General features: G+C 46.5%; 50 protein-coding genes (2 of these 50 only partly in view). 1 reads left to right on the plus strand and 49 read right to left on the minus strand.

From position 1 onward, the window contains the following. The 39 genes from acpP (ACWQAU_RS04630) to ACWQAU_RS04820 all read right to left on the minus strand — a co-directional run. Positions 1-120, minus strand: the start of a protein-coding gene (acpP, locus tag ACWQAU_RS04630; RefSeq protein WP_011101500.1) for an acyl carrier protein. The gene continues 129 nt to the left of window position 1, outside the view; 120 of the gene's 249 nt are visible here — the first part of the coding sequence; its start codon is at positions 118-120; the stop codon falls past the left edge of the window. A gap of 56 nt (positions 121-176) precedes the next feature. Continuing rightward, positions 177-1,163: a beta-ketoacyl-ACP synthase III gene (locus ACWQAU_RS04635; RefSeq protein WP_011101499.1), complete on the minus strand. Its 987-nt coding sequence runs from the start codon at positions 1,161-1,163 to the stop codon at positions 177-179. Positions 1,164-1,237: 74 nt separating this feature from the next. Then, positions 1,238-1,681 carry a 3-hydroxyacyl-ACP dehydratase FabZ gene (gene fabZ / locus ACWQAU_RS04640; protein WP_003640408.1) on the minus strand — a complete coding sequence of 148 codons (444 nt, stop codon included), beginning with the start codon at positions 1,679-1,681 and terminating at the stop codon, positions 1,238-1,240. 461 nt (positions 1,682-2,142) lie between these two features. Beyond that, a complete protein-coding gene (locus ACWQAU_RS04645) occupies positions 2,143-3,129 on the minus strand; it encodes a helix-turn-helix domain-containing protein (protein WP_027821421.1) in 987 nt (328 codons plus the stop codon). Positions 3,130-3,143: 14 nt separating this feature from the next. Beyond that, entirely contained in the window at positions 3,144-3,956 is an 813-nt protein-coding gene (locus ACWQAU_RS04650; RefSeq protein ID WP_003644332.1) for an oxidoreductase, read from the minus strand. Positions 3,957-4,244: 288 nt separating this feature from the next. Next, entirely contained in the window at positions 4,245-4,607 is a 363-nt protein-coding gene (locus tag ACWQAU_RS04655) for a DUF1648 domain-containing protein (protein ID WP_011101498.1), read from the minus strand. 306 nt (positions 4,608-4,913) lie between these two features. Continuing rightward, a complete protein-coding gene (locus ACWQAU_RS04660) occupies positions 4,914-5,957 on the minus strand; it encodes a zinc-binding dehydrogenase (RefSeq protein ID WP_011101497.1) in 1,044 nt (347 codons plus the stop codon). Positions 5,958-6,245: 288 nt separating this feature from the next. Then, a complete protein-coding gene (locus tag ACWQAU_RS04665) occupies positions 6,246-7,379 on the minus strand; it encodes an amidohydrolase (RefSeq protein ID WP_003645130.1) in 1,134 nt (377 codons plus the stop codon). A 12-nt stretch (positions 7,380-7,391) separates the two neighbouring features. Further along, positions 7,392-8,630: a hypothetical protein gene (locus tag ACWQAU_RS04670; protein WP_011101496.1), complete on the minus strand. Its 1,239-nt coding sequence runs from the start codon at positions 8,628-8,630 to the stop codon at positions 7,392-7,394. A 208-nt stretch (positions 8,631-8,838) separates the two neighbouring features. Then, entirely contained in the window at positions 8,839-9,339 is a 501-nt protein-coding gene (locus ACWQAU_RS04675; protein WP_003644329.1) for a GNAT family N-acetyltransferase, read from the minus strand. A gap of 214 nt (positions 9,340-9,553) precedes the next feature. Beyond that, positions 9,554-10,504, minus strand: coding sequence for an alcohol dehydrogenase catalytic domain-containing protein (locus ACWQAU_RS04680; protein WP_003640400.1), 951 nt, complete (start codon positions 10,502-10,504; stop codon positions 9,554-9,556). Next, on the minus strand, positions 10,505-11,044 hold the full coding sequence (locus tag ACWQAU_RS04685; RefSeq protein ID WP_003645134.1) for a cysteine hydrolase family protein: 540 nt from the start codon (positions 11,042-11,044) through the stop codon (positions 10,505-10,507). 160 nt (positions 11,045-11,204) lie between these two features. Next, positions 11,205-11,999, minus strand: a complete 795-nt coding sequence (gene trpA / locus ACWQAU_RS04690; RefSeq protein ID WP_027821420.1) for a tryptophan synthase subunit alpha — start codon at positions 11,997-11,999, stop codon at positions 11,205-11,207. After that, complete coding sequence (gene trpB, locus ACWQAU_RS04695; RefSeq protein ID WP_027821419.1) at positions 11,992-13,191, minus strand: tryptophan synthase subunit beta; 1,200 nt, start codon at positions 13,189-13,191, stop codon at positions 11,992-11,994. Before trpB ends, trpA begins: the two co-directional genes overlap by 8 nt. Position 13,192: 1 nt before the next feature. Beyond that, positions 13,193-13,819, minus strand: a complete 627-nt coding sequence (locus ACWQAU_RS04700) for a phosphoribosylanthranilate isomerase (protein WP_027821418.1) — start codon at positions 13,817-13,819, stop codon at positions 13,193-13,195. Continuing rightward, positions 13,816-14,598 (minus strand): indole-3-glycerol phosphate synthase TrpC, encoded by a 783-nt coding sequence (gene trpC, locus ACWQAU_RS04705; protein WP_027821417.1) that lies wholly within the window; start codon positions 14,596-14,598, stop codon positions 13,816-13,818. The genes ACWQAU_RS04700 and trpC overlap by 4 nt, the downstream gene beginning before the upstream one ends. Continuing rightward, entirely contained in the window at positions 14,595-15,614 is a 1,020-nt protein-coding gene (trpD, locus tag ACWQAU_RS04710) for an anthranilate phosphoribosyltransferase (protein WP_027821416.1), read from the minus strand. Before trpD ends, trpC begins: the two co-directional genes overlap by 4 nt. 24 nt (positions 15,615-15,638) lie before the next feature. Continuing rightward, positions 15,639-16,214 carry an anthranilate synthase component II gene (locus tag ACWQAU_RS04715; RefSeq protein ID WP_003640393.1) on the minus strand — a complete coding sequence of 192 codons (576 nt, stop codon included), beginning with the start codon at positions 16,212-16,214 and terminating at the stop codon, positions 15,639-15,641. Next, complete coding sequence (locus ACWQAU_RS04720; protein WP_027821415.1) at positions 16,198-17,634, minus strand: anthranilate synthase component I family protein; 1,437 nt, start codon at positions 17,632-17,634, stop codon at positions 16,198-16,200. Before ACWQAU_RS04720 ends, ACWQAU_RS04715 begins: the two co-directional genes overlap by 17 nt. 472 nt (positions 17,635-18,106) lie before the next feature. Then, the gene (locus tag ACWQAU_RS04725; RefSeq protein WP_027821414.1) at positions 18,107-19,702 is read right to left on the minus strand and encodes a hypothetical protein; all 1,596 of its coding nucleotides are present in this window, start codon (positions 19,700-19,702) and stop codon (positions 18,107-18,109) included. Next, positions 19,695-20,459, minus strand: coding sequence for an ABC transporter ATP-binding protein (locus ACWQAU_RS04730; RefSeq protein WP_003640390.1), 765 nt, complete (start codon positions 20,457-20,459; stop codon positions 19,695-19,697). Before ACWQAU_RS04730 ends, ACWQAU_RS04725 begins: the two co-directional genes overlap by 8 nt. A 497-nt stretch (positions 20,460-20,956) precedes the next feature. Continuing rightward, complete coding sequence (locus tag ACWQAU_RS04735; protein WP_003645142.1) at positions 20,957-21,427, minus strand: alcohol dehydrogenase; 471 nt, start codon at positions 21,425-21,427, stop codon at positions 20,957-20,959. Positions 21,428-21,448: 21 nt separating this feature from the next. Continuing rightward, complete coding sequence (locus ACWQAU_RS04740; protein ID WP_027821413.1) at positions 21,449-28,102, minus strand: mucin-binding protein; 6,654 nt, start codon at positions 28,100-28,102, stop codon at positions 21,449-21,451. Positions 28,103-28,729: 627 nt separating this feature from the next. After that, positions 28,730-29,050 carry a hypothetical protein gene (locus tag ACWQAU_RS04745; protein WP_003645144.1) on the minus strand — a complete coding sequence of 107 codons (321 nt, stop codon included), beginning with the start codon at positions 29,048-29,050 and terminating at the stop codon, positions 28,730-28,732. Positions 29,051-29,485: 435 nt separating this feature from the next. After that, positions 29,486-29,842: a 50S ribosomal protein L19 gene (gene rplS / locus ACWQAU_RS04750; RefSeq protein WP_003640385.1), complete on the minus strand. Its 357-nt coding sequence runs from the start codon at positions 29,840-29,842 to the stop codon at positions 29,486-29,488. A 157-nt stretch (positions 29,843-29,999) separates the two neighbouring features. Further along, entirely contained in the window at positions 30,000-30,740 is a 741-nt protein-coding gene (trmD, locus tag ACWQAU_RS04755) for a tRNA (guanosine(37)-N1)-methyltransferase TrmD (RefSeq protein ID WP_003640384.1), read from the minus strand. Continuing rightward, on the minus strand, positions 30,740-31,264 hold the full coding sequence (rimM, locus tag ACWQAU_RS04760; RefSeq protein ID WP_003640383.1) for a ribosome maturation factor RimM: 525 nt from the start codon (positions 31,262-31,264) through the stop codon (positions 30,740-30,742). The genes trmD and rimM overlap by 1 nt, the downstream gene beginning before the upstream one ends. Positions 31,265-31,424: 160 nt before the next feature. Further along, entirely contained in the window at positions 31,425-31,682 is a 258-nt protein-coding gene (gene khpA / locus ACWQAU_RS04765) for an RNA-binding protein KhpA (protein WP_003640382.1), read from the minus strand. A gap of 17 nt (positions 31,683-31,699) precedes the next feature. Next, positions 31,700-31,972, minus strand: a complete 273-nt coding sequence (gene rpsP, locus ACWQAU_RS04770; RefSeq protein ID WP_003638633.1) for a 30S ribosomal protein S16 — start codon at positions 31,970-31,972, stop codon at positions 31,700-31,702. A 96-nt stretch (positions 31,973-32,068) separates the two neighbouring features. After that, positions 32,069-33,523, minus strand: a complete 1,455-nt coding sequence (gene ffh, locus ACWQAU_RS04775) for a signal recognition particle protein (RefSeq protein ID WP_011101484.1) — start codon at positions 33,521-33,523, stop codon at positions 32,069-32,071. Between the two features lie 22 nt (positions 33,524-33,545). Beyond that, entirely contained in the window at positions 33,546-33,893 is a 348-nt protein-coding gene (locus ACWQAU_RS04780; protein WP_003640380.1) for a putative DNA-binding protein, read from the minus strand. A gap of 177 nt (positions 33,894-34,070) precedes the next feature. Beyond that, positions 34,071-35,609, minus strand: coding sequence for a signal recognition particle-docking protein FtsY (gene ftsY, locus ACWQAU_RS04785; RefSeq protein ID WP_027821412.1), 1,539 nt, complete (start codon positions 35,607-35,609; stop codon positions 34,071-34,073). Between the two features lie 18 nt (positions 35,610-35,627). Next, on the minus strand, positions 35,628-39,185 hold the full coding sequence (gene smc / locus ACWQAU_RS04790) for a chromosome segregation protein SMC (protein ID WP_021355950.1): 3,558 nt from the start codon (positions 39,183-39,185) through the stop codon (positions 35,628-35,630). Positions 39,186-39,215: 30 nt separating this feature from the next. Then, positions 39,216-39,911, minus strand: a complete 696-nt coding sequence (gene rnc / locus ACWQAU_RS04795; protein ID WP_003640377.1) for a ribonuclease III — start codon at positions 39,909-39,911, stop codon at positions 39,216-39,218. 416 nt (positions 39,912-40,327) lie between these two features. After that, positions 40,328-40,573, minus strand: a complete 246-nt coding sequence (acpP, locus tag ACWQAU_RS04800) for an acyl carrier protein (protein ID WP_003640376.1) — start codon at positions 40,571-40,573, stop codon at positions 40,328-40,330. Positions 40,574-40,611: 38 nt separating this feature from the next. Beyond that, the gene (gene plsX, locus ACWQAU_RS04805) at positions 40,612-41,658 is read right to left on the minus strand and encodes a phosphate acyltransferase PlsX (RefSeq protein WP_027821411.1); all 1,047 of its coding nucleotides are present in this window, start codon (positions 41,656-41,658) and stop codon (positions 40,612-40,614) included. A 41-nt stretch (positions 41,659-41,699) separates the two neighbouring features. After that, positions 41,700-43,739, minus strand: coding sequence for an ATP-dependent DNA helicase RecG (gene recG, locus ACWQAU_RS04810; RefSeq protein ID WP_003645148.1), 2,040 nt, complete (start codon positions 43,737-43,739; stop codon positions 41,700-41,702). Positions 43,740-43,881: 142 nt separating this feature from the next. Further along, positions 43,882-45,588 carry a DAK2 domain-containing protein gene (locus tag ACWQAU_RS04815; RefSeq protein ID WP_003644321.1) on the minus strand — a complete coding sequence of 569 codons (1,707 nt, stop codon included), beginning with the start codon at positions 45,586-45,588 and terminating at the stop codon, positions 43,882-43,884. A gap of 36 nt (positions 45,589-45,624) precedes the next feature. Further along, positions 45,625-45,987 (minus strand): Asp23/Gls24 family envelope stress response protein, encoded by a 363-nt coding sequence (locus tag ACWQAU_RS04820; RefSeq protein WP_003638623.1) that lies wholly within the window; start codon positions 45,985-45,987, stop codon positions 45,625-45,627. A gap of 235 nt (positions 45,988-46,222) precedes the next feature. Here ACWQAU_RS04820 and rpmB point away from each other — a divergent pair, with 235 nt between their 5' ends. After that, a complete protein-coding gene (gene rpmB, locus ACWQAU_RS04825; protein WP_003638622.1) occupies positions 46,223-46,408 on the plus strand; it encodes a 50S ribosomal protein L28 in 186 nt (61 codons plus the stop codon). An 85-nt stretch (positions 46,409-46,493) separates the two neighbouring features. Here rpmB and ACWQAU_RS04830 read toward each other — a convergent pair whose 3' ends face one another. From ACWQAU_RS04830 to coaBC, 10 genes are all read right to left on the minus strand, one after another. Further along, the gene (locus ACWQAU_RS04830) at positions 46,494-46,655 is read right to left on the minus strand and encodes a hypothetical protein (RefSeq protein ID WP_162531550.1); all 162 of its coding nucleotides are present in this window, start codon (positions 46,653-46,655) and stop codon (positions 46,494-46,496) included. A 110-nt stretch (positions 46,656-46,765) separates the two neighbouring features. Next, a complete protein-coding gene (locus tag ACWQAU_RS04835) occupies positions 46,766-47,425 on the minus strand; it encodes a thiamine diphosphokinase (protein ID WP_003645150.1) in 660 nt (219 codons plus the stop codon). Continuing rightward, complete coding sequence (gene rpe, locus ACWQAU_RS04840; protein WP_011101480.1) at positions 47,425-48,078, minus strand: ribulose-phosphate 3-epimerase; 654 nt, start codon at positions 48,076-48,078, stop codon at positions 47,425-47,427. Before rpe ends, ACWQAU_RS04835 begins: the two co-directional genes overlap by 1 nt. A 9-nt stretch (positions 48,079-48,087) precedes the next feature. Further along, entirely contained in the window at positions 48,088-48,984 is an 897-nt protein-coding gene (gene rsgA / locus ACWQAU_RS04845) for a ribosome small subunit-dependent GTPase A (RefSeq protein ID WP_003644320.1), read from the minus strand. A gap of 84 nt (positions 48,985-49,068) precedes the next feature. Further along, a complete protein-coding gene (pknB, locus tag ACWQAU_RS04850; protein WP_103758594.1) occupies positions 49,069-51,093 on the minus strand; it encodes a Stk1 family PASTA domain-containing Ser/Thr kinase in 2,025 nt (674 codons plus the stop codon). Beyond that, positions 51,090-51,836 (minus strand): Stp1/IreP family PP2C-type Ser/Thr phosphatase, encoded by a 747-nt coding sequence (locus ACWQAU_RS04855; RefSeq protein ID WP_003640367.1) that lies wholly within the window; start codon positions 51,834-51,836, stop codon positions 51,090-51,092. Before ACWQAU_RS04855 ends, pknB begins: the two co-directional genes overlap by 4 nt. A gap of 17 nt (positions 51,837-51,853) precedes the next feature. Beyond that, complete coding sequence (gene rsmB / locus ACWQAU_RS04860; protein ID WP_003645153.1) at positions 51,854-53,197, minus strand: 16S rRNA (cytosine(967)-C(5))-methyltransferase RsmB; 1,344 nt, start codon at positions 53,195-53,197, stop codon at positions 51,854-51,856. Next, the gene (gene fmt / locus ACWQAU_RS04865) at positions 53,194-54,147 is read right to left on the minus strand and encodes a methionyl-tRNA formyltransferase (protein WP_003644319.1); all 954 of its coding nucleotides are present in this window, start codon (positions 54,145-54,147) and stop codon (positions 53,194-53,196) included. The genes rsmB and fmt overlap by 4 nt, the downstream gene beginning before the upstream one ends. Before the next feature lie 23 nt (positions 54,148-54,170). Then, complete coding sequence (gene priA, locus ACWQAU_RS04870) at positions 54,171-56,588, minus strand: primosomal protein N' (RefSeq protein ID WP_015825516.1); 2,418 nt, start codon at positions 56,586-56,588, stop codon at positions 54,171-54,173. A 22-nt stretch (positions 56,589-56,610) separates the two neighbouring features. Further along, positions 56,611-57,671 carry the 3' portion of a bifunctional phosphopantothenoylcysteine decarboxylase/phosphopantothenate--cysteine ligase CoaBC gene (coaBC, locus tag ACWQAU_RS04875; RefSeq protein ID WP_172765775.1) on the minus strand. 277 nt of this gene lie beyond the right edge of the window, so only the last 1,061 of its 1,338 coding nucleotides appear in the window; its start codon lies beyond the right edge, outside the window — the gene reads right to left on this strand; the stop codon is at positions 56,611-56,613.

Raw genomic sequence — 57,671 nt, forward strand, 5'->3', positions numbered from 1 at the left:
TAGACTATCAAGTGCTAAGTCTTCGGTAAAGTTCGTTGTCATCGTAATCTTGTCAGCATCCACGTCTAATTGTTCTACGATCATCTTTTTAATTTGGTCAAAAATTTCAGTTTTAGTCATTGTTGATTCCTCCAGAATTTTTAAATTAATTTTAAATGCTTGATTTCAGTTATCAATTAATACTCAATTACGGCACTACCGACGGATAACCCGCCGCCAAAACCGGTAAACACCAGCTTGTCACCACGTTGAACTTGCTTTTGGGCAACCATTTCGGCAAATAGAATCGGTTCACTGGCTGCCGCAGTATTGCCATACTGTGCAATGTTCATCGGTAATTGTTCCGTAGCTAAGTTTAATTTTTGACCAACGCTCTTAACAATACGTGCGTTGGCCTGATGAAGCACAAATGCTTTAATATCACTCGACTCGAGCCGTGCCTGCATCAACGCCTGCTCAATTGAGTGCGGCACTTGCTTAGTGGCAAAGTCATAAACCCGCCGACCATTCATCTGAAAGGCCCAGCGGTTAGAATCTGCACCATCAGTCCGTGTCGACCACGGATTCACCTGAGGTTGCTGTCCCGCCGTTAAATAATGCCCGTCAGCGCCAAACGTCGCGTAATGACCGCCCAGCCAGTGCCCAGTGGTCGTATTAGGCTTAGCAGTAATCAATAGACCACCCGCACCATCACCAAATAAAACGGCAGTGCTACGATCATGCCAGTCTACTAACCGACTCAAGGTCTCGCTACCGATTAACAAAGCGGTCTGGCCCGGTTGTAAGTATTGGTGAACCAACTGCATCCCATAAACAAAGCCCGCACAGGCAACATTGATGTCAAAGGCAATTGCTTTTTCAGCCCCAATTGCTGCCTGTACTTGAGGAGCCGTCGCCGGTGTCAAATAATCCGGTGACATGGTTGCCACGATGATCAAATCAATCGCCGTCGCCGCTAGCCGACTTTGCTGCAACAACTGCTGGGCAACTGAAACAGCTAAACTCGTCGTTGTCTCATCGGTCGCGACGTGGCGAGAACGAATTCCCGTTCGCTGCTTGATCCAATCATCAGAAGTCGCCATCAGTTGCGTTAGTTCTTGATTCGTGACTTTGGTCGTCGGCAGTGCCTTAGCACTCGCTAAAATCGAAAAATTAGTTGTCATGGTTGGTTACAATTCGGCAATACTTTTAAAAAACTTTCCCAAACGACAATCGCCGAATTGCCATTACCACCTTTCTATTTTGAATCAGTTGCACCAACGATAAAGGTTAAATCAGTTGTGCAGGCTGCCTTGTCACCGACCATCGCCTGACAACTCACCGTTCCCATGTTGGACCGTTGCTTGACCATTTGGACATGCAACTTCAAGACATCACCGGGACGGACAATTTTGCGGAACTTGGCATCCTTAATGGCGCCAAGATAAGCCGTCTTACCAGCAAACTTTTCAGATTTCAAAATCAGAATCGACGCGGCTTGCGCCAAAGCTTCAATAATCAACACGCCCGGCATGACCGGGTTACCGGGAAAGTGCCCTTGGAAAAATGACTCATTAATCGTGACATTTTTCGTCACCACGATCGATTCACCCGGATTTAATTCATCCACCCGGTCCATGAATAAAATTGGGTACCGGTTGGGGATTAATTGCATAATTTCACTTGCTTCTAACACACTCATAGTTAGTCGCTCCTTTCACGGCGTTTGGGAATGGCATTAAGTTAATCGTCCGGCCAAATCTTGTCAATTGATTTCAGCAGATTAATTTACAGTATGTTACATTTTTTAGTAGCCAAATCCCGGTAAGCTGGGCTCTAATCGAGCTTTATTTTTTTGCGAAAATTTCTTGACGAGCCATTTTTTGCGGTCATAATCCGTCAACGAACTGGCACAGTTTAGCAATTTGACTATAAAGTTTATAATCAAATTGCTAACAAGTTTTGACTTCAGCAAGCAATGATACAATCTGTTCAACTGTCACTAGCTTAGATGCACGCAAAAAAAATTGCATCTAAGAACTAGCATTCTTAAACACAATTGTTGTGACGATCTATTAATTTAAAGGATTACTCATCAGTCTAAAGCCATCACATCCATAAGATTTTAACGCCCATAACTTTTAACCTAAACGGCAACGCTTGTTAATTTTTGAACATCCCCAGAGATTGTTGGCGGTAAACGGATGGACTCTGATGAAACCATTTTTTAAAAGCTCTCGAAAAAGACCCTGGGTCTGAATACCCTAACAAATAGCTGATTTCAATCAAGTTTAGCGATTGATCTTTCATCAAGGGTACCACTAGGGTTCGACGCGCAATTTGGACTTCATCATTAAATGTGGTGCTTAAAGTACTAAGATGACGCTGCAAGGTTCGTTTACTGAGATTCAAACTTGTTGCAATCTCGTCAATTGAGAAGGAACCACTAGGAATTTTCTTCAACAATAGTGCTTGAACAGTCGCGAGCAATGATTGGTTGTGTTCAATAGCCAGTTTTTGTTGGTCTAACCCTGGTTGCAAAAATGCCCACATTGAATTATTGGCCGAAATAAACGCCCGCTGTAAGTCCGTGACTTGAAACTGAATGCAATTATCAGCCAATTGTTGAGGTCGAATGCCCATCACGGCATCAATCTGATCACCATACGGATACTTACTACCAACTGAAATTGGCTTGATGAGTTTTCCCGTACCTACTCGTAACAAGCTGATTAACAACAATTGTTCCGTCATAATCGTGAAACGCGGCAACTCGACGCCAAGACTATTTCCCAAAATATGAATATTGACAATATCTGGCTTGGTCACTATCTCTAAATGAACCGGACCTGCCAATGATTTATAGGTTGCCATGCGTGCAATCGCTTGTTCACCATTTTTAGCAGCTAATGCTGCAAAAAAGGACGGCATAAACGTATTAATGTTAGTAATATTCCCTAAACTAAGAATCATTTCATCCGTCAATTGGTTGTCGAATTCGTTCATTAACTGCCAATATTCCACATCAGAAAGCATTAATTGTTCTTGCCAAACCACTTTATTAATACCGGCAGCTTCAAGCAGGCTATTTAAATCAACGCCAAGGCTTGCCATAAAACACTGAAACTGTTCAGAAACCATAATCTTCACACTAATCACTCCTACTAACTGGCATGCATCATGATAAAATCAAAAACACGAGTCGGTAAAATCGCCTTAGCAAGTACCAGCGGTTTAGCCCCAAATCCAATTAAATAACGCACCCGTGGTCGTTTCTGATTGACCGCCTTCGAAATAGCTTTAGAAATAATTTTTGGATCAGACATCATTCGCGACGAGTATTGTCGGCGCATACCCGCGGCAGCCTTGGTCGCTTGTGTTTGATATGCACTGTGACGTGCTGAGGCTTCTAAATGATCCGCAGCAATGAATCCCCAGTTGGTTTTAATCCCACCAGGTTCAATAATTGCAACTTTAATGCCAAAGTCTTTAGTCTCCATTCGTAATGCGTCACTAAACGCTTCGACAGCGTACTTGGTTGCGTGATACCATGCGCCCATATAACTCACCAACCGTCCACCCATGGAAGAGGTATTGATAATGCGTCCTTCACGTTGCGCGCGCATATACGGTAAAACTAATTGTGTCAGCCGAGCCATCCCAAATAAATTAACCTCGAACTGTTGCCTGGCTTCATCAATGGAAACATCCTCCACAGCGCCATATGAGCCATACCCCGCATTGTTGATCAAAACATCAATGCGTCCTTCACTGGCAATTAAAGTTGCTACGGCCTGACTAAGCGACTGCTCATTGGTTATATCTAGTGACAAGGGCTTAACGCCGTATGGGGCTAGTGCTTCAAGTTTATTCAACCGCCGCGCCGCACCGTAAACAACGTGACCTTGCTGTGCTAAGTCTTTCGCTGTCTGAAACCCAATACCGCTGCTTGCACCCGTAATTAAAATAACTGCCATCTCAATGACCTCCTATGTTTTTCAATAACAATAGTTTACATAGAAAATCGCAACGGCTTAATGATTTATCACGTCATCATCATAACATAATATGCCATTTTTTGGCGCAGGCCATTAACAGCTGATATTAATCAACTCAAACAACTGCAAAATCACACTCATTACGCCTGGCGCTGTTGATTAAGCCATGATGGTCTAAGTATTTAAAATAGCTACACCACCCAAAATTCGCTTGAAATTAATTTCAGGCGAATTCATAAACATCCTGCTGCCAATTTCTCATCCTAATCACCATCCGCCAATGCCCCCGCTAACTAGCCGGCCCTGCACTTCCGATTGCAATATAACCCACAACAGGACGCTGAAACCCACCATGACACCTAAACACTGCCCTTCAAAGCCTGTTAGCGTCGGCAGTTGCAAGAGTCCGAGCTTGCGCCGTTTTTGACGGGCTAACTTAATCATGACTTCACCCGTGACCACAACTAATAGTGGTAACATCACTAGCCACCAACGGCTGCCGAATGAATCAGCCAAGCCGGCACTATTAAAATGTGTAACAACTGTTTGCGGTGCCAAACCAATCATAATGACACACATCAAAACGGCACCAGCCACAATTGTTCGCACGATCCAAGTAAAGACTCGCATTACGCTCACCTCATTTTTGACCCAGTATAGCAAGCTGGCGACAGCACGGACAGCAAAATGCGTTCTTTTAAACGGTTAATTATCGAAGCCAACTACAATCGTGCGACCAGCTAGCTTTAATGACACGGTTCAACTGGTTGCATGTCTTTTTTCTAATACCAACGCAAAGACTAGTCTAAATCAACTAAGCTTGATTGATTTTTACCATTAAATTATCGCCATCGAAAAAGTCGTTTCAGCACGATGAATCAGTACTGAAACGACTTTTAATCGATTGCTTTTAAGCGACTAGTTACCTAGTCGAGATTAATCAATGGTAATCATAGCCTTAATTGTCTTTCGATTTTGCATGTCTTGATAAGCCTGATTAATGTCGGCTAATGGATACGTTTGCGTAAATACCCGGCCCGGATTAATATTACCGTCCAAAACTGCTTTGAGTAAGAACTGTTTGTCATAAGTCGTAACGGAGGCGGAACCACCAGCAACCGCAATATTTTGAGCAAAGGTTGACCCAAGTGGCCGGTTATTATAATGTGGTACACCCACATAGCCTACGCGACCCCCATTATGCAAAACACCTAAAGCTTGGTCAATGGCCGCTTCAGTGCCGACACATTCCAACGCCGCATCCGCGCCGCCACCAAGGATTTCACGTACCTTCGCAATGCCTTCGTCACCACGTTCAGCAACAACCGCGGTCGCGCCAGAAGCAAGTGCCATTTGCTGCCGATCTTCGTGGCGACTCATCAAGACGATTTGCGCGGCACCCCGCAACTTAGCTGCAATCACAGCACATTGCCCAACGGCACCGTCACCAATAACCACGACTTTATCGCCCTTTTGAACGTTTGCACACCGTGCCGCATGATAACCAGTCGGCATCACGTCTGCCAGCGTCAACAATGACTTGAGCATCCCTTCCGTATAGTCACTAGGTTGACCAGGAATCTTAACTAACGCCCAATTACCATAAGTGAAGCGAATGTATTCTGCTTGAAAGCCATTAGACCAATTTGTGTGGCCCGGATGCCGATCACAAGTACCATCGAAACCAGCCAAACAAGCCGCGCACTCACCACAGCCATGGGTAAATGGGGTGATGACAAAGTCGCCTGGCTTGACCGTCGTAATGGCCGAGCCAATTGCCTCAACGATTCCGATAGCTTCATGTCCTTCGTTGATCGAATGGGCAGCCTTGTCATCACCATGCGCATATGACCACAAATCGGAACCACAAACACAAGTCCGCACGATGCGCACAATGACATCATCATCAGATTGTAATGTTGGTTTGTCAACTTCCTGAACAGATACTAGTCCAGCTTTTTCGAAAATTGTTGATTTCATCCTAATCACCTTTGGCCGCCTCAACCAAAATTCAATCAGCGGTCGTTCCCTTCATCATTAAAATAATAATATTAAAACTAATACACATATATTATAACAATAATCTGCACGTATCAGTTAATGATTGCACCAAGTCGGGTATCAACAAATACTTTAGTTACTCAGATAATTGTGACCAGACTCGCTTGTTACTTATCATTCAGAAGCTTTCCATAAAAAATGCGCCCAACCATGTTAGTTTCCTAGCAAGGTCGGGCGTCTTCCCTTTGTCGATTGACCACTTTCAATTCAAGCTCGAACCCACTTTAATAGTGCCGTAGCTGCCAATTCATGGAAGCGAGCGCCATAGGTTAGGCCTGCGTCATCACAGCGGTAATTTGATTGATGTAAGGTCCCATTGCCGCCTGAACCTAAGAATCCATAGAATCCTGGAATACATTCTTGATATAACGCAAAATCATCGTCGGCATTGCATAGCTGGGCAGGCACAATATCAAAATCATCTTTCAGAACACGTGATAGTACGGCGGTAAGTGCCGCGTTATTGTTGACACAGCTTGGTCCTCGGTCCCAATCAATTGTAGCGGTTTGCTGATTCATCTTGGCAGTTGCACGCACAATATCGTAAAAACGTACTTTAGCTAGATCCCGGTTAGCCGTGTTGAAGGTCCGAATCGTGCCTCGTAAATTCGCCGTATTTGGAATCACGTTAAAAGTCGTTCCCGCTTGGACGGCAGCAATCGTTAGCACCAGTGCTGCGTCTGGCGCAATATTTCGGCTACGAATGGTCTGTAAATTACTGATCAATTCACCAAGCGTCACGATGGGATCATGACTTGCTTCGGGCATCGCTGCATGGGCGCCCTGGCCCAAAATTGTGACGTCAAAATTATCATTACTAGCCATGAGTGGTCCAGACTTCATCGCTAAAGTGCCGACTGGTAAATTCGGCATATTATGGAATCCCGCAATCGCACGAACACCTGCTAGAACACCATTATCAATCATCATTTTGGCACCGCGGTGTCCTTCCTCCGCAGGCTGAAAGATCAGTCGCACCGTACCATTGAGATCTGCCTCATGCACTTTCAATAATCGCGCTCCCCCTAATAAGGCGGCCGTGTGAAAATCATGCCCACAAGCGTGCATCCGACCAGGAATCGTTGATCTAAAGGATAACTCATTGTCTTCTTGGATTGGGAGTGCATCAATATCCGCGCGCAACGCGATGATTGGCGCACCATGCCCAATCTCGGCCACCACCCCAGTTTCTCCCGGATAGTCTACCAACCGAATGTTCAACTCAGTCAATGTTTGCTTAATTAAAGCGGTCGTCGCGACTTCCTGTAGTGCTAACTCTGGGTGTGCGTGTAATTGATGGCGCAAGGTTGTCATCCAAGCTGCTAAAGTTGTTGTCATCATCTGAAAAGCCCCCTATAAAATTTTCAAGAAGATTGACGCAATAATCACTGACGCCACTGAGACGGTTGCAAAACCGCCCACTAACATTTTAGGTAACATCTGGTCTAGTAAATATTGCTTTTCCTCCGCAGTCGATCCCATAATTTCGGTCACTTCATGGGTGACGATATAGTCCGCGGGGAAACCAAATAAGGCAGTCAATGCACTTGCAAAAGCCATTTCGCGGCTAAATCCCAACGGTCGCGCCAATAAGCTAGATGCAATCCACATCCCTAAAACACCAAGAACGATCAACGTTACAATCGGGATCAAAATACCACTTAACATGCTGATTTTAACAATGTTTAGATTGGCAAAAATATAAGCTAGCAAACCATACATCAGCCAGTGAAAGACGCCCGCTTTCTCCAACACCGCATCTTCTAAAAAGCCCAACTGATGCGCGATAACACCAAACACTAAACAAATGATGTACTGATTAATCGTGCCATGGGCTAACTGGGCAGTCCATTCAGCTAGCCCAGTCACAGCAGCGACTTTAAATAACATAAAAGCTGAAGTATCATAAGCAGCCGGTAGTTGCCAATGCCGTAATTGAGGTTGAACTGATTTCACCTTCGCTGGTACGGTTGGTAGCGGGCCCACTGGTAATTGCGCCGTTGTTTGAACTGTCGCACTGGTGGCAGAATCAGCGGTCGCGACCGTGACGTCTACATGTCGGACTTGCAATAGTCGGCGACTCTCCCGTTTTAGCATCCACGCGGTTAGCGGATAACCGAGCATGCTGTGCATGACAAACATTGCCACCGGAAACGCCACAAGTGCGGTAATATGTTGGGCCTTGAGTCCAGCTGTCATCAGAAAGGCAGCCACTAACCCACCCGTCAACGGGGGCACACTGGCAACGATCGTGTGCCAATCAAATAAAAGACGGCCAATTCCCATCGTGAGCACCACTGTCCCAACCACGCCACTCAGGGCAATCACAACTGCGCGCCACTGTTTTAACAACAATTTCAGATCCATCAACGTCCCCATATGAACCAATAAAACGGCTTGGGTAATTTGAATAAAGGCAGTGCCAAATGAAGCAGCAGGGACAATGTTTTTGGGAACAATTGTCCAAAAACCCACTAGAAATAAGAGTGCCGTAATAAATACGGATGGAACATAGGCCCGACTGCGCGTGGAAACCCACTCGCCAAGCATCATAAAACCCATGACAACCATTAGAGAAAGAATTGCTACCATTACCATCACTTCCATTAGCTTAATTTACGATTGGCTTTTTCTAATCGTATTATCATAATCTAACAGAAAGCCAATCGTAAAACGAGCCGTTCAATCAGATTTCGTTTAAATCTAATCTCATTCGCAACGACACAAACGATTCTAAAGTATCGCACCTAGTTCCGATAAGATTCCAAATACTAGATTGACTGAACTAACTAAGCAAATTTCAATCAAAATTTAAATCCATGGGACAATGGACTGGGCGTTCATAAATAAATTGACGCCCCAATCGACCATCTATGCGGCGATGCGTATCAGTGAAACCATGGGTCAGGTATAAATGTTGCGCCACATGATTGGCATGATTGACCGCTAATAATATTGTTTGAATCATCGGATAATGACTGGCAAGATAACGTGGTAATTCGGCAAGCGCGTCAGACGCAACCCGCTGATGCTTAAAGCGATCATCAACAGATAAAGCTCGCAACAAAATCGTATTCACTTCCGTTTCACCGTAACTGAGCGGTCCTTGACCAACATGCAAACAGAAAAAGCCCACTAATTGGTTGCCATTCATAATCATAACGGCCGTTCGTTCTAAATCAGATTTGCAAGCACGAATAACTTGTTGTGGCGTCGCCGTGTACATCACATTAACCAGTTGATACTGTTGTATTTGCTTCAGTGCTCCCCGTGTCGTCGAATAACGTACTAATTGAATCATGACCATCACACTTCCATTTGACCGATTTAGCACTTAGTGTAACAGTCCGTGGTCATGACTGGGAATTTTAATAATTCAATTGTTGAATTGACTAACTGGCGCTCGATTCAGCCTGCACTACTAATCCACCACAAAAACGGCATCGGAAAAACTGCCCGATGCCGTTTGGTGATATTCGATTAAACCAGTTAATTTCAAATACGATTCAAGTACTTCATGGGCGCAACAAAATCTTGCCAGCAACTTGCCCGGTCTCAAGGGCCCGGTGCGCAGCGGCTCCTTCTGCTAATGAATAGACTGTCGCTGGTCGTATCGTCACGCGATGCGTGAGCACATCATCAAACAATTGATTGGCACGGCACTGACGAGCAGCCGCGCTGTCCAAATAATCCCATAAATCACCAGTCATCAAACTCTTGGATTCGGACATTAGCTTGACTGGATCAATTACTGGTGGATTGCCAGCTGCCATGCCATAAAAAATGACCCGCCCACGGTGCTTGGTAGTCGCCAGACTAACTGGTAGTGTCTTACCGACCCCATCAAACACCGTATCAAAAAAATTATGATGGGTCGTGTCCCAAGGATCATGGCGCATAAAAACGGTGGTTGCGCCAGCTTGATAGGCCAATTCAGCTTTCGCCGGTGTTGACGCCACACCATAAACAGCCACCTCATTGGCCACGAGCAGTTGCGTTAATAGCTGCCCAACACCACCGCTGATGCCATGAATCAAGACTCGATCGTGCGGTTGGTTTTGTGCCAAGTCATGGACTAAGAACTCCGCAGTCATGCCCTGCAATCCAATGCTAGCGACCTGCTGATCATTGATTGCCCGTGGTACTTTAATCGCCTGATCAGCTGGAACCGCGACAAGGCTAGCGTTGGCAAACGGCACGTCAACGAATAACACCCGATCACCGCGTTTAAAATTCGCCACTTGCTTACCAACTGCCACAACCGTTCCCACGCCTTCATAACCATCAATGTACGGTTGATGCTTTTCCAAATGATAGGTACCACGACGACGATAAATGTCGGCAAAGTTGAGCCCGATATACGTTGTTTTAACCAATACAGTATTTGCAGTAACGATTGGGTCCGCCACCTCACCGTACTGTAGGACCGACGCATCGCCAAAATCATTAAAAAATAATGCTTTCAACTAATCACCCGTCTTTTCTAACAAATCGTCAATACGGCCCGATGCTGTTACCAACGTCAAGAAACGGTGGTTCCAAATCCGATCTTGATAAAAATCAATCGTTTGTTGCGCACTCATCATGGAATTGGCCGTCGTTGTCGTCAACCCCCGAACCATTTCGAGGTGGTAGCCTAACCCATGAGCCATTTTAACCGTCGTATCCACACAAAACTCAACTTGCGCACCACAGATTTCAAGTGTTTGACATCCAATCGCCGTCAATTGGGCTTGTAAATCCGTGTGATAAAAAGCGTTGGCGTGCGTTTTCTGGACCACAATATCGGTTGCTTCAATTGGCAACTCTGGTATCATCTGCCAATCGGCAGAACCAGTGACTAAGTCAGCATCGTGATGTTGCACAAACACGATTGGCTTATTTTGAGCCCGATAACTCGTAATGCGCTGTTGAATACCCGCAATCACGGTTGCCAAATTGGCAACCGGTTGGGACCCGCGACAGACACCAACTTGCATATCAATAATAATCAGTACATCCGCCATGTTGAGCCCTCCTTAAATTAATTTAACTGGCTTGGTTAGCGTCAACTATTATTAACGACGCCCACAAAGCAGTAAGCTGTTTTTAGACTAGCACATTATCCTAGCGTTTCCCAGCATTTAATCGAAGTAGCCCGGCACAACAACATCGTAACAAACAAGATCAGTCAACTGTATCAGCCGTGCGACCATCCAATGCGCGCCGCATCCGTCGCGTATAGTCCCTTAAGACTGCTGTCGCTGGTTGGTGCGTCGCAATCAAATGCACGACTGCACTACCAACGATGACCCCGTCCGCAATTTGTGCCATGGCCTGGGCCTGGGCTGGCTCATGGATACCAAAACCAATTGCGACAGGTAACGTAGTCGCATGGCGAATCTTCGCCACCAGTGTTGTTAAATCAGTCGTGATGTGTCGCCGGGTCCCCGTGACACCTAGTGATGATACGACATAAATGAAGCCCCGCGCCTGCTGGGCAATCGCTGCGATACGTGCATCATCACTCGTTGGCGCAATCAATGGAATCAAAGCAATACCATAGTGGTCTAAGGTTGGTCGAAGTTCACCAGAGGCTTCTAGTGGCATGTCGGGAATAATCAAGCCTGCGACATTCAAACTTTGACACTGCTGGGCAAAGGCAGCATAACCAAACTGATAAACAATGTTCGCATAGGTTAAAAATACGAGTGGAATAGTTGTCTTCTCTCGAATTGCCACCACCAATTCAAAAACGCGTTGGGGTGTGATGTGTTGGTCAAACGCACGGAGATCAGCGGCCTGAATTTCGGGACCATCAGCCACAGGGTCTGAGAACGGAATGCCAATCTCAACGAGATCACAACCCGCTTCTGCTAACGCAACAACTTGGTCAACTGTCGCTTCAAAATTAGGATCACCGGCCACTACAAAAGCAATAAACGCCTTATGATTTTTAAAAATTGTTGTTAAATCAGTCATCAATTGTCACCCCTCGATACTTTGCAATTGCCGCCACATCTTTATCTCCACGACCGGATAACGTACAAATAATAGTTTGGTCACGTCGCATCGTTGGTGCTAATTGTTGTACGTAGGCGACTGCATGGGCACTCTCAATCGCACAGATCACCCCTTCGACCTTAGCAATCAGTTCAAATGCTTGTACTGCTTGGTCATCGGTGATCCCCACATATTGCGCCCGGCCACTCGCAGCCAGGTAGGCATGTTCCGGTCCGACGCCCGGGTAATCCAGCCCAGCCGAGATTGAATAGACCGGGGCAATTTGTCCGGCTTTATCTTGTAAAAAGAGTGACTTCATGCCATGGAAGATACCAGTCCGACCACGTTCAATCGTCGCAGCCGTCAACGGCGTTTGAACACCCTTACCCGCTGCCTCACAGCCAATCAGCTCAACTGACGTATCATCAAGAAAAGCCGCAAAACTTCCAATGGCGTTACTGCCGCCCCCAACACAAGCCACGACGGCATCCGGCAAATGACCTGTTTGGTCCAGGATCTGCTGTCGGGCTTCTACACTGATGACACTTTGGAATTCATGTACCATCATTGGAAATGGGTGTGGTCCCGTTGCAGAGCCCATGATATAAGCTGTATCATCACAGCGCCGCGTCCACTCTTGTAAGGCCGCATTGATCGCATCCTTTAGCACCATTGAACCAGTCGTGACCGGGTGGACCTTGGCCCCTAATAGTTGCATCCGGTAAACATTCAATGCTTGACGATCCGTGTCTTTCTTACCCATAAAGACGTCGCATTCCATCCCGAACAAAGCAGCAATAGTTGCAGTTGCGACCCCGTGCTGTCCAGCCCCAGTTTCAGCAATCAATCGCTTTTTGCCCATCTTCTTTGCCAACAGTGCCTGCCCCAAGACATTGTTAATCTTGTGCGCACCCGTATGGTTCAAGTCCTCACGTTTAAAATAAATCTGAGCACCACCTAATTGATCTGATAATCGTTGTGCATGGTACAACAACGATGGCCGGTTCGCATAGTTATTCAACAAGTCAGACAACTCTTCTTGAAACTGCGCGTCCTGTCGGTAATGTTGAAAGGCGCGATCCAACCGCTGTAGCTCGGTCATTAATGTTTCTGGAACGTACTGACCACCAAAGTCGCCGTAACGCCCCGCCTGTGATTGATTTTTAATCATACTAATTCCTCCTAATTTCTGTTAATAATGGTGTTGACACGCCCGTTTGGTGCGCCCGTTGGACCATCAGATTGATTTTTTCACGGTCTTTATTGCCCGCCGTCTCGACGCCACTAGCCACATCGACCATTGCCGGGTACACCTTGTTGATTGCCGTTACGATATTCGTCGGTGTTAAACCACCAGCCAAGATAAACGGCCGGACGGGACGCTGTGATTGTAATTGATTCCAATCCAACACCTGTCCACTACCTGGACGGGCATTATCCAATAATAAGTAATCCGCTTGACATTGCGTAGCATTCGCTGGCGTCATCGCTTGAATCACCGGCACATGGGCGGCCATTAAGGACGCAATCCGAGGATCATCGGCGGCAGCATGTAGCTGGACCACCTGAATAATGTGCTGTTGCACGAGAGCTAAAATTTCCGATAATTGATTAGTTGTAAACACGCCGACTCGCCGAATACGCGAATCTAACTGCTGGGCTAGTTGGCGCGCAGTCGCCATCGTAATCCGTCGTCGACGACCGGGGGCAAATACCATCCCAATTGCGTCTGGGAGCGCTTGATTAACCATCACGACATCCGCTGGTTGCATCAAACCGCAAATTTTAATTTGTGTCATCCACGCACCCCCGCCCGCAGTTGTCTGACAGCTTGCTGCTTATCTGGCGCACGCATCAACGTTTCGCCGACTAAAATAGCGTCAAAGTCGGCGGCCGCCAACGTTTGTACTTGCGTCGACGTTTGAATGCCAGACTCGGCAATCACATAACACTCAGCCGGAACCGCTTGCCGCAACTGGCGACTCGTTGCAAAATTGACACTGAAATCTTTCAAATTCCGATTATTAATGCCAATAATCCGGGCCCCGGCCGCCACCGCTTGCTTAATCTCAGCCGTTGTATGGACTTCAACTAGCGCACTTAAATTCAGCTCATGAGCCAACGTAATGAAAGCCTGCAGTTGAACCGGTGTTAAAATAGCAACAATCAATAAAACCGCACTAGCACCAGCAATACGAGCACTCGCAATCTGACTAGCCGCCACAATAAAATCTTTACGTAATGTGGGTACCGAGACCGTTTGCACAATGGCTTGTAAGTAAGACAACTGTCCTTTAAAATACCGGGGTTCGGTCAACACTGAGATGGCATCGATCCCAGCAGCAACATAGTCTTGCGCAATCTGTAAATAGTCAAACTCAGCCGCAATCAGCCCCTTAGAAGGTGACGCCCGCTTAACTTCACCAATAAGCTGTAAGCCCGGCTGGGCCAGCATTGCTTCAAATGATAAAACGGGGGTGGTCATTTTTCGAGCTTGTTGAATGCGCTTCACACGCTCCCTAACTGGCACCTTCTGAACCCGTTGCTGACTCGCCTGGACGAGTTGATCTAAAATCATGAGGCCATCACCGCCTGACTACTCTGAATTAATTGGGCCAACTTAGCCGTGGCCGCTCCTTGATCGATTGTTTGCTGGGCCAACTCAAAAGCGGCCGCTAGATCCAACTGTGGCTTGGCAATATGCAACGCCGCGGCGGCATTCATCAACACCACGTCACGAGGGGCCCCCGGTTCTCCAGCGAGTACTGCCCGCGTGATGGCGGCATTAACTTGGGCACTACCACCAATAAGAGCCGCATGGTCACAACGCGTCAGTCCAAACTGTTCAGGCGTCAGGATTCGCGTTACTTGCTGCCCATGATTAATTACGATCACATCCGTAGGGGCTGCTGCTGAAATTTCATCTAAGCCGTCTCGGCTATGCACGACCATGGCATGTTTAACACCTAAACGCGTCAACACTTCGGCTAATGGAGCCATTAAAGCTTGCCGGTATACCCCTAATAGTTGCATCTCAGCATGAGCTGGGTTGGCTAAGGGACCCAGTATATTAAAAATAGTTGGAATCTTGATTTGTTGCCGGGCCGGAGCGACGAATCGCATCGCCTGATGATATTCGCGCGCATACATAAAGGCAAAATTGGTCCGCTCTAGCAATGCTAGACTCTGAGCGGGCGTTAGATCGATCTTGATACCGAGTGCTTCTAAAACATCCGCCGCACCACTCTTGGACGACGCCGCACGATTGCCGTGCTTGGTCACTGGTACACCCGCAGCAGCGACCACTAGCGCAGTGGTCGTCGAAATATTAAACGAATTCGACCGGTCACCGCCCGTCCCAACGATTTCTAGCGTGGGCCGTTTAACTTTAAAAGGTAACGCCTGGGAACGCATCGCAGTTGCTGCACCAGCAATTTCATCGATAGTTGCCTTTTTGATGGCTAAGGCGGTCAAAAAGCTCCCAATCTGTGCGTCGGTGGCCTGACCTTTCATAATTTCCGTAATGACTTGTTGGCTCATTGTAAAGTCTAGATTTTCTTGGTTAGTGAGTTGTGCAATCGCTGTTTCAATCATAAGTATTCCTCCACTCTCGTCTGCTTAATGTTTAAGTGCTAAAAAATTACGGATCAGTTGCTCACCAACGGCGGCTGGCGTCATGATTGATTCTGGATGAAATTGAACGCCGTACAGCTGACGGCCCACATCTTCCACTGCCATGATTTCCTGATCATCGCTTGTCCCAATGATTCGAAAGTTAACGGGCAAACGGCCCGCATCAGCTACCAACGAGTGGTAGCGCGCTGCCATGAACTGCATCGGACAATCTTTAAATAGTGATGACGGCTGCACGTGCATTAACGTGGCTTGCCCGTGAACTAAATGCTGGGCGCCTTGCAGCGAACCGCCAAAAGCGGTGACCATCACTTCTAATCCCATACAAATCCCCAATATGGGGACCTGACCAGCTAATTGTTGCACGACTTGTGGACTAACTCCCGTGTGGGCTGGCGTCCCCGGCCCTGGTGATAAAATGATATGGTCAGGTTGTAATGCCTTGATTGCAGCAACCGTCAAATCGTCATTTTTAATGACCCGTACATCGGGCGTCAGACGACCAATTAGTTGATACAAGTTATAAGTAAAACTGTCATAGTTATCAATTAATAATTCCATCTTTAACTCGTCCTTTCGCGTCTTGTACTGCATTAACGATCACTCGCTGTTTATTCTGGCACTCCTTAAATTCTTGAGCGCCGATACTGTCAGCAACAATGCCCGCACCCGCTGGAATCACTAACCGTTCATTCATCCGGTAGGCCAGCCGGATGCCAATCGCCATGTCTAAATTACCGTTACAATCCAAGTAACCAAAGCAACCACCATAAGCACCCCGCGGCACCTGCTCATAATGATTAATCAGGGTCATTGCTTCAAACTTAGGCGCGCCAGCTAACGTCCCAGCTGGAAAAGTAGCGGCAAGCACTTGGAGTGCTGTAGTAGTCGGCGCCACTTCTGCGGCCACCCGAGACCCTAAGTGCATGACTTGCGAATAACGAATTAATCGCCGTAAATTAGTCACTCGGACACTTTTAAACTTTGCAACTTGTCCTAAATCGTTACGTCCCAAATCAACTAACATATTGTGCTCGGCAATCTCTTTAGGGCTGGTTTGTAATTCATGAGCCAACTGCTGATCCTCGGCAGGTGTTCGACCACGGCGTCTCGTCCCGGCCAATGGATACGTCGCGATTTGTTCCCCATCCTTCGTCACTAACGTTTCTGGTGAGGCCACCGTCATTTCGAAATTAGCCTGTTTAAAATAACAGGTATACGGGGCCGCTGTTTTTTGAAGTTGCTGATAAACTGCCAGCAATGACCCGCTCATGGTCCCCAAACATGGATTAGCATATATCATTTGGAAAATATCACCAGCGTAGATGTGTTGGCGAATTCGGTCAACCTGACGCGCATAGGTCGCTTGGTCCACTTGCATGTGTAATGGTTGCTGCAAGTCAAATGGTGGCAAAGCTATTGGTTGCTGCAATTGTTCAATAATGGCGGCTAACTGTTGCGTTAGAGCCGTTTGAGTCACGGCGTAAGTTGCCGCTAAATCCGCAGTTGGAATCAGCTGTGTCAACCCAAGCTCATGATGTCGATGATCATAGACGAGCACACTCGTAACTAAGAATAAACCTAAGTCATCGAGATCTGCGGTTGCTGGTGATTTCAAATGCAACTTGGGTACAAATTGTTGAACATACTCATAGCCGAAGTATCCTATCAAGCCCCCCGTAAATGGTGGTAATCCATGAATTCGTGGTGTTCGATATTGGTTTAGAATGGCTTGGAGTGTCTCATTAGCTGGTCGTTGGTGCTTGGCTAGTTGCCGACCCGTGAGACTTCGCTGTGGTTTAAAACTAAAATAGCTATATCGTTGGTGCCGATCAATCGTCAGCGCGAAACCGTTCCCCATCTGGTGGATAATTTTAGCAACCGCAATGGGGTCAAATGTGACGAGTGGTCGTTTGACCATCACTGGTACGTAGGGATAATGATCCTGATAAGGAATCAAGGTTGGTAATGTTGGATTCATATTGAACCACTCCTCATTAATAAGATAGTTTTACTTGAGTTGTGGTTAATTGCCATCGTTGCTGCATTGAACTGCCCCCTATCAAAAAAATCCGTCCATGACTAATGACAGTCAAGGACGGATTTTTCCGCGGTACCACCTTGGTTGGACACCAAATTACCCCATTCAGGTTAGACTTGGGTCCCAGCTTAGCGAAATGCAAACACATTCCCGGGAATTGACGACTCCCTATCGTCGCGAGGTAGTAGAACAAAACTGTTCGTTAGTCGCGCCCTCAGTGGTCCATTTAATAATTTGCGTTCGATCGCACTCTCAGCAACGGCGACTCTCTTTACGGGCATCATTATCTTGATCTCCACTTCATCGGTTTCATGGACGAATATTAAGTTGTCATTAACATTAAAACTCAATGAGCAATTTGTCAACACTTTTATCTTAATTTAATATTATGTGACTGTGAAATTAACACTTATTAGTCAAGTTGCTGCCAAAAAGTCTTGTAGTAATGCCAGACCAAACCAGCAGAAATAATTCCGACGCCAACTAATACAATGATATTAATCACCATAGCTGCCGCCGCGAACAGCTGAATCAGCACACTATAGATCACAATTGTCAGCACACCCACAATACTGCAGGCCAACAAGTTAAGCATCAAACCAAGATTACCGCCGCCCCGATTAAACAATTGGGTCACATTAGTCCAATTCGTCAGCCGTAGCTGATAATCACGCTTAAAGTAATGTTGGGCAGCTAGGTACGTCCCCCAAGCAGCGCCCAATATTAGAGCCAAATCTAGGGCTAATGGTGCTCGCCCAGCGATACCCACCACTAGAACCATCACGCCATTAATCATGACCTGGAACCAATAACCCAAGTAAAACTTTTGTCGTAAGTAACGGGACATTGGGATTGGCAGTGCACGCACAAAGTCAAAGTTCATTTTATCAAGTGAAATGAGATTACCGACTAATGAGGTTTGATTAACATTGACGATCGCACCGGCCATCCCACTGACAAACCAGACACCGAGCCAGTTCAGCGATAGCCGGCTAAAATTAGGAGCGGTCCCCGAAAAGAAAACGGTCCCGACTAAAATCAATGGCAGCAGGATTGAATCTGTGAATAATTGTAAGGCTAAACTGGGTTCTTTCAGTAACTGAAACTGGTAGGTACGCAAAATTTTATTGCGGTTATGTTGTCGTGAATGTCGACGCGGTGGTGTTGCCACTAACACTGAGTTGACTTGCGTAAGCTGTTCCGCTAAGTGGGTCAAAACAAACCGTCCTGTCAGTGCGAACAAAATCAGCGAGATGACAATTAAACTCGCCCAGGTTAGCAAACTCGTCATTGTCAACGGCGTCGTGAAAACTTTAAAAATCGGTATCAATAGGGGTAATGCTGCGCGGTCAACCTGCGTTCCGGTGTCAGATGATGAGCCGCGATTCATGAAGTAGAGCCCGACTAGCACTAAGACAGCGTTAAGGCCTAACATGACGTTCATCACCATTTTTTGATGGGCGCGAAACACGGTTAGCTTGGTTAAGCCAAAAACTATTAGGGCGCACAAGCATAGTAACAGACTCAGTATTAGGCCATACATCAAGACGGCCATCAGCACACCTAACACCACAAAGATTCCGGCCCGTGTTGCGGTCATGATAAAAATTAAAAGTAACGGAATGGTAAAGGGTACCGTGTTGAATATCACGACCAAAATCTTACTCATAAAAATTTCTTGATTGCGGAAAGGTAACGGTAAGTATTCAACAAGATCATTGCCGGCAAAAAAGACGTTATAAATACCGGAGATACTCTGTGAAACTCCCAATAAGATAAATAACGCCACATAGAACGTAAACATGCCTGGCAACTTGCTAAAATCAAAGGCCAGCATCGTCAAACCATAAATACCAAGAAACATCAAGGCATTCAAGTAAAATTGCCGCATCAACTTCTTACTCAAGGCTGGCCCCGAAGCGCCCTTTTTACGTAGCCGATCCGTTAGTTGCGGATTCAACAACCTAAGATTAACGGCCAACAAAACACGCAACTGACTTTTATGCATCATGCTCACCCTCCAGCGCATCGACAAGGTGATCATCCGTCAACCGCCCGGCCATTTGTAAATATATCGCCTCAAGTGATTGTTGCGGATGTTGAGCTAGTAATTGTTCAACCGAACCGGTATAAATCAATTGCCCCTGCTTCAAAATTGCTAATCGGTCACATAACTGCTGCGCCGTATCCAGATTGTGGGTGGAAAAAATGACCGTCTTGCCTTTGGCAGCATGGGCCTTCATCAAATTTTTTAAATCAAAAGCAGCTTGGGGGTCTAACCCTTGCAGCGGCTCGTCTAAAATCCAAATATCTGGATCGGGAAGCAACGCCCCAATCAAAATGGCTTTTTGCCGCATCCCGTGTGAATAACTAGCCATGGGTTCGTCAACGTGTTCAGTCATATCGAACAGTGACACCAGCTGCTGTCGCCGTTGCTGAACGGCTTCCTCTGATTGCTGGTAAGCGGCAGCTATCAAGTCCCAATATTCCATCGCCGAAAGTTGAAGAAAAATATCGGGTGTGTCCGGTACGTAAGAGATCTTTTCTTTGACGGCTTGTCGTTGCTGTTCAAGGTCTAAGCCATCGACCGTAACCGTGCCACTCGTCGGTTTAATGATACTGACTAAGTTTTTGATCGTCGTTGATTTACCCGCCCCATTGTGGCCCAGCAAACCGAAGATTTGTCCTGATGCGATGGTTAAAGTAAGCTGATTCAATGCTGTCTTATCCCCATAACGCTTCGTTAATTCGTGAATTTCAATCATGTGATTATCCCCCTAGTCATCAGTTACGGTTTATTATACCGGAATCGTCTGAAAATTCGAAACCGGAGCGGTACGTTGCTCATTGATTAACGCTTCTGTCGCCAATGACTAGTTCCATCATGAAACTAACGATTTCACCGATCCAGAAGCATCAGTTAACCTCAACTTCTAGGGCAAGTTTCATCAGACTGTTGATTAAAAAACATATTGCAACCAAGAACCGTTAAATCACCTGCCCCCAAGATACTTATGATTCTAGTTCGATCAGGGACCGTCTTATTTTTAATAATTGTCATATACAAGCAAATCATTTAGGAATTTTCATCGCCATAAATCAAGCACAATTTATCCGCTGGCATTCCCATGTTAGGCCTTTTTGTTACTTACAATTCTGAAAGAACTCCACTAAGTCCAATTAAGAAGCTGGTACCGTTGCTGTAACGCAAAAAAGTTCTTCTCTGACAAGGCATCAGGCCCTATCAAGGAAGAACTTTAATTTACACTTTGTTATTTAAATAACGGCTTTCCATCGCCTGGCGGGCAAGAACAGCGTCCTCAAAATGCTGAAACGGCTTGTGTAACAGGTAGCGCCCCTTGTAGAAAAATGTCGCCACCCATTTTTGAGTATTGCTATCCCAGCTGACACCGATGACACCACTCTTATTACGCTTAGACATAATCTTTGACGGTAAATCAGTGTGATGATCATGAATTTTCAGATTGCTTAACCGCCCCATACTGGCAGCCGTTTTGGGATTACGTCGAATTAACTGCGACCGACTTTCTCGTGTCAAACACCCACAGCTTCTTGCTCGCCCATGCCGCAACGCGTACGAATCAGCTTTGGTCTGATTGCCACAGCGACACTGACACAACCAGAGGGCATTGCCATTTTTGGCAGTTCCACAACGTCTAATGACTGTTAAGCGGCCAAACTTCTGACCCGTGATATCGATTAAAGTAGTCATATTAACGCCTCCATTTAACGGCTAATTATGACGTTTCTTCAAAATTGCACTCACACCAACTAGTAAGGTTGCTGCAGTCAAACCAAGTAGTTCCGCCGCAACACTAGCTTGCCGATCATCATTGGTTTGCGGTAAAGTCGCTTGTTTGTGGGTGGCTGATTGATGAGCCGCGGTTGGCTTAACGGATTTAGTCGTCTTCGCCAGTTTAACCGTTTTTACATTGGCTGGTCGTGTCTGAGCAGGCTGTTCAACAGCCTGTGCTTGTTTGAGATCCACTGACCGCTTGACGCTAGCTTGTTTAGCAGTTGTTGTTGCGACGGTCTGAGCCTTATCCGGCGTCTTGACCGTTGCGACTTTATCTGGCGTGTCAGTCGTCTTAATTTTATCCGACTTATTAACTGTCACCGTCTTCACTGGTGTTTTTGGTGTCTCACCGGTTGAAGGCCTATCGGTAACGTAACGAATCGTTTGAACATCATCCACGCTAGCTGGCGTAACCATGACTGCCTGAGTACCCGTTACCACCGCATGATAGCCCGGAATACTGAACGCCGCGACGCGCTCAAAAGTGTGATCCGCCTGATTAGTCGACCAATTGCTATACGTTACGTCCCCGGTGACCTGATCAACCCGTTTAGTACGAGTGAATGTCATCGCTCTGACCGTATCATCGTGCAACTGCGTGCCAGTCGTACTCTGATAATGTACGGTTTGCGTGATTGTCTTGGTCTCGGTTGTCGCAGTTGTCACATGTGCAAGCTGAACCAGATAGCTGTGAACGACACCATCATCATTGAAAATAGCTCCTGAAACTGGATAGCTATCGCGGACAAGCACGTAGCCCTGATTACTGTAATCAGCAATTGTGTTAGCCGTGCGGTAATCGGATGATGTCTGATAATCGCCAGTCAAACTGACGGTCGCGAGCGTTTTATCCGTGGTGACATCAACATAGATGACCGTCGCCTTTTCTGCGTTAATCGCATACGTCACAATAATGTTGGTCGGTTGCGCCGCACTAGTTACTGCATCGTTTCCCGTGACCCGCGCCCGGTCAGCCGTATAGCCAATAATAACGGGTGACGTCACGGTGGTATAACGACCAGTAGCTGAAGTCCCATCCAGCCAATCAGTATAAACTACGGTAGGCTCAACTTCATCAATCGTGGCATCCCGATTAAACGTAATCAGTTGAACACTGTCAGTGCCAGCCGAAGCCCCATTTTGATACCGATACTTAATCGTTTGACTGACTTGTTTCGTCAGATCTTGGGCGGTCGTTCCTACTGGATACTTCGGTCCGTCTGGATTGTCTGGATCCATTGGTTGGCCCGGCGTACCCGGATTCCCTGGTGTAACCGTAACTAACTTATGCTTCAGTGTCACGGTATAAGTTTTAGCAAAATCATCGACATCGAACAGCATCCCCGATACGGGATAATTATCACGTACCAGTTCATAACCGTTTTTAACATAACCTGCAATGGTTTCAGCGGTCCGATAATTGGATTGTGTCCGATAGTCACCAGTCAAATTGGCCGTAGCGAGCGTTTTCCCCGTCGTGACATCCACATAAGTGACCGTTGCTTTTTCAGGTTTTGCCGCATAGGTGACGACCACCTGTGTGTCTGAATCTGTATTAGCAACTGAATCACGACCAGCAACCTGTGTTTTATCAGCCGTATAGCCAGTAATGACGGGTGACATCACGGTGGTATAACGACCAGTAGCTGAAGTGCCATTCAACCAATCAGTATAAACTGCGGTAGGATCAACTTCATCAATCGTGGCATCCCGATTAAACGTTATTAGTTGAACGTTATCAGTGCCAGCCGAAGCCCCATTTTGATACCGATACTTAATCGTTTGACTAACTTGTTTCGTCAGATCTTGAGCGGTCGTTCCTACTGGATATTTCGGTCCGTCTGGATTGTCTGGATCAATTGGTTGGCCCGGTGTACCCGGATTCTCTGGTGTAACCGTGACTAACTTATGCTTCAGTGTCACGGTATAAGTTTTGGCAAAATTATCGACGTCGAACACCGCCCCTGAAGTGGGATAGTTATCACGTACCAGTTGATAGCCATTCTTGACATAGCTCGCAATCGTTTCAGCCGTCCGGTAACTGGACGTAGTCTGATAGTCACCAGTCAAGCTTTTTATAGCGAGCGTTTTACCCGTAGTGACGTCTACATACGTGACCGTGGCGTTCTCTGGCTTAGCCTGATACGTGACCACGATGTTCGTGTCAGCATCCGCATTGCGCACCTCGTCATTACCCGCAATACGCGTTGAATCAGCAACATAGCCCTTAATTTCCGGTGAATCGACTGGCATGTAATGACCAGTCGTTGCCGTACCAGTCAACCAATCGGTATAAGTTAGCTTATTGTTAACCTCATCGACCGTCACGCTGCGCTTGAAAGTGATTGTTTGCGTATTAGCGTCGGCAGCAGTACTTTTATCCTGATACTGATAGTGAATGGTTTGACCAACCTGCTTAATCAAGTCTTGCACAGCCGTACCCGCTGGATATGTGGGCCCGTTTGGATTATCGGGGTCAATCGGCTCGCCTGGCGTACCCGGATTCTCTGGGGTGAGCGGCAGGAGTTTATGTTGCAATTTGACAGTATAAGCCTGAGTACTTCCGTCTTTATCAAACACAGCACCGGATGTTGGATAATCATCACTGACCAGTTCATAGCCCATATTAAGGTACTGAGCGATTCGATCTGCTGTCCGATAATTCGAGACGGTCTGATAATCACCAGTTATCGGATCTGTTGTCAGCACCGCTCCCGTTGTCGTATCTTCATAGGTCACCGTGGCTTTTTCAGGATTAGCCTGATAATAAACTTGTACATCTGGACTGAGATCCGTCCCACTCACCGTATCACGACCCGCAACACTGGTTGGGTCAGCCGTATAACCAGTAATCGAAGGTGAATCAACAGCCTCAAAACGACCAGTCATGGTCCCATCATCAGTCAACCAATCCGTGTAGACGACTGTGCCATTAACTTCATCCACCGTGACGTTACGACTAAAATTAACCGCTTGAACATTGTTCGGTTTAGCAGTGCGACCATCCTTGTATAAATACTGAATGGTTTGACTGACTTGCTCAGTTAAATCCTCAAAGTCAGTCCCCACTGGATATGTGGGTCCGTTTGGATTATCGGGGTCGATCGGCTCGCCTGGCGTACCCGGATTATCTGGCGTGCGTGTTACAAATTTATGAACAAGTGTAACCTGGTACTTTTGAACACTGCCGTCTTGGTCATAGATCACCCCGGCTGTTGGATAGTCATCACGGTACAATTGATAGCCCGCATTCTCATATGCGGCAATCGTATCAGCTGTCCGATACGCATCCGTTGTCCCGTACGCTCCTTGTAAGGGTTCCGTCTTAATGACCTTGTTATCAGTTTGGTCAAAATACGTGACCGTCGCATACTCTTTGTTCACGGTATACGTCACAGGAATCGTCGTGTCATCATCCTGCCATACAACGGCGGGATTGCCGGCAATACTGGTTGAATCAGCCGTATAACCAGTAATCAAAGGTGAATCAACGGCCTCAAAACGACCAGTCACGGCCCCATCATCAGTCAACCAATCTGTGTAGACGACTGTGCCATTAACTTCATCCACCGTGACGTTACGACCAAAATTAACCGCTTGAACATTGTCCGGTTTAGCAGTGCGACCATCCTTGTATAAATACTGAATCGTTCGACTGACTTGCTCAGTTAAATCCTCAAAGTCAGTCCCCACTGGATATGTGGGTCCGTTTGGATTATCGGGGTCGATCGGCTCGCCTGGCGTACCCGGATTATCTGGCGTGCGTGTTACAAATTTATGAACAAGTGTAACCTGGTACTTTTGGACAATGTCGTCTTGATCATAGACTACCCCGACTGTTGGATAGTCATCACTGACCAGGTCGTAGCCCGCATTCTCATATGCGGCAATCGTATCAGCCGTCCGATACGCATCCGTTGTCCCGTACGCTCCTTGTAAGGGTTCCGTCTTAATAACCTTGTTATCAGTTTGGTCAAAATACGTTACGATCGCCGTTTCAGTCTTGGCCAAATAACGATACGTCACGGTACCGCCCTGATCAGTTAACGTGCCATTATAGGCTAGTCCAGTATTGGGTGCTAACGCATAGCCCGTCTTGGGTTTGGCTGCCGTCGTGTAGGTCAAATAGTCCGTGGCCGTTGCGTCCGTAGCATGTGTCGCCGTACCAGTTTCCGAAGCATCTACCTGAGTCTCACCATTAGCATCTACATGTTCGTAGAGGTACTTAACCGCAATATCGCCAATTGTCAAGGTGCCAGGAATGACTGAAATGGTATAGTTTTTATTCACCGAATCATCAGCATCAGGAGTGGCCGTAATTGTCTTAGTTCCAACCGCACTCATGCCGTTGGTCACACGATACTTTAAGGTCTCACCATTAACTGTCCCAGTAACCACCGCCGCCAAATTCTTTTGCGTCCCATCCGACCAATAAATCTTGTTGGGAATCGTAATTGTTGCTTTGGCTGGATCAATTGTCAGCGTTCCATTGACATACGAAATTTTATAATTACTGGTATCGGCTGCCGTAGTCCCAGTCATTGCATAAGTGCCGACCGTAGTATAAGTCGTCGCACCACTGCCATCTGCTGCAACTGCGGTAAATGCTAACTGATCATAATTGGTCCCGCTAGTAACAGTTGCAGTCGTGCCATGTGCTCGGCCGTCATAAACTGCATTATCATCCTTGACCGTGACTGTCAGATCTGCTGGCGTGATCACCAACGTCCCATCCGTCGTGGTAACGGTATAGTTTTTAGCCAAAATCGCCGCTTGCGTGGGATCCGCTAACGCGTATGTCAGGTCGTCATAGGTACCGACGTTCGTGTCAGTCGTCGTGGTAAAGTCAAAATGATCATACACGGTTCCAGTCGTTACGGATGTCCCCTGAGGCTTGCCATTATAGGTCACTGTACCACTAGCTATCTTTAACTCGAGACCAGCAGCCTGCACCGCACCAGTCGTGGTGAAAACGGCCGCATCATCCAGAATATAATTCGACCCCAGCGCAGCTTGAACTGCCTTCCGACCAGCGTCATTAAGGGTGATTGCATATTTGCCAGTGTCCGCACCGGTCAAGTTAGTTTCGGTGCCTTGATACGTATAAGTAAAATCTGCCAACGTTAAAACACGTTGACCGACCTTGCCGGCTACGCCTGGTTTAGCATCGCCGATTTCGCCGTTACTAATTTGAAGGATATTTTGCTTTGTTGCATTTTTAACGGTGACTACCGGCAACATTGTCAATGATCCCGTATACAACTGTGAAGGCCGAAGTATAATTAGCCCATTCTTACCAGTGGTGGCTGTGATTTTTACAGGGACAATGTTAATTGTAAAGGTATAATCGGAGGCCCCAGTCGAAAAGGTTGGGACAAAGTCATCCAAATCACTGGTCGAGGTATCGTAAGCATTATAGTCTTGCATAACCCGGCTCATCCCAGCTTTACCCGCTGCATTGATCGTCACTGAGTAACTACCAATTTGGTCGAGCGTTGAAAAGTCCGTATCTCCGGAATATTTCGTGACCTGCCCATGTTCATCCGTATACACAACATCAACGTAATCATTGACATCAGCAGAGTCCAGAAAAAGTGCATATAGCAAATTGACCTTGTTGCCGTTTACATCTTCTAAGTAATTGCCCGCTGCATCTTGAATGTAGTAGGCGACGTCGTTAGCCGGCGTCTCATCTGGAGAACTAATATGAGATTCTAGATCCGCCAGCGACGCCTCGCCATAGTCCATCGACACGGTCCCCGTAGTGACTAACGATACGGTCGGCTTCGTTTCAGCTTCACTGGTGATAGCTGAAACCGCCTGTACTGTAGACTTAGTGACCGGCGTGTTTGCTGACCTGCTCGCTAGCGCACCCGTCAATGGGAGTGCCCGACTTGTCACTGCAGTCGTAATGGTCGGTGCTTCAGCAGTAGGTATGCTGGCTGTTTTCCCAGTTTCCGTACGCGTTTGGCTAGCTGTCGTAGCATCAGTGAGATCATTTGCCACTGATGAACTTGTCGTCTCAGTGTTTAGCACATCTGTGTCAGCACTCGTAGTAGCCGTTTTAGTTACGGATGCTGATGTGGCTTCCGTGTCAGTAGATTTACTGGTGACACTTGGTGCACTAGCACTTGCGCCATCAGTACTTGATATGCTAGCACTTGAGTCAGCGCGACTTGAAGCAGTACCGACTTCGGCAGCTGGCTTCGTAGCTGCTGTCGACTGACGATTACTGGAAGCTGATGTTGCCCCAGTTGAATCAGTAGTCGCTTTAGTATCCTGAGTCGCGGCCGTTACATCAGTAGCAGCTTTTGCATCCTGAGTCGCGGTCTTAGTAACTGTCGCCGTACTAGCTGATTTTAGTACGACGGCATTGCTCGGTTCTGCCATGTCGGAACTAACGCTAGCGCTATTGTCGGCCGTGTCAACCCCCGTACCCGTTGCGGCTTTCACTTGTTCAACTTGGCTAAAAGTCAAACCGATGCCAACTGAAAATACTGTGATACTAGCAGCCACCCAGCGCCGCCCCGATTTATAAAGCTTATAGTGAGACTTACTTTCCAATCCCAACTTATTTAAACGATTCCGCATAATTCTGCCTCCAAAGTTCAACCGTACCTGGAGCAATCAAGTTATTTAGCTGAGTAATATTTGGTGCGTTTCGTACCGTGCCGAAACGATTGTGTTAATCATCAAACTATCACCTAATTGACCCCTTCAATCATCAGTATACGTTCAAATAAGTTGAAATAACAAGTGCATAACAAAAAATAGACGAAATTATTTTTGAGATTATTTAATTGTAGTATCAGTTCACGCTATAACACTGCATTAAAATACTGATATAACCAACATATTGACACACTTATTTTGAATCTGGCTCATCCACATCCCAGTTCGGTACTTATCAAACAATGTATAGCATTTGTTCTACGGCCAAAATCGTTTACCAGCTATTTAGCAGCACCAAACAATTTTTATCGCCCGCCAACCATATCACCTAATATTGTTAAGACGCGCAGATCATGAACTGTTTTTCCACACCAAAAAGCCCCTCTGAATAGGTTTCATTCAAAGGGGCACGGACATGCGCACGATGTTCTCATTTAAGCTGTTACCAACACACTTCCGATGAACGCCAGCCTCTTACGTTCAAAAACCATCGTCAGCCGTCTGAAGACGGTCTGGTTTCGCTAGTAACTTCATCACTGACACACCCTAATCTAAATAGGTACTATGCATCCCAATATAGCCTAAATTCGTTCCCATTGGTTTGGCCGCGACTAATATTGGATAAATCTGATCATAAAAGTTTGAAGCAGCCTTCGAAAGGCCCTTGTTGCGTAGCGCCTCCATTTGAAAACTAACCACTAATTTATTTAACACAGCAATTGAATAGCGATGATGCTCCAAATCGGCTTTGGCCATCAACCCGATTTTACGTTCACGGTCGGTAAGACTAGTGTCGAGAACGAAGTCAACTAACTGACTCAATAACGCCTGTTCATCGACCTGATGTTTCCCCGTACATCCAAACATCGGCTTTCACCTAACTCTCTTTTATTTTATCGTGCTCGCTTTGAGCAATCTCCCGTTTAGTTAACCCGGCCGCCAGCTTAGCACTAGTTATACACGTCAGGTACGCGACAACCCTGTTCAAATAAATCAGTTTAGTCTGATATCAAGTGATTCATATTCAGCTAATTGACGCATCCCAAGAAGCATCGCGTACTCGTATTACTATCATAATACTTCAAATTAGGAATTACGAGCTATCTCGTAAGATTGTTAAATTATAAATCCAAGCACAGCATGCTCACATTGTGAACCGACCTAAATTGGTCGATGATTTGACGATTGAGCGTGTCACTAACTTCGCCAATAAAAAAAGCTAGTTAATCATTAAAAATGATTAACTAGCTTTCCATCATCAGCTCAGCCTAAGCTGCAACCGATGATTGTTGACGTTGTGATTTAGCCACGACGACGTTCTGGGATCCGAGCAGCCTTACCATGTAAGTTACGTAAGTAGTATAACTTGGCACGACGTACACGACCTTGACGAACGACATCAATTGCGGCAACGCGTGGTGTGTGTAATGGGAATGTCCGTTCCACACCAACACCGTTACTGATCTTACGAACAGTATAAGTTTCGCTGATACCGGAACCATGGCGCTTGATAACAACACCTTCAAATAATTGGATCCGTTCGCGAGTACCTTCAACAACTCGTGCATGAACACGAACTGTATCTCCAGCACGGAAATCAGGGATGTCCGTACGAAGTTGTTCATTGGTGATCTTTTCGATCAATTGGTTTTGACGCATAATGTATTTCTTCCTTTCGCCGACATTCGTGACAACCTGGTCAGCGGAACATCGTTAATGGGCACAATAGCCAATAAATAGAATACCATATTCGAGGGTGGGCACGCAAGTTTTTTTGAACTCTTCACGACTAACTTGTCCTAATTAACGGCATAGCCTACACTTCCGACTCATCCGCCTTGATATCTGCTAACATCTGTTTAGCTTTTCCTGACAATGATAGCCCCGTCAACATGTCCGGGCGCCGTTCATAGGTCCGTTTCAGCGCCTGTTCTAAGCGCCAATCATCAATTTTTCCATGATCACCACTCAGTAAGATATCTGGTACCTTCATACCACGAAAATCAGCAGGACGCGTATATTGTGGGTATTCCAGGAGACCGCTCGAAAAAGAATCCCCCGGAGCCGATTCCGAATTACCAAGCACACCTGGTAAGAGCCGCACCGTCGCATCAATCATGACCATTGCACCCAGTTCACCACCAGTTAAAACGTAATCACCGAGCGAGACTTCATCGGTGACTAATGACCGAATCCGCTCATCATAACCCTCATAGTGGCCGCAAATAAAGGTCAAGTGTTCTTCCTGAGCAAAGTCTTCAGCAACGTGTTGATTGAACTGGACTCCCGCCGGATCCAATAAGATCACGCGACCGGGTGCCGGGTGTTTTTCCTGAACGCTGGCCAAAGCATCAAAAATTGGTTGTGGTTGGAGTAACATGCCCGCACCACCACCATACGGATAATCATCCACATGGTTATGCTTGTCGGTCGTAAAATCCCGAAAATTAGTGACATCAACATTGATGACGTCATTTTCAATGGCATTGCCAATCATCGACTCATGAAGCGGCCCCGCAAACATCTCTGGAAACAGGCTTAAAATATCGATTTGCATTAATCAATCAACCCTTCCATTAGTTCAACAGTCACCACGCCCGCATCCAAGTCAACATCTTTAATGACCTGGGGAATCTTAGGTAGTAAGACGTCAGACTGACCATGATCCCGTTTGACCACCCAAACATCATTCGCACCAGGTGACAGAATCTCTTTAATAGTCCCTAAAGGCTCGTCAGCGGTCGTCACAACTTGTAGGCCGACAATCTGGTGATAGTAGTACTCACCCGCTGGTAAGGCATGTAATGCTTCAGCAGGAACTTTGATCGTCCACCCCTTATAGCGCTCCACATCATTGATGTTATCGAGCCCTTCAAAGGTAAGAAAGTACAGCCCCTTTTGCTCACGGGCCTTCGCGATTTTGACAGTAATCCCGCCAGTCGTTTCATCTGGGGTTTTAAATAAACTCAATTGTTGCCCTACTTTAAAGCGTTCTTCTGGAAAATCAGTCACGACAACGACTTTCACTTCACCACGAATGCCGTGGGTGTTAACTAGGGTGCCAACACGATAGTAATCCATTAGCTTCCTCCTCTTAATTAGCTTGATTGTTATTCGTTTTAAATGTCATCAACATGTTACAACTAATCTACTCAACGACGGTCATCGAGATACTTTGACTCGTCCTCAAAAACCGGAACAAGATATAAAAAAACTCTTAAACAAAACATCACTGCTTCGCTCAAGAGTTTTTTTGTTGTCCGTCTTCGATCGTAAGCCGGACACGTTTAGGTCCTGAAACTCGGACACTATACACAATTGTCCGAATTGCCGAAGCAACCCGTCCCTGCCGACCAATGACCCGGCCGATATCTTCGGGATTAACCGTTAAGTTGTATTCAAGATAACGCGTGGTTTCCTTAAAATCAACTTTAATATCGTCTGGATATTGAACTAACGGGGTGACAACCGTGGTGATTAAAGCTTTAATATCTGCCATGATCTATTACCGCTTTATTATTTAGTGAACTTAGCTTCGTGGTACTTCTTCATGATACCGGCCTTAGATAAGATATTCTTAACCGTATCTGAAGGTTGGGCACCATTGTTCAACCAACCGAGGATATCTTCCTCTTCAAGTTTAACTTGGGCTGGTTCTGTAAGTGGGTTGTATGTGCCGACTTGGGCGATAAAACGACCATCACGTGGTGAACGTGAATCTGCGACAACAATCCGGTAAAATGGATTTTTCTTAGAACCCATCCGCTTTAGACGAATCTTGACTGACATTTAAACACCTCCCGAATTCTTTAACAGGTAATAATATACCAGTAAATCAATAGCTTGTAAAGGACTTTTTCTTGACAGGCTAAAAAAACTTATAAATTAGCGTTTGCGACGCCGCATTGCTTTGGCTAAGCGCTTTTGTTTTTTCTTCTTAGTTTGACGAACCATTCGCTTCATGGCCATTTGTTGCATCTTACCACCGATACCGCCACCGCCATTGGCACCACCCATGAGACCTTCCATACCAGCAAAGTTCCCTTTGGACATTTGATTCATCATCTTTTTGGTCTGGTTGAATTGCTTGATCATCCGGTTGACTTCATGAATTGGCCGCCCGGAACCAGCCGCAATCCGTCGACGCCGAGATGGGTTCAACAAATCCGGATCTGCTTTTTCGGCATTGGTCATCGAATAAACGATTGCCCGGATATGGGCAATGTCTTTCGGGTCCATGTTGATATTTTTCATCGCTGGATTGTTAGCCATGCCGGGAATCATCTTCATGATATCTTCCATGTTCCCCATCTTGTCAACTTGGTCTAATTGGTCGATAAAGTCATTGAAGTCAAAAGTGTTTTCCTGAATCTTCAGGTTCATTTCTTCGGCTTGTTTTTCGTCATATTGCTGTTGCGCCTTTTCAATCAGCGTCAGCATATCACCCATGCCAAGAATCCGATCCGCCATCCGGTCTGGATGGAAGACATCAAGATCAGTCATCTTTTCGCCTTGACCGACAAACTTGATTGGCTTACCAGTGACGGCCCGAATTGATAGTGCAGCCCCACCACGAGTATCACCATCTAACTTCGTCAAGACGACCCCGGTCACATCCAGCTTATCGTTAAAGCCCTCCGCCGTATTAACGGCGTTTTGACCAGTCATCGCATCGATCACTAACAAAATTTCGTCAGGATGAACGAGATCTTTAATATTGGCCAACTCGTTCATCAACTGCTCATCGATTTGTAACCGACCAGCCGTATCAATAAACACGTAATCATTGTGGTTTTCTTTCGCCTGTGCCATCCCTTGACGCACAATCTCAACGGGATCGACATCGGTTCCTAGTTGGAAGACTGGAACGTCGATTTGGCGACCAACTTGTTGCAATTGTTCAATCGCGGCTGGCCGGTAAACGTCGGCCGCAATCATTAATGGTCGGGCATCCTGTTCGTTCTTTAATTTGAGGGCTAATTTTCCGACCGTCGTCGTTTTCCCGGCCCCTTGGAGCCCAGCCATCATGATGACCGTTGGAATCTTCGGCGATTTGTTCAGTGGAACTGCCTTTTCACCCATTGTTTTCGTTAATTCTTCATCAACGATTTTAACGATTTGTTGGGCTGGATTTAAACCTTCCAGCACCTTTGCGCCGAGCGCACGTTCGCGAACCGTTTTAACAAAATCCTTGACCACCGTAAAGTTAACGTCGGCTTCAAGTAATGCTAACCGAATTTCACGCATGGTTGCTCGAAGATCACTTTCCGAAATCTTCCCCTTGCGCCGTAAATTGGTCATTGCTTTTTGTAAACGTTCCGTTAGGCCTTCAAATGCCATTAGTGTCACCTAACCTTTATTATTATTCTGAGTCAGCTTCCAAGTTGACTAGTTGTTGAATCATCTTAATTAACTGGGTATCCCCATGGTAATTTTGCTTAATATAGTCAGAGATCGCGTCAACTTCGTGATTACGTTCCACAAAGTCGTGGTAGAGATGCAGCTTAGCCTCGTAACCTTCTAAAATCTTTTCGGTCCGCTTGATGTTATCATAGACGGCCTGGCGCGAAACTGAGAACTCCGCTGCAATCTCGCCTAAGGAATAGTCATCAGCGTAGTACAGTTGAATATAGGCTTTTTGCTTATTCGTTAATAACGGTTCATAAAACTCGAATAACGAATTGATTCGATAATTTTTTTCAATTTCCATGTGGGGACTCCTCACGCTTATCATACAGACTACACACTAAATAAGAGTACCGATTTTATCGCCATTCGTCAACTATCAGTCGCCATTTGTGGTAAAAATAAATGGTAATCGTCCTCGTGCTGAGAACAATTACCATTTCGTTAACTGGCTTTCAATTTAAGACCATCATCAACTGATTTAACCCGTGATAATATCTTTAAATAACCCGTAGACAAAGTCATTGGCATTGAATGGTCGTAAATCAGTCACCTTTTCACCTAAACCAACGTACTTTACAGCAAGATGCAATTCATTACGAATAGCTAAGACGATCCCACCACGTGCCGTACCATCAAGTTTAGTTAACACAATCCCACTGACATCCGTCGACTGTTTAAACAACTTGGCTTGGTTCAGCGCGTTTTGCCCAGTCGTGGCATCCAGCACCAGTAAGACCTCGTGTGGTGCATCAGGGATTTCACGGGTGATGACCCGCTTGATCTTTTCCAATTCATTCATCAAGTTGACTTTGTTTTGAAGCCGACCAGCAGTGTCCACAAAGAGCACGTCATAATCTTCGGCCTTAGCCTTCTTAACCGCGTCAAAGCAAACGGCCGCTGGATCACTTTTTTCGGCCTTAGCGACCACGTCAACCCCGTCTCGTTGCCCCCAGACTTGCAACTGCTGGATTGCACCAGCTCTAAACGTATCACAAGCCGCCAACAAGACCTTCTTGCCTTGCTGCTTGTACATGTTCGCCATCTTACCGATTGTAGTGGTCTTACCAGCACCATTGACCCCGACAAATAAAATAACGGTTGGACCACTCTTAGCCATGTGAATCGAGTTATCCTCGCCTTCACCAGCTTCACCGTACATATCAACGAGCTTTTCGACGATGACGCTTGAAATTTCTTTCTTGCTCTTCGCGTTCTTTAATTTAACTTCGTCACGTAGCTCGTCACTAATTCGCATCGCGGTCTCATAACCCACATCAGATTCGATCAGCGTATCTTCCAAATCATCGAAGAACGCTTCGTCGACATGGCGGAAATTAGCCAAGAAGGCATTGATACGATCACCAAACGTTTTCCGCGACTTTTTCAGTCCTTCATCATAACGTTCTGCCTCAGTTGGCTCCGGCTCAGCCGATTCCGAATCAGCCGCCGCATTAACAGTCGGTGCGGCGGATTCAGTCGCTGTTGGCGCTGATGACTTGACTGCTGGCGCCGTACTAGCTACTGATTCTGACATAGCGTTGTCTTCAACTACCGCATCAGACTTAGTCGCTAACGCCACGTCGCTCGCGGCCGCTTGACTAACTTGTGCCGCACTCGCACTTAATGCAGCTAGTGACTGGGCAACCATTGCACTGGCTGTGAGTGGCGCTTCCGACACCGTCGCCGATTGCATTGGTGCTTGTGAACCAGACTGTGCACTCACTGCCGCCGTGCTATCGGCCGGGGCTTCACTAGTAGCTGCCGATTTTACTGTCGCTGGTTCGTCCGCAGTGCTTGTCGCTTCGCTTACGGCTGTACTGGACACCGGTGTCGCAGTTGATTCAGTTGTTGCGCCCTCCGAGCGAGCTAACTGTTGTGACGAAGGGGCCCGGTCGTCACTGACCGGTGCGTTAGCTTGACTCGTCGTTGCAGGTGCTTCACTGGCAGCTGACGTTGTTTGAGCGTCATCTGATTCTGGTAAACTAAACGCTTTTTTTAACCGACTAAATAGTCCCATCTTCAACACTTCCTTTAATTATTTTTGTTCATCTTTTAAATCTGCCAAGGAGACTGAGACCATCTTGGAGACACCTGACTCTTCCATGGTTACCCCATAAAGTACGTCAGCGTGCATCATTGTTCCTTTTCGATGAGTAATGATCACAAACTGCGTTCCCGTTTGAAAATCATTCAAATACTGACTGAACCGATCCACATTGGCATCGTCTAACGCAGCTTCGGCTTCATCTAAGATACTGAATGGCACGGGGCGCACTGCTAAAATGGCAAATAATAACGTAATAGCCGTTAACGCCCGTTCCCCACCAGAAAGTAAACTTAATCGCTGAAATTTTTTGCCCGGTGGCTGGGCCATGATATCAACCCCACTGGTCAATAAATGTTCTGGGTCGGTCAAGATCAATTCAGCCTTACCGCCGCCAAACATCTGTTCAAAAATCGTACTAAATTCGCTAGCGACTTGATCAAATGCCGTTTTAAAGCGAGTGGCAACGGTCGTATCCAAATCAGCCATTGTTTGCAGTAAGTGTTCCTTGGCTTCAGTTAAATCGGAAGCTTGGTTATTGAGAAAGTCAAAGCGTTCCTTGACCCGCTCGAATTCGTCAATCGCGCCGAGGTTTACCGTTCCAATCTCATCCAAGCCCCGTTTAAGCAGTTTCAACTGTTCTGTAATCGCAGGTAACGCTAAGTCACTGACGTCAGCTTGTGCTGCGGCAACTGTCAACTGGTACTTTTCAGCCAGATCAGCCGTGGCGTGGTCGACTTCGCCAGTCAATTTTGTTTGGCTTAATTCCAAGCGACGGTAATCATCCGTTGCGGCCGCTGCGAGTTGTTGCAACCGAACTTGCTGGGTCGATAATTCTTCAACCTGATCATTAAGCGTTGCTAGCTGTTGTTCACACGTTTTCCGTTGTTCTTCAACCGCAGCCTGTTTAGCCTTAGCTGTTTTCAAGACCGTATCGCGTTCTGCGACCGACATTTGCTGGCTCGCTAACGTTGTTTTAATTGCTGTTAAATCCGCTTGAATTTGCTTTTTCGTCTCTTCATTTTGCGCCAAGGTCGCCTGACATTGTTCTAATTGTCGTTGCGTTTGTTTCACGTGTTCCTGCAACGTAATCAGTTGTTCACGCTGGGCTTGTAATTTCGTCGTTTGAGTCTGTTGATAACTTTCGTAATCCGTTTGCTGTTGTTGGACTGTTTTCATTTGGTCCTGATAGTCTTTAAGCTTAGCCGCATTAGCCGCTTGCGCTTGCTGATTACGAGCCACTAAGTCTTCATAGCTATCATCAGCTTGCGTCTGTTGCTGCTCATAAGTTAAAGCCTTAACTTGACGACTTAGCTGTGTTTGCTCGCTCTGTGCCGCCTGTAACTGGGCCTGTGTCTGACTAAGGCGATCCTTAAGTTCACTTAGTTGTTGGCGGGTCGTTTCAACCTGAACCGTCAAGTCTTGGTTAGCTTTTTTAAGGTCTGCTAGCCCTTGTTCATAGGTTACTAATTCAGACTGCATCTGGGCAACGTTAGCTGCAATTTTTTCCGCGGATTGTTGCTGTTGGAGTAGCCCATTATCATCATGGCGAGTCGCACCACCGGTGATGGCCCCACTGGCCGCAATCGTTTCACCATCAATGGTTACCAATTTGCACCGAAAACGTCTGCTCCGTGAAATTGCCATCGCGTGGTCTAGCGTGTCCACAATCGCCGTTGTTCCTAACAAGTAACGTTTGATTGCCGTCAATCGTGATTCACAATCGACCAACTCGCTAGCCACGCCCAACACACCAGGTTGTTGTGATAAATCGCGCTCAGTGTTAACGGGAAGTTGACGAGCCGTGATCCGCTCGATAGGCAAAAAGGTTGCCCGACCGGCGTGATTTTGTTTTAAGAAATTAACAACAGTTTTAGCCGTCTGTTGTGTGTCACAAACAATATTTTGCAACTGTCCGCCCAGTGCAACTTCGACCGCCTTAGTATACTGATCAGGAACGGTCAGGAGTTCTGAAACGGCCCCGGCAACGCCACTAAACTGTTGGCGATGTTGTAAGACCATTCGAACGCCCGCATAAAAGTTCGTATAGCGTTCCTGAACAGCTTGCAACGCCTCTAGCCGTGACTTTTCACGCTGCATCAAGCCAGCCGCGTCTAACCAACGTTGCTGTTGCTCGTCGATCCGCTCTGCATTCGTTTTTACTTGGGCTTGTTGGGCTGTTAGCGTGGCCTGCTGCTGACTGACTTGATTTTCTAAATCACGTTGCTCACGATTGTGCACGTCTACGGTCGTCTGCACCCGTTTCAAGTTAGCCTGAGCCTGTGCTAGCCGTTCTGCTAACGCTGTGCTCTGACTGCCAGACTGTTGATGTTGCTTAACGAGGTTCTTCGCTTCGTTATTCAGTTCAGCCTGAACTTGTTTTTCATCAATATAAGCATTGCGTAATTTTTCCAGCTCATCAGCCAACTGCTGACGGCCGGCCGCACTCGTTGCCGTCGTTAACTCGGCAACTTGCGCTTTGACTGCCTTAACTTGGGCTTGCTGCTCAGATAATGTTTGTTCTAATTGGGTTTGTTGCTCGGTTTGCGTCGCAATCTGTTGCTCAGTTGCAGTCAAACTGGCCGTCAGCCGTTCCTGCTCAGACTGTTGGTTTTGCCGCCGTTCAGCGTCAACCCCTTGTTGTCCTTGCGTGTTTTCGATGGTCTTAATCAGCTCAAGATTTTGTGCTACCAGCTCATCTTTTTGCTTTAATTGAGCTGTCTGCTGGGTTTTTAAATTAGCTAGCTTGGTTGCCCCAGCATCAACTTGTTGCTGATACTTAGCCACTAACGCCTTGGCACTAGCTAACTTTTCATTGACACCTTGCAGTTGATCACGAGCAATCGTCAACTTCTTAACGAGCCGCGAACGGTCCAAATAATCAAATTTTTGTTTTTGATCTTGATAATCCCGGGCAAGACTCGCTTGTTCTTCCAACGGCCCCTTTTGCTGATTCAATTCAGCAATGATATCGTTCACGCGGTCTAAATAATCCGTCGTTTCCGCTAATTTATTCTCCGTCGTGAACTTATCCTTTTTGTACTTTAAGACCCCAGCGACATCTTCGATAATGCTGCGGCGCTCTTCTGGTTTCGCATTAAAGACCGCCTCAACACGACCTTGAGAAATCACTGAAAATGAGTCTTTTCCCAGACCAGTATCAATCATCAAATTCGTAATATCTTTCAACCGGCAACTCTGATTATTAATTAAATAATCGCTGTCACCGTTACGAAAGAGTTTCCGCGTAATACTAACTTCTGCGTAATCCAAAGGTAAAAAGTGGTCACTGTTATCAAACGTGATCGTGACTTTAGCCATATTCAACGGTTTTCGATTAGCCGAGCCGGCAAAAATGACGTCGGTCATCTTAGTGCCGCGTAAACTTTTGACGGCCTGTTCTCCGAGGACCCAGCGAATAGCTTCAATAATGTTACTCTTACCACTACCGTTTGGGCCGACAATTCCCGTCATTCCGGCTTGAAAATCAATTTTGGTTTTATCAGCAAATGATTTAAATCCGCTGATTTCTAATGATTTAAGTTGCATTCGACACAAACTTCCTGTAATTATTAATGGTTACTTTTGCTGTAATTGTGAATAAGCTTGCCGAGCAGCGCTCTGTTCGGCTTCCTTCTTGGAATGCCCCCAGCCCTCACCGATTTTTTGACCATCGGCAAGTACGGCAATCTCATAAGACCGCTCATTGGCTGGACCATCTTGTTCAATTAATTGATAGTCGATTGCGACATCGCCATCCCGTTGCAAGTATTCTTGCAAGGTCGTCTTATAATCAAAAACGCCATCAAAACGACCCTCATCCAGCTTAGGAAAAATTACTTGATGAACGAACTTCAAAACAGGTTCCCGTCCTTGATCCAGGTACAGTGCCCCGACAAATGATTCAAAAATATCACATAAAAGTGAATCTCGTTCCCAAGCATGCGCTTTTTGTTCGCCCTTGCCTAACCGGATGTACTGAGGAAAGTCGCATTCACGGGCAAAGCTTGCAAAACTTTCTTCACAAACCATGGCGGCCCGTAAACGAGTCAACTTACCTTGGGGCATGTCTTTATAACGTTTGTATAAATATTCGGACACCACTAACTCCAAGACGGCATCCCCCAAAAATTCGACCCGTTCGTAATACTTCAACTGTTGGTCCTGATGTTCATTGACATACGAGGCTTGTGTAAACGCCTCCGCCAATAAATCGGGATCGTTAAACACAATGCCAAACCGTTCCTTCAACATTGCAGCTAATTCTGTAATCATTTGAAACTTCCTTTCGTTATCATTCTATCGACTAACCCCATTGGATCAGCCAGTTATCACAATCTGTTACTGGTGGTGCCTAACTTAGCATGAATCATTATTTAAGGTGGTCATTCATCTGCCGTTCGAGTGCTTCCGACATGTATTCAGTGCTACTCTTACACGCAATGTTCAGTTTCACCCAGCCGTGGCAATCGACCGTGGATGATCAGAAGCCAACAATATAGAAACACAAGTTAAAAGTCCGCTTAAGTAAGGATTCATCTGATAATCAGTCAGTCAACAGGTCACACATTGCATATCATAACATTATACTATGATTTAGTGGTCAATAACAATGATATCGGTACTTTCGTAGTCAGACAAGCAAAAACAGGTAACCATGTTGGCTACCTGTTTTTGCTTGGTCAATTAACTTATTTTGCTTGGTGCGCTGCCACGTAATCGACGACTTCGCCGACCGTTGACAATTTTTCGGCATCTTCGTCTGAGATTTCGCTACCAAAGGTGTCTTCTAATTCCAGTACAAACTCAACAAAATCGATGGAATCAGCATCCAAATCGGTTTGCAAGTTCATTTCGTTGGTAATCGTTGCTTTATCAACTTCGAACCGATCAGCAATGATATCCGCAATTTTATCGAAAATTTCTTCTTTCGTCATGTAAAGATCCCTCACTAACTTGAATTCACTAAAGTATTCTAATCGTTTTCAGCAGGAATGTCTACACTTGCTTGCTGATTAGCTTGTTGATTAGCAAAATATTCCGCAACTCCTGGGACGATATCCGTACTGACCATCTGGCGAATTTGACGGATAGTATTCACGATTGTTGGCGCTTTGCTGGAACCGTGCGTCTTAACGACCGGCGCCTTCAATCCTAGTAAGACCGCGCCACCGTACTGAGAATAGTCCATTTGAGACCGGATTTCATTAAACCCATTTTTAAGCAATAGGCCGCCTAACTTGCCACTGATACCGGTGTTATAGACGGCATCTTTCACTAAACCGAGCATGGAACGCGCCGTACCTTCAATGCTCTTCAAAACGGCATTACCCGTAAAACCATCCGTTACGACGACATCAGCAACCCCGTTCAACAAGTCCCGGGATTCAACATTACCGACAAAATTGATACCGTCAGTCTGTGACAAGAGTTCAAACGCTGCCTTATGGACCTTATTTCCCTTGTCGTCTTCCGTCCCGTTGTTGAGTAAGGCAACCCGTGGATGCTTAGCTTGCATCATCCGTTCTGCATAGTACGTCCCTAACACACCGTATTGTTGCAAGTTCAGTGGCTTACTATCAGCATTAGCACCAATATCCATCATCACAAAGTTCGATTGGTTAGCATTGCGTACCACTGGCAATACCGTCACTAATCCCGGTCGGTCGATGCCCTTGATCCGGCCCACGATAAATAACCCGGCTGCCAGAACGGCCCCCGAATTACCGGCAGAAAAGAAGGCGTCCACCTGACCATCCTTCACGGCCTGAGCCGCCATTACGATTGATGAATGCTTCTTACGGCGAACGGCACGTACGGGTTCATCCTCCATCGTAATAACTTCATCAGCATTGATGATTTGAATCCGATCACGGTTCTTCAGTTGCGCGTTAATCACGTCGCGTTGACCATATAATAAAAAGACCGTATCCTCAAACAAATCACGAGCCTGCTCGACCCCCTCGATCACAGCGTTAGGGGCGTAATCGCCACCCATGGCATCAATCGCAATTTTAATCATTGTGTCACCATTCCTCTCATCACAGTACTGTATTTAGGTTATTAATCGAGCGTCCCCACCGCAGCCAACTTCTGGCTCAAATAGGCGGCTAGTGCCCGATTATCCGGTTGACTTTGCCAATCCGGTTGCTGCACGATTGCGTGGGCATCTTGCTGGGCAACTTGTAGCACGGTCAAATCCGCAATCGGATCACCCACTTTAAATTCCGGCATTCCCGATTGCTTGACCCCCAGCACATCACCGGCTCCTCGTAATTCTAAGTCTTTTTGTGCCAAAACAAAACCATTTGTTGTCTGCGTCATGATCTGCATCCGCTCAATCCCTTGCTGGTTCTTGGGATCAGCCACCAAAATACAGTATGAAGCCTTGGTCCCACGACCGACGCGTCCGCGTAATTGATGTAGTTGCGCCAAGCCAAAACGGTCAGCATCATAAATCATCATGATTGTGGCATTCTTGACGTCAACACCCACTTCAATCACGGTCGTGGAAACAAGTAACTGAATGTCTCCCGCCTTAAAAGCCGCCATGACCGCGTCTTTTTCCTCAGGTTTCATTCGACCGTGCAACAGTCCAACTTTAACACTCGCCCCAAAATACTCTTGTAAATTAGCTGACAGAGCCTCGGCGTTTTTAACATCCAGCGTCTCGGATTCCTCAATCAATGGTGTCACCACATAGGCTTGCGATCCATTGTCAATCTGTTGATGAACAAAGCTTAGCGCCGAATTAGCTTGGTTGCTCCGTACCCAAGTGGTTTGAATCGGTTGCCGACCAGCCGGTAATTCATCAATTTCAGAAACGTCCATTTCACCATACGCCGTAATCGCCAATGTCCTTGGAATTGGTGTTGCCGTCATGGCTAGTGCATCAGGTTGCCCGCCTTTTTGACGAAAGGCGGCCCGTTGGTTAACCCCAAAGCGATGTTGCTCATCGGTAATAACTAATCCCAAATTAGCATAAGTCACCCCGTCCTGGATCAGGGCGTGCGTGCCAATCAATAAGTTGATCTCACCAGCAGCCAGCGCTGCTAACAATGTCTTGCGGGCAGCTGGCTTGGTCGCACCCGTTAACAGTGCGACGTTGACATCCGTGTCGGCAAAGACCTGGGCCAAGTTATTTGCGTGTTGTTCAGCCAAAATTTCGGTTGGCGCCATCAACGCGGCCTGATAACCAGCGGTAATCGCCGCATACATGACAATGGCAGCCACAATCGTTTTCCCGGACCCCACGTCACCTTGAAGCAACCGATTCATATGCTTCGGTGACTTCAAATCCAAACAAATTTCATTGACGACACGTTTTTGGGCGTGGGTCAATTCAAATGGCAGTGTTTTAATAAACGCCTTTAGTCGGTCATTGTCATAAGCGATCGCAATACCGTTCGTCGTCGCGTCCGTTTGCTTCAGAACTTGCATTTGCATTTGAAACAACAAGAACTCCTCGTAGGTCGCTGAGCGTCGAGCGGCCGTTGAATCGGCTTGACTAGCTGGGAAGTGCATATCATGAATCATTTGGCGCCGCGGTAACAGTCGGTATTTAGCACGTAAGTTAGCAGGCACAATGTCCGTAATGACCGGGGCATATAACTCATATGCTTGTTTGATCATCTTCTGAATCGTCCCTTGCTTGACCGTCTTGCTGGCCGGATAAATCGAACCAAACGCTGAATCCGCATTATTGGGATTGATGATCTTCATTCCCGTCAAGCTACTGCGCGTGGCGTCCCACTTGCCATAAACGGCTAAATCTTGGCCAGTCTCAATCTGTTTCATCAAGTATGGTTGATTAAAAAAAGTCACCATATAGACGTCATGGTCGATTAATAAGCGAAAATTCAGACGATTCTTCTTACGGCCAAACCGTGCTAGCACAGGTTCAGAAGCCACGGTACCCTTTAGTGTCACCTTTTCTTGATCGGCGATTTCATTGACGTCTTTGACCTGTAGATCTTCATAGCGAAAGGGATAATAGGTCAATAGATCTGCAATCGTATTAATCCCAAGCTCCGCTAAACCTTTTTGGCGGGCTGGGCCGACACCACTTAAAGTTGCAACCGCGTCACTCAACTGTTGTCCCATGCCTGACCACCGCCCTTTCTAAAATAATTGCCTTTACCAATATTAATTATACCAAAAAAACGTTTCAATCCCGTGGGAAGTATCCGTCCGTACAAAAACAGGCCCCAGCATCACTGCTAAGCCCTATTTTTAACGGTTAGTCCTATTCAACTGACACAAGGAATGGGTAAACTGGTTGGTCACCCTCATGAATTTCAATTTCTAATTCATCATCCAACTCTTGCACCTTAGCTGCCAAATGATCAGCGTCAGTTTTAGTTGCATCCTTGCCGTAAATAATCGTTACGAGTTCGCTATCTTCGTCGAGCATGGCTTTGACCATATCCAAAGCAGCGGTATCGCGATCTGGATTCGTAATTACGATTTTGCCATCAACTAAGCCCATGTAATCATCTTTCTTGATTTCAAGGCCATCAATCGTCGTGTCGCGAACAGCATGTGTGACTTGACCACTAACAACCGTACTCAAGGTTTCTTCCATCGCGGCCTGATTATCGTCTAAATCAGCTTCAGCATTGAATGCCAACATTGCAGTCATGCCTTGCGAAATCGTCTGACTGTGGATAATTTTAACTGGGACATCGGCAACTTCCGCAGCTTGTTCAGCTGCCAAAAAGATGTTTTTGTTGTTTGGCAATACTAATGCTTGTTGGGCACCACTGTCATTAACAGCTTTGACGATATCCGCGGTACTTGGATTCATTGTTTGACCACCAGCAATGATGTCGGTGACACCCAAGCCCTTAAATAGCTTGCCGATCCCATCACCCGATGACACAGAGATGATCGCATAACCATGCATGTCAACTTGTGGTTGTGAAGGTAAGGCGGGCTCAGCAGCGGCTTGCGCTTCGTCTTCCTTATCATGTTCCATGATGGTTTCTTGTTGTAGACGCATATTATCAACTTTAACTTTGATCAACGCCCCAAAACGTTGGCCCCACGTCATGACATCGCCAGGATGTTCCGTATGAACGTGCACCTTAACGATTTCATCGTCGTTGATGACAAGTAATGAATCGCCCAATTTTGCTAAGTACTCATAGAAAGTGTCATAGTCGAACTTGTGATCAACTAACTTACCATCGCCGATTCGCACCATAATTTCGGTACAGTAGCCATACTTGATATCATTCGGGTCTAATTGCCCCTGCACACTTTGATGGTGGGCAGCATCAATCATCGAATCCATTTCAGCATCGTCCGGAACATAGTCCTGTGATTCGTCGACCTTGCCGCTTAATGAGTCACTAAAGGCTTCCAGCACGAAGGTCAGCCCCTGACCACCGGAATCAACAACCCCAACTTGTTTTAAAACGGGTAACAAGTCCGGCGTGGACTTCAATGCAGCTTCAGCAGCCGTAACGACGGCATCCATAACTTCACAAATATCATCGGTCGTTTTAACAGCTTCCTTACCGGCACCAGCAGCTTTGCGGATGACAGTGAGGATAGTTCCTTCAGTCGGCTTCATAACGGCCTTGTAGGCGGTCTGAGCACCGGCTGCGAGGGCGGCTGCTAAATCGTTAGCGGTTAAGCTCTCCTTATCCGCTACGGCTTTAGAAAAGCCCCGAAAAATTTGTGATAGAATCACACCAGAATTACCACGGGCCCCCATCAAGAGTCCCTTGGCTAAGGCTGACGCTAGGTCGCCTACTTTTGTACTGGTTTCTTCACGTTCATATTTGGCACCGCTGGCCATCGATAAGCTCATATTAGTCCCGGTATCACCATCTGGTACCGGAAAGACGTTCAAAGAATTAATAAATTCAGCACGTTGGTTCAGCTTTTGTGAAGCAGCCTGCACCATTTTGCCAAATTCAAGATTAGTAATCGTGGTGATTTTCAATTTCAAAATTCCTCCTTGGCTTCCACCAACATCAATTTAGTCGTTCATTACCCGGACACCTTGGACAATGACGTTGACCGAATTGGCCGTAACGCCAAGCATGTTTTGTAAGTTATATTTGACCTTGGCTTGGACATTGCGTGAGACTTCTGAAATTTTGGTCCCATAACTGACGATAATGTTGACATCAATAGCCACCCCATTATCCTCTTGGCGAACAACCACACCGCGCGCATAGTTTTCGCGGCGTAAAATTTCATTAACATTATCACGAATCTGGTTCCGACTCGCCATACCGACAACCCCGTAGTTATCCGTTGCGGCGCCACCGACGACCGTCGCGATAACATCATTATCAATATCAATGGTTCCAAATTGCGTTTTGATTTTGACAGCCATGAAAATAGCCTCCTTGTTTTAACGCGTTCATTTACGATAGTTTATCATAGCACAACCACTCTTGAAAGAAAAATTAAGCGACTGCTTAACAGAAGCCCGGAAACTGGGAATTTAGCAGTAAAGTAAAATTACTTGATAGAAATGTATTGCAACCTTTATTAATCTATGATAAATTATTCTAGTGAATGATAAAGACGACCTTTTATCAATGAATTACCGAAGGAGGCAGATCAACATGGCAAAAGACTACGTTACAGGCAAACGGACGCACTTTGGTAACACGCGTTCTCACGCTTTAAACCACAGCCGCCGCAGCTGGAAAGCTAACTTGCAAAAAGTTCGCATTTTAGTTGATGGTAAACCAAAGAAGGTTTGGGTTTCAGCTCGGACTTTGAAATCAGGTAAAGTTACGCGCGTTTAGCGCAGCAAATCGCCAGCACATTTTTTTGTGGCTGGCGTTTTTTGTTGTCTAAAATTACTAATTTCTCGTCAACTTTTTATAAAGTTTATAATTCAGCCTTGACCAGCCCATTATGATGACCTGAATCATTGAGGGTGCTTGCCGTACCATCGTCGGAAACAACCAGCTGGGTCTGACCAAAAAGTTCTGCTTCAACATAAGCTTTCCGGTTAGGTCTACTAACGACCACCGACCTAAACATCAGCACGTTTCACCAACAAGCTCCCCGATGATACGTCGTTACTGCATATTAAAAGACCGGTTGATGAGTTTATGACTCACCGACCGGTCTTATTTTAGCTGAAACCTTGGGGTACCCTACGCATCTGCCATGCTGTCATCACGACTTTGAATAACAGCTAGAACCCCCGCATCAAAGCTAAAGTGACCAGTATTGCCACTGAATTCGTTACTGGCCCATGAAATCGGGTACGCATTATAAGCAGCGTCCAACTGATACTTTTCATCGGGTAACGTGAGATGCATCGGCATCAGCGGTACAAACGCCAAATAGCGTTTATCCGCTTCCTTCGTGATCTGGTAGTCCCCTGGTAGAAAGAACCGAACCGAATTTTGCTTATCAATCAGTTTGATCTGCGGAGCCCACTGACGAAATACCGGATCAAGTACTAACCACATATTGGCCAGTAAATGGTCTAACCGACCACCCGTGGCACCATATAGATGCACTTCATCCGGTTGCAACTGCTCGAAAATGGATTTAATCGCCAATTGTGTATCCGTATGGTCTTGGTCGGGTTTGACAACGATAGCGCCCACCAACGCATCTTTGACAGTCTGGAGTTCAGCCGCATCAATTGAATCAAAATCACCTACGACCATCACGGGCTGGATACCACGTTTCACCAAACGCAACGCGCCACGGTCAGCGCCGACCCATGGTCCTGGAATCGTCGTTAAATCTGCTGGATAATTAGCGGTCGGTCCGCCAACCAGTAAGTTTACGATGGTTGCCATTAATTGGTCGCCACCTTCAAATCTTGAATACGTTGTGCAGGGTCCGCACTGTCATAGACATACGAACCAGCAACAGCGACCGTAGCACCAGCGTCATAGCACGCCTTGACGGTCTGGTCGTTGATTCCACCATCAACTTCAATCTCAAATCGATAACCGTGTTGTTGCTTCAATTCGTTCAACGCCGCAATTTTAGCAACCATTTGGTCCAGAAAATGTTGACCACCAAAACCAGGATTGACGGTCATAATCAAAACTTGATCCACTAGTGGCAATAATTCACTAATCATGCTGAGTGGTGTTCCGGGGTTCACGACCACTTCGGCTTTCACACCAGCATCTTTGATTAATTGTAAGGCGTGATAAATGTGACGGGTACTTTCAACGTGCACACCAATCAAATCTGCACCGGCCTTTGCAAACTGCCCAACAAACCGCTCTGGGTCCATAATCATTAAATGACAATCTAACATTAATGACGTTACTGGCCGTAAATCCGCCACAGTACTCATTCCGAATGACAAGTTGGGGACAAACTGACCATCCATCACGTCAATATGCAACGCATCGGCACCGGCATTTTCAGCCATCTGAACGTCACGTTGAAGGTTCGCAAAATCTGCACTTAAAATTGAAGGGGCAACTTTAATCATTAGTCTCACTCACTTTTTCTTATTATAGATTACTTTTTTATTTTTAATGGTTTCATAGAATTGTAAATAATTATCATAGCGACTCGCTAACAGCTCCCCAGCTGCCAATGCCTGTTTAACCGCACATTGCGGTTCGTTAATATGCACACAGCCTCGGTATTTGCAATCAGCGCTAAGTCGCACAAACTCTGGAAAATAATGGGTCAACTCGTTAGCGGCAATATCGAAAACTTCATAGGATGAGAAACCCGGCGTATCAGCGACCAACCCATCCGCAATCGGGATCAAGCTGACTTTACGGGTCGTATGTTTCCCACGATTCAGCGCCTGCGAGATTTCACCAGTCGCTAACGCCAGCCCTGGTTGTAAATGATTTAGCAGTGTTGACTTACCAGCACCAGTTTGGCCCATGACAACCGCCACATGACCAGCCAGAGCCGTTTTAACTGCGGCTAAGGCAGCTGGTGAAAATGCGGTTCGTTCGCAGATGACCTGGTAACCAATCTGCCGATAAGCGTCCGCTAATGTTAATCGTTGTTGGTACACCTCATCGGTTAGTAAATCAGTCTTCGCAAAGTAGAGTAAAGGTTCAATACCTGCCACTGCCAAAGCTACCAGTTGTCGATCCAATAAATTCGTTGAAAATTCTTGTTCCGTTGTAGCGGTTACCACGATACCTAAATCAACATTAGCCACTGGCGGCCGTACCAACTGGGTCTGTCGATCAAGAATATTTAACACGTAGCCCTCTTGTGGGGTCGCCGCATCAAACTCCACATTGTCGCCGACAAGTGGCGTAATCCGCCGCTTCCGGAAATTCCCGCGTGCACGGGTCCGATACATTTGGCCATCAGCATAAACGTCATAAAAGCCGCTTAGCGATTGCCGAATTTGTCCAATTTTCAAATTAGCACCACCTTTTATATTATTTGGTACGGTCCACTTTTCTCTATTGTACCAAAAAAGTCATGCATTGCGCATGACTTATCTTTATTTTGTTGCATTTTTGCTTGTAATATTCTTCTTTTCCATGATCGTAACCCCGTTACGCACGATTCGGTAATGCCCCTTCGTATTACCGGTCAGCTGAAACGGTAAACTAATCTTAGTCGACCGCATGATTGCAATATCGCGATAAACGGTCTCAATCATATGGGTATCATCATACAAATAAATCTTAACATCGTTGGCCTGGGCAGTGGTGGCCGATAACGCTTTGTATGGCACCGTTAGTTTAACATAAAAATTCTGTGGTGTCGTCACGTTATTATCACTGCCCCTTGACATGGTCACCGTAATAGTCGACCCAGTCCGGACATTGCCACCGCCATCTGGATCTTGATCATAGGAATAACCTGCCCTCTGTTCCGAAGAGTAGCCCTGCTTAAAGTTAACATTAAGATCATTTGCCTCAGCATAGTCCAGAATATCGCTCTTGCTCTCACCAGTTAAATCTTTTAGCTCGGCGTAGCGGCTACCAGCGCTGACCGTAAACGTCACCGTCGTATCTGTCGGCATCACGCGACTACCAGCGACAACATCCTGACTGATGATTTGTCCTGCTGCAACCGACGACGTACTGTAAGTTTCCTTAACTTTGAACCCCGCCGATTTAAGCGTCTGTCGAACATCATGGTAATTATCATTGACATAATTACCAAAGCTCATAACCTTGGCACCGTTGCTGATAACCAAATTAATGCGAGCACGTTCTTGGACCCGCGTCTTAACACTGGGCGTTGATTTGATCACCTGATTTTTGGCTACCTGATTACTTTTAGCATGTTGAACAGTTCCGACCGTGAGATGGTGTTTTTTGAGGACCTTAGTTGCGGCACGCTGACTTAAGCCCGTTACTTTCGGCACCGTCGTCATCTGTGGCCGACTTAATTCCAAACCGACGATCACGGCCACGACTAATAACAAAATAATACCGCCCCAAAAGAGGAGCCGACGCCGCAACGGATGTCGTTTGGACCAAGAACGTGTTGGTAACGGTTCTTCATCAGCATCTGTCTGACTCTCAGTCGTTTCAGCCGGGCGCTGGAGTGTTGGTTGCTTGCTTTTATGCGCCACGACCTGGGTCTTACCGTCTTGATTGGCCGCAATTGCTGCTTGAATATCCGCACTGGGCATGATCTTAGTCTCATCATTACCGACATCTTGCGGTACAAAGCGCTTTTCGCCCGCACGGCTACTAGCAAGCACCGTCAATAAGTCAGCGGCCATGTCCTCGACCGTAGCATAACGTTCCCGTGGATCTTTCGTTGTCGCCTGCAAGACGACGTTTTCAAGTGCCTGCGGAATATCCGCATCAAACTCTCGCACGGATGGCATTGCATTTTGAAAATGCTTTAACGCAATGGAAACTGCCGTCTCACCCTTGAAAGGAACTGAGCCTGTTAACATCTCATATAAAATAATCCCTAACGAATAGATATCCGATTGTTTTGTCGCCATGCTACCGCGGGCCTGTTCCGGTGACAAATAATGGACCGAACCTAAAATCGTGTTAGTCTGCGTCATGGTATGTTCAGATAACGCAACTGCAATACCGAAATCAGTGATTTTAGCATTGCCCTGCTCATCAATTAAAATATTTTGTGGTTTTAAATCCCGATGAATAATATTATGCGCGTGGGCCGTTGCCACGGCACTTAATATCTGCTCCATGATGTCGATTACTTGCTGTAACGGTAACGGAAAGTTCTCTTTAATATAATTTTTAAGATCCATCCCTTTGACGTATTCCATGACCAAGTATTGCATGCCATTTTCTTCGCCAATATCGTACAAACTGACAATGTGGGGGTGAACAAGTTCCGTCGTTGCCAGTGCCTCACGTTGGAATCGCTTGATGGTCTTAGGATCATCACGTAAGTCTAACCGGAGCAGTTTGACCGCAACATCACGATCTAATATTAAGTCATGTGCCAAGTAAACGTTGGCCATCCCACCTTCACCTAAGGACCGAACGATCCGATATCGTCCGCTAAGGGTATAGTTGGGTGTCATTTACTGGCCACCTCACCATCAAGCGCCATCAGCAGCGCCGTAATGTTGTCCTTACCACCAGCTGCATTGGCTAATTTGATCAACGTCTCACACTTCTGGGTCGAAGTCTGCGTCGTTGCCAAAACCGTCGCAAGCTGTTGGTCAGTCACCATATTCGTCAGCCCATCTGAACATAATAACAATTGGTCCCCAGGTTGTATCTGGTAAAGGTTTGTATCGATATCCGCATCTGGTGAGATTCCTAGTGTCCGCGTAATAATATTTTTCTGCGGATGTTGTCGGGCCTGTTCGGCTGAAATCTCTCCTCGCTTGACCAACTCATTGACTAAAGAATGATCCTCCGTCAGTTGGTGGAGTTGCCCATCGCGAAAAAGATAGCCCCGACTATCACCAATGTTAGCCATCAAAAACTTTTGATCAAAAAGCAAAGCAGCGACCATTGTCGTACCCATGCCGTTTAGATCTGAAAATTCACGGGCTTTTTCAATAATATGCTGATTTTCATCTTGAACTTCACTTGCTAGCCACTTGACGGCATCATTGGGTTCCTTGAATGTTGTATTTTCAAACCGAAAACCCATGTGCGAGACTGCCATCTCGGAAGCGACATCGCCCCCCTGGTGGCCACCAATACCGTCCGCAACAATTGCAAAATTGATGCCCGCTTTATTTTGAAAAAAGCCGACATAGTCCTCATTTTCTTCACGTTGTTGGCCAATATCCGACCGGTATGCAAAATCCATTGTTTACCACTCCACCATTATTTTTTTCGCAAACAAGCAATGAAAAAGCCGTCGGATAAATAATCATCGGGATAAATCGACAAAGTCTTTTCCGTTCGATCAGTTTTCAAGTCTCGTTCAGTTGGCGTTGTTTGCAACTCAAAATCTGGGTGATCCGCTAAGAATTTGGTAATCACATCCTGATTTTCCTGTTGCAAAATCGTGCACGTACTATACGTCATGATACCACCTTTTTTCAAGGTTGGGGCGACTGCTGTCAAAATTGCCAGTTGAATTCGTTGCAAGTTCAAACTATCCTGCAACTGTTTCTCATAGCGAATCTCAGGCTTCCGGCGCATCAATCCCAGTCCCGAACACGGAGCATCGACTAAAATTCGATCAAAACTTTCAGCATTAAACTGCGTCTCAACTTTACGAGCATCGAGTTCGGTGGCTTCAACGCGATCAGCAACGTGCATGCGCGCCGCATTTTGGCCGATCAGTTTCACTTTATTAGCATGAATATCAAGGGCAACGACTGTGCCACCCTGCTCAGCATCTAAACTAGCCGCAATCTGGGTCGTCTTGCCCCCGGGGGCCGCACAAGCATCCAAGACTCGATCACTCGGCTGCAGATTGAGTGCTGGCACAACTAATTGTGCACTTTCATCTTGAACTGTAAACATGCCATACCGCATCGCTTCAGTATTAATAGCCTGACCATCCGTTGCAATCAGCCCTAACGGTGAGATTTCACTCGGCGTAATTGTCAAACCATCATTAATCAGCACCGTTGTCACATCTTCAACCGTCGACAGGGCCGGGTTGACACGTAAGGCTTGCTTAGCTGGTTGGTTCAATGATGATAAGATTCGCTCCATCTTTTCAGCACCTAATTGACGCCGCAATTCTTGAATCAACCATATTGGCATGCTATAAGTCACACTCAACCGTTCATCAGGATCCTTAATCGCATCAAAACTCGGTAATCCTGAGCGATCCATTTGATGTAAGACGCCGGTTACAAACCGCCGAATGCCAGGGTGACCTTTGACCTTAGCAATTTCAATCGTTTCGTTGAAAACGGCCCGTTGTGGAATCTTATCCAGATACTGCCATTGATACAATGCGCTCAATAAGAGTTCCCGTACCCAAGGGTCAATCTGGTGCGGATGTCGAACAAACGGGGTCAACCAGTATTCGAGAGTCAACCGATGTTGAATGACACCGTAAACCATATTTGTCAGCAGATTAATGTCACGCCGATCCATCTGATGATCATTGATTAACTGGTTTAATTGCAAATTTGAATATGCACCGTTCTTAATCTTCGCTAAGGCGGCGACCGCTAACCAGCGGGGGGTATTACCAACTGTACTCATTTATTAATAACCTGCTCTCCGGTAGCGAACTTATCTGCCGCCCCATTTAAATAGTCTGTAATTGTCATCTTCGGTTTACCAGCTGGCTGCAACTGATTGATTGCAATCGCTGTGTGGTCAGCAGCTGCAATCACAAGCTCATGTTTCGTCTTGCGAACCACTTGTCCAGGAGCTTGCGTGACCACTTCGTCAGCTAAGGGGGTCACATCCCAGAACTTCGTGCGCTTTCCATCCAAGACCGCATAGGCGATTGGTGCTGGCCGCATGCCCCGAACTTGATTATCAATTTCAACGGCCGTTTTTGTAAAGAAGTCTAAAACCTCTTGTTCTGGCCGAATGTTCGGTGCAAAGGTCACTTGGGATTCATCCTGTGGCACCGCCGTAATTTCGCCAGCAATCAACTTGGGCAACGTTTCCAGTAACAAGTCGCGACCAACTAAGCTCAACTTATCAAACATCGTCCCGGTGTCATCGTTTTTTTCAATTGGAATCGCACGCTGCGCCAGCATATCGCCCGCATCCATCTTTTTAACCATGTAAATGATAGTAATTCCAGTTTCAGACTCACCGTTGATAATTGAATATTGAACAGGCGCGCCACCACGATACTTAGGCAACAACGAGCCATGGACATTAACGGCACCAATTTTGGCAGCTTTCAACAATTTTGTTGGTAAAAACTGTCCAAAGGCGGCCGTCACAATTAAATCGGGCTGCAAGTCAATAATCTGTTGCATTTCAGGACTACCACTAATCTTTTCCGGTTGGAAGACGGGAATATCATGGGCAACCGCGACTTCTTTGACTGGCGAAGCTGTTAAGACGTGTTTGCGACCAACTTTTCGGTCTGGCTGGGTCACAACGCCTAGTACCTGGTATTGTTCTTTAATTAAACTTTCGAGAATCGGTGCCGCAAACGCGGGCGTTCCCATAAAAACGATTGATGTCATTGTCAAACTTCCTCCTAATCCCATTACATGAAATGTAAGGGTTCCACGTCAATTCCAATCTGTAGCCCTTGTCGTTGTTGCGCCTGCGTCTCATGCAGTAGCGTTGTCAGCGTCTGAGCTAAATTGGGTTCTTGTTTATATTTAATCACGATTTGATAATAATAACGGCGATTGACTCGTGCGATCGGCTTGGGCGTTGGGCCTAATAGAATCGTTGACGGTGCCAACCGCGGGCGTAACCATTGCAGTAACTGATACATGCGCTTGGCTGCTACCCCTTCATCTAAGTCACTCGCTGTAATTTGAACCGTAAAATAGTACGGCGGATAGCCACCCCGGTGCCGCATCTGCATCTCATACTTGAAAAAGCCTTCGTAATCGTGGTGTTGTGCAAACCGAATCGCATAATGATCCGGATTAAATGTCTGAATATACACGTGACCACTCTTTTCCGCCCGTCCAGCTCGACCACTCACCTGGGTTAATAGTTGGAAGGTCCGTTCACTGGCGCGAAAATCCGGCAATCCTAGGGCCGTATCGGCATTCAAGACACCGACCAAGGTCACATTAGGAAAATCCAGTCCCTTCGCAATCATCTGGGTACCAATCAAAATATCAGCTTCACCACTCCCAAACTGTGCTAAAAGCTTGGCATGGGCGCCCTTTTTACGGGTCGTATCATTGTCCATCCGAATAATGTTAGCGTCCGGAAGCAAGTCTTGCAATTCTTCTTCGACTTTTTCAGTTCCCGTCCCATAATAACGGATCTGACGACTATGACAGTTCGGACAATTCCGCGGAATGGCTTCTTCGTGACCGCAGTAATGGCACTTCATCGTGTGCGTATCCATGTGTAGCGTGAGTGAAATATCACAATTAGGACACTTCAAGACAAAACCACAATCTCGGCACAACACAAACGATGAATAGCCCCGCCGATTGAGCATTAGAACACTCTGCTCATGACGTTCAAGCCGATCCTGCAAGGCAACTAACAGTGGTGCTGAGAAATTGCTTTCAGCGTGTTGTTGCATTTCCTTTTTCATATCAATAATTGAAACCTTAGGAAGGGGCCGTTGATTGACCCGATCCGCAAGCAGTAAGCGCTGATAAACGCCCTTTTCTGCGCGGGCGCGCGTTTCTAACGATGGGGTCGCCGAGCCCAGTACGACTGGACAGTTATGATAACGACTACGCCATAAAGCCACTTGCCGAGCATGATAACGCGGGGCATCATCCTGCTTATACGTGCTCTCATGTTCTTCATCCATCACGATTAAGCCAAGATTTTTTAGCGGGGCAAACACCGCTGAGCGTGCGCCAACCACCACCTGAGCCTCACCTCGTTGGATTCGCCGCCACTCATCATACTTCTCACCACTGGACAATCCACTGTGCAAAACGGCAACAGCTTTACCAAAGCGCCCCTTCACGCGTTGAACCATTTGGGGTGTCAGTGAAATCTCCGGCACTAACATCAACGCCGTTTTTCCTTGTGCCAATGCGGCCGCCATCGATTGCAAGTACACCTCAGTCTTACCGCTCCCCGTCACACCCTCTAACAAGAACGTGGTGGTTGCGGCTTGGTCAACAGCTTGCGTAATCTGATCGACGGCCACTTGCTGTTCATCATTCAATTGTAATGCCTTGGTAGTCTTAATATCACTAGTTGCGTAGGGATCACGATAAACCTCGACGGCCACTTTTTTAAGCCAGCCTTTCTGTACTGCTGTACGAATGGCACCGTCCGTGACATCAAAACGAGTACAAAACACCTTTTGAGAGAGCTGTTCACCATTTAAAGTGAGCAACCCCTGGAGCACTGCCAATTGTTGTGTAGCCCCGGCGCGTACCTGGCCCACTGCAGCCTTTAGCGCTTCGTTAGTTAAGGCCGCTTTCACCGCCGTTTGCGTTTTACGCCGTGCTTGATTTTTAACTTGGTAGTACACATCGACTTGCCCAGCCGCCTGCAGCCGTAATAACTGGCTGACGATTGCCGGCGTCGTGGCGACGTCATCAAACGGCACCATCGATTGGTCCCCAAACAGCGTCGTTCGAATCGTCGCAGGCGTTGTTGCTGTTGTTCGCAACTGTTTTTCATACTTTGCACGCATGACCGCCGGCAGCATGGTCTGTGCACAGGTAATCTGAAATGAAAACGTGCTGGCAGCCAACCACTTGGTCAGTGCTAGGGCTTCAGTATTCAGAACCGGTGCTAGGTCAACGACCGCGTCGATTGGTTTCAGCTCACCATCAAAGTTAGTAACGTCATCAAGAGCTAACACAAACCCCTGCACCCGCCGTTTACCACGGCCGAACGGCACCACGACGCGCATGCCGGGTTGCACTTGTGATTGCCAGGCGGTTGGAATTCGATAACTATAAGGTCGATTTGTCTGCATAGTGGGCACATCGACTAATACTTGGGCAATTTGTGCCACACAACTCTTCCTCTCTACTTAATCATGCCTGTGTTCCTGCACCATCCGCAATTGCCGTCATCAAGATCTGTTTGGCAATTGCAGTTTTCGTTGTCAATTCCGTCGTAACTGGTTGTTGCTCAGGCCGCAACAGTGTGACCTGATTAGTATCACCATTGAACCCAACTCCCGGCTTGGAAACATCGTTAGCAACAATTAAATCTAATTTTTTACTAGTTAACTTACGATTGGCATTAGCCAGCAATGATTGCGTTTCAGCTGCAAAACCAATCACATACTGTTGGTGCTTCCGGGCCGCTAACGTTTTTAAAATATCCGGTGTTTCTGTCAATCGTAACGTTAAGTCAGCATGGTCAGCTGGCTTTTTAATCTTCTGATCAGCTAATTCAGCCGGCCGATAATCAGATACGGCCGCCGCCATGACCAAGATATCCGTATCATCAAAAATATCACTGACTGCCGTCAATAAGGATTGAGCCGAATCAACCGTCACGACCTTAACACCACTAGGCGCTGCTAAATGAGTCGTGGCGCTGATCAGTGTCACAGTTGCACCTAACTCCCGTGCGACTTGAGCAACTGCGTAGCCCATCTTCCCCGATGAACGATTCGTGATAAATCGTACCGGATCTAAGGCTTCTCGGGTTCCGCCGGCAGTGACGACAACTCGCCGTCCTGCTAATGACAAATCAGGTGTCAACTGAATCAGTTGATCTGTCAACCAGGCCAAAATCACCGCTGGTTCCGGCAAGCGTCCTTGACCACTGTAGCCTTCCGCCAACATACCCGTAGCAGGAGTTAAGACGTGTAACCCATCCGTCGTCAGCTGCTTCAAATTGCGCTGAGTTGCTGGATTAGCGTACATATGTGAATTCATTGCTGGCACCACAAACTTGGGTGCGGTCGTCGCTAAAATTGTCGTCGTTGCGGCATCATCGGCTAGACCGTTAGCCACCTTAGCAATCAAGTTGGCGGTAGCCGGAACGAGAATCATCACTTCAGTCCAGTCAGCTAACGCGACGTGGACGACGTGATGCGGGTCAGTCGTTGTGAATTCATCAATGACCACTGGCTGCTGCGTTA

The organism is Lactiplantibacillus sp. 3062, assembly GCF_055413545.1.

What these genes read in the sequence shown, in the direction of transcription:
- ACWQAU_RS04635 (WP_011101499.1), bottom strand. Translation starts at nt 1,163, where the DNA reads ATGACAACTAATTTTTCGATTTTAGCGAGTGCTAAGGCACTGCCGACG.
- fabZ (WP_003640408.1), bottom strand. Translation starts at nt 1,681, where the DNA reads ATGAGTGTGTTAGAAGCAAGTGAAATTATGCAATTAATCCCCAACCGG.
- ACWQAU_RS04650 (WP_003644332.1), bottom strand. Translation starts at nt 3,956, where the DNA reads ATGGCAGTTATTTTAATTACGGGTGCAAGCAGCGGTATTGGGTTTCAG.
- ACWQAU_RS04655 (WP_011101498.1), bottom strand. Translation starts at nt 4,607, where the DNA reads ATGCGAGTCTTTACTTGGATCGTGCGAACAATTGTGGCTGGTGCCGTT.
- ACWQAU_RS04660 (WP_011101497.1), bottom strand. Translation starts at nt 5,957, where the DNA reads ATGAAATCAACAATTTTCGAAAAAGCTGGACTAGTATCTGTTCAGGAA.
- ACWQAU_RS04665 (WP_003645130.1), bottom strand. Translation starts at nt 7,379, where the DNA reads ATGATGACAACAACTTTAGCAGCTTGGATGACAACCTTGCGCCATCAA.
- ACWQAU_RS04670 (WP_011101496.1), bottom strand. Translation starts at nt 8,630, where the DNA reads ATGGTAGCAATTCTTTCTCTAATGGTTGTCATGGGTTTTATGATGCTT.
- ACWQAU_RS04675 (WP_003644329.1), bottom strand. Translation starts at nt 9,339, where the DNA reads ATGATTCAATTAGTACGTTATTCGACGACACGGGGAGCACTGAAGCAA.
- ACWQAU_RS04685 (WP_003645134.1), bottom strand. Translation starts at nt 11,044, where the DNA reads ATGGCGGATGTACTGATTATTATTGATATGCAAGTTGGTGTCTGTCGC.
- trpA (WP_027821420.1), bottom strand. Translation starts at nt 11,999, where the DNA reads ATGACTGATTTAACAACAATTTTTAAAAATCATAAGGCGTTTATTGCT.
- trpB (WP_027821419.1), bottom strand. Translation starts at nt 13,191, where the DNA reads ATGATTAAAAATCAATCACAGGCGGGGCGTTACGGCGACTTTGGTGGT.
- ACWQAU_RS04700 (WP_027821418.1), bottom strand. Translation starts at nt 13,819, where the DNA reads ATGACACAAATTAAAATTTGCGGTTTGATGCAACCAGCGGATGTCGTG.
- trpC (WP_027821417.1), bottom strand. Translation starts at nt 14,598, where the DNA reads ATGATTTTAGATCAACTCGTCCAGGCGAGTCAGCAACGGGTTCAGAAG.
- trpD (WP_027821416.1), bottom strand. Translation starts at nt 15,614, where the DNA reads ATGATTGAAACAGCGATTGCACAACTCACTAACCAAGAAAATCTAGAC.
- ACWQAU_RS04715 (WP_003640393.1), bottom strand. Translation starts at nt 16,214, where the DNA reads ATGGAATTATTAATTGATAACTATGACAGTTTTACTTATAACTTGTAT.
- ACWQAU_RS04720 (WP_027821415.1), bottom strand. Translation starts at nt 17,634, where the DNA reads ATGAATCCAACATTACCAACCTTGATTCCTTATCAGGATCATTATCCC.
- ACWQAU_RS04725 (WP_027821414.1), bottom strand. Translation starts at nt 19,702, where the DNA reads ATGCATAAAAGTCAGTTGCGTGTTTTGTTGGCCGTTAATCTTAGGTTG.
- ACWQAU_RS04730 (WP_003640390.1), bottom strand. Translation starts at nt 20,459, where the DNA reads ATGATTGAAATTCACGAATTAACGAAGCGTTATGGGGATAAGACAGCA.
- ACWQAU_RS04735 (WP_003645142.1), bottom strand. Translation starts at nt 21,427, where the DNA reads ATGACTACTTTAATCGATATCACGGGTCAGAAGTTTGGCCGCTTAACA.
- ACWQAU_RS04740 (WP_027821413.1), bottom strand. Translation starts at nt 28,102, where the DNA reads ATGCGGAATCGTTTAAATAAGTTGGGATTGGAAAGTAAGTCTCACTAT.
- ACWQAU_RS04745 (WP_003645144.1), bottom strand. Translation starts at nt 29,050, where the DNA reads ATGTTTGGATGTACGGGGAAACATCAGGTCGATGAACAGGCGTTATTG.
- rplS (WP_003640385.1), bottom strand. Translation starts at nt 29,842, where the DNA reads ATGCGTCAAAACCAATTGATCGAAAAGATCACCAATGAACAACTTCGT.
- trmD (WP_003640384.1), bottom strand. Translation starts at nt 30,740, where the DNA reads ATGCAAATCGATATTTTAAGCCTGTTTCCAGAGATGTTTGCGGGGCCG.
- rimM (WP_003640383.1), bottom strand. Translation starts at nt 31,264, where the DNA reads ATGGATTACTATCGTGTTGGCACCCTAGTTAACACCCACGGCATTCGT.
- khpA (WP_003640382.1), bottom strand. Translation starts at nt 31,682, where the DNA reads ATGGCAGATATTAAAGCTTTAATCACCACGGTTGTCACCCCGTTAGTT.
- rpsP (WP_003638633.1), bottom strand. Translation starts at nt 31,972, where the DNA reads ATGTCAGTCAAGATTCGTCTAAAGCGGATGGGTTCTAAGAAAAATCCA.
- ffh (WP_011101484.1), bottom strand. Translation starts at nt 33,523, where the DNA reads ATGGCATTTGAAGGCCTAACGGAACGTTTACAAAAAGCAATGACCAAT.
- ACWQAU_RS04780 (WP_003640380.1), bottom strand. Translation starts at nt 33,893, where the DNA reads ATGGAAATTGAAAAAAATTATCGAATCAATTCGTTATTCGAGTTTTAT.
- ftsY (WP_027821412.1), bottom strand. Translation starts at nt 35,609, where the DNA reads ATGGGACTATTTAGTCGGTTAAAAAAAGCGTTTAGTTTACCAGAATCA.
- smc (WP_021355950.1), bottom strand. Translation starts at nt 39,185, where the DNA reads ATGCAACTTAAATCATTAGAAATCAGCGGATTTAAATCATTTGCTGAT.
- rnc (WP_003640377.1), bottom strand. Translation starts at nt 39,911, where the DNA reads ATGATTACAGAATTAGCTGCAATGTTGAAGGAACGGTTTGGCATTGTG.
- acpP (WP_003640376.1), bottom strand. Translation starts at nt 40,573, where the DNA reads ATGACGAAAGAAGAAATTTTCGATAAAATTGCGGATATCATTGCTGAT.
- plsX (WP_027821411.1), bottom strand. Translation starts at nt 41,658, where the DNA reads ATGATTAAAATTGCGATTGATGCCATGGGTGGCGATTACGCCCCTAAC.
- recG (WP_003645148.1), bottom strand. Translation starts at nt 43,739, where the DNA reads ATGGGACAACAGTTGAGTGACGCGGTTGCAACTTTAAGTGGTGTCGGC.
- ACWQAU_RS04820 (WP_003638623.1), bottom strand. Translation starts at nt 45,987, where the DNA reads ATGGCTGTCAAAATCAAAACGCAATTTGGAACCATTGATATTGATAAT.
- rpmB (WP_003638622.1), top strand. Translation starts at nt 46,223, where the DNA reads ATGGCAAAAGACTACGTTACAGGCAAACGGACGCACTTTGGTAACACG.
- ACWQAU_RS04835 (WP_003645150.1), bottom strand. Translation starts at nt 47,425, where the DNA reads ATGGCAACCATCGTAAACTTACTGGTTGGCGGACCGACCGCTAATTAT.
- rpe (WP_011101480.1), bottom strand. Translation starts at nt 48,078, where the DNA reads ATGATTAAAGTTGCCCCTTCAATTTTAAGTGCAGATTTTGCGAACCTT.
- pknB (WP_103758594.1), bottom strand. Translation starts at nt 51,093, where the DNA reads ATGACACCCAACTATACCCTTAGCGGACGATATCGGATCGTTCGGTCC.
- ACWQAU_RS04855 (WP_003640367.1), bottom strand. Translation starts at nt 51,836, where the DNA reads ATGGATTTTGCATACCGGTCGGATATTGGCCAACAACGTGAAGAAAAT.
- rsmB (WP_003645153.1), bottom strand. Translation starts at nt 53,197, where the DNA reads ATGAGTACAGTTGGTAATACCCCCCGCTGGTTAGCGGTCGCCGCCTTA.
- fmt (WP_003644319.1), bottom strand. Translation starts at nt 54,147, where the DNA reads ATGACATCAATCGTTTTTATGGGAACGCCCGCGTTTGCGGCACCGATT.